The following is a 57,671-nucleotide window of genomic DNA, read 5'->3' as shown; positions in this document are numbered from 1 at the left end:
AACTAAAAAAGTGGCCTTTCTTCCTAAGATTCTCAAGTATTTTCCTAATACAAAAATGATATTGCGCATAATTATTTGTTGAAAAATTTGAGGGTATGTTAAAAGTACAAAAAATATAAGGACGTTTTATTAGATTTTGTTTAGTATGGAGATTGTTTAATCTACCATGCTGCAATACCTATTGTAGATAAAGGGATGGTGAATACACTTAGTGTTTCGCTTGTAAATTAAAACACCTATATAATTATAAAAGCCCTTCTAATAATGAAACAGAAGGGCCTTAAAGTGTTAAAATTTCAGAAAAAACTAATCTGCAACTGAGCTACTTTCAATTTTCATTGTTTCTCCTTCATTTGTAATTGTTACTGTTTTTCCATAACCTTCTCCTGCCTGTAGAAATGTTATTTTTTGTAATTCATTATTTGATCGTTCAATTTTCAAATCACTAACAAAAATAAAGGCAGGTTTTTTAGTATTGTTAATGGTTTGATTGTCGCGACCTTTAGGGTTAGGGAAAGCGAAATTAGTTGGTACATCAAATAAACGTTGTGCAATACTAAAAGCCTCGTGCCATTTATTTGTAGGTAAAATTACAGTAACAGCTTCTGTAGGATTACTAGCAGTACCACCTACAACTCTATTATATGAAGCACCAGCATGAGTCGCCTTTAAATCTTCAATATACTGTTCTGCTTGACCATTTTTTTCTGGAGGGAATAGAGTCGATAAATACCCATTAAAAGCAAACCCTTTTTTGTTATTATATTCTACTTCATTCATCCCACCTTTAATTCCTGAAACATTCATAGTTTCATTTTCTTCAACACTAATCACCTTTAATTTTGTTCCATAAGGCATAATTGCAAGCTTTTCACTGTCAAGGTTGCTAAACTCCCTTAGAGAAAGCCCACTTGCTGCTGTAACGTACATATAGTCGTCGGTAACAGTTTGAGTTGTTTCTCCAACAGTGTTAATTAATTCAGTACTATTTTGAGTTTCTAGCACTTCGTTTTTATCTTCCTTACATCCTACAAATAGCGTTAAAAAAGCTACTGCGGCAATTGTTTTGATTGTGTTTTTCATAATTCAAGATTTAAATGTTATGATAAATGTACTTCAAACTATGAGCCACTATTTAGTTATTTGAAGAAGCGTTTGTAACCGTTTAGTAAGTGGTGGATTTGTTATAGAATTCGTTTTTTAACGAAGCTTAAAATTCAAGTTTTAACTGTACATCGTACTTTTTTTCTTCTGAAACTTTAAGTACTTCCTTTTTGTCGTTATTTAAATTAGACATAGAAATACCTAAAAGACGAACGCTATTTTTCATCCCTTCTTGAAACAACAACTCTTTAACGGTTTCCATTATCAAGTGTTTGTCTGCAATATATAAAGCTAGTGTTTTACTTCTTGTTTGTAACGTAAAATCACTGTATTTAATTTTAAGTGTTACGGTTTTACCTGCTACGTTACTTTTTTTAAGTCTTCGCTCAACTTCATCGGCAATATGCTCTAGTTTTTCGAGCATGAATATTTCAGAAGAAATATTCTCGTTAAAAGTTCGTTCAGCTGCTAATGATTTTCTAGTACGCTCAGACTTCACTTGACTCGTGTGAATCCCTCTTACAATATTATAATAATAACCACCACTTTTCCCAAAATGTTCTTCAAGAAACTCAAGTGATTTTCCTTTTAAGTCTAAACCTGTATAGATGCCGTGACGGTACATTTTCTCTTTCATCACTTTCCCAACACCGTAGAATTTTTTAATATCGAGTGCCTCTAGAAACTCCAAAACCTCTTCAGGAGGTACTGTCTTTTGACCGTTTGGTTTATTGACATCACTGGCAACCTTTGCAATAAATTTATTAATAGAAATGCCTGCCGAAGCATTTAAACCAGTCCTTTTTTTAATTTTTGCACGTATATCTTGTGCGATTAAAGACGCGCTGGGATTCCCTTTTTTATTTTCAGTAACGTCAAGATACGCCTCGTCTAATGAAAGAGGTTCAACAAGATCAGTATATTCAAAAAAGACCTTCCTAACTTTATCTGAAATTTCCTTATAACGTTCAAAGTTGGTTTTTACAAAAATCAACTCAGGACACAATTTTGCAGCAAGCGCTCCTGCCATTGCGGAACGCACACCAAATTTTCTAGCTTCATAACTTGCCGCACTCACAACACCACGCCTACCGCTACCGCCAACGGCAATGGGCTTTCCCACCAATGACGGGTCATCGAGTTGTGCAACTGAAGCGTAAAACGCATCCATATCAACGTGAATAATTTTTCTTAATGGCAATTCAGGTACTTCCATGAGGTAAATTTAATATCTTTATGGATAGACTACCTTCTTAACTTTACAATTAACATTTTAGAATTAGTTATTTATTATTGAATAAAAAAATATGAAAGCATTGGTGATTTCTGGAGGTGGTAGTAAAGGTGCTTTTGGTGGTGGAGTAGCACAATATTTAATGGAAACACACGGAAAAGAATACGACCTTTTTCTAGGGACCTCTACGGGGAGTCTGCTTATTTCGCATCTTGCATTAAATAAAATTGAAAAGATAAAAGAGGTGTACACTAATGTAAATCAAAATGCTATTTTTAGTATTTGCCCTTTTCATATTAGAAAAGACAGATGGGGAGAATCTCAAATTTCCATTAGTCATTTAAAAGTCTTGTTCAACTTTCTAAAAGGGAGTAAAACCTTTGGAGAAAGTAAACACCTTAGAAAATTGATTTCCAAAACCCTTTCTGAAGAGGAGTTCGAAATACTAAAAAGGGGTTCGAAAGATGTAGTTGTAACGGTCTCTAATTTATCTCTAAATAGAGTAGAATATAAGTCTTTAAAGGAAATGAATTATGAGGATTTCTGCGATTGGATTTGGATTTCCTGTAATTATGTCCCTTTTATGAGTTTAGTTAAAAAAAATGGATGTGATTATGCTGATGGTGGTTTTGGTAGTATTGTTCCAATTAAAGAGGCTATCGATAGAGGTGCTACTGAGGTTGATGTTATTGTATTAGAAACAGAGGTTACTCAATACAATAAATTAGGTGCTAAAAATGTATTCGGACTTATATCAAACTTGCATGATTTTATGATAAACCGAATAGAGAAACAGAATATTGCCATTGGTAAATTTGCTGCAAATCATCAAAATGTAATTCTTAATTTATATTATACCCCCACAGTTTTAACTACAAATTCACTTGTTTTTGAAAAAGATAAAATGACTCAATGGTGGAAAAGTGGGTATCAATATGCGGCATTTAAAAATGAAGAGCTTAATGAAATAAAACCAGAAGAATAGGATGAATAATAAAACTGCAATTATAGTAGGTGCAACTGGATTAACAGGAGGGATTGTCCTCGAATTATTATTACAAGATGCCACTTTTGAAAAGGTAAAAGTTTTTGGGCGTAGTGCTACTAACATTTCACACCCTAAATTAGTGGAATATCTAGGAGACATGTTTCAAATGGAGACATTTTCCGAAGACTTTAAAGCCGATGTTGTGTTTTGCTGTATAGGTACAACAAAGGCTAAAACTCCAGATAAAGAGACTTATAAAAAAATAGACTATGGTATTCCTGTAGAAGCAGCAAAGCTAGCTAAGGCAAATGGGACAAGTGCTTTTTTAGTTGTTTCAGCTTTAGGAGCAAACCCAAAAAGCAGTACTTTTTACAATAAAGTAAAGGGGGAAATGGAACAGGATGTGCGTAGTGTAGGAATAAAAAACACATATTTTTTTCAACCTTCATTAATAGGAGGTGACAGAAATGAAAAACGTTTAGGAGAGCGTATTGCTCAAGTTGCATTTAATATATTTGGATTTTTAGTACCGAAAGAATATAAAATGATTGAACCTAAAACAATTGCAAAAGCGATGATTTTAGTTTCAAAAAAGGGCTTTTCTGAAATGATAATACCGTCTCATAAAATTAAAAACATTGTAGATTGTGATTGAAATAGAGCGTAAATTTTTAGTCAAAAATGACAGCTATAAAGAGCTAGCTTTTTCTGAAAAACGAATTGTACAGGGTTTTTTAAATACTCATCCAGAACGTACAGTACGTGTTAGAATTAAAGGTGAGAAAGGGTTTTTAACAATTAAAGGAAAAGGAAATAGCACAGGAACTACTCGTTTTGAATGGGAAAAAGAAATAGCACTACCTGAAGCCGAAGCACTTTTAAAGTTATGCGAAGAGGGCGTGATAGCTAAAAAACGCTACGAAGTAAAAGTGGCGGATCATATTTTTGAAGTCGATGAATTTTATGACAACAATAAAGGTTTAACTATTGCTGAGGTAGAACTCACAGATGAACAAGAGAATTTTTTGAAACCAGATTGGGTAGGTGTTGAAGTAACAGGAGAAATCAAATACTACAATTCTCAATTAAGTAGAAACCCTTATAAAGATTGGTAAAAATTATTAGTTAGTTGAATAAAATACTCTTGTCAGATTTATTTTCAATAATTGTTATTTAGAAAATACATAGCTGCGCTCTACTCTTGCTATTTCTACTTTATAACTAGCATACCAAGTTGATTTACCTAACTTTTGTGCTAATTGGTGATCTATATTTGCTTTCCAGTTTAGTATTGCTTGTTCGGTTTCCCAATAACTAACGGTGATACCTGTTTCGTTTCTTGCACTTGATATGTCTATAAAACCATGTTGTTGTCTTGCTAACTCTTCCATTTTTAATGCCATCTCATGATATCCTATAGGATTATCAATAAGAGTTGATGTAAATATAACGGCGAAGTAGTGTTTTGATACCATATATATATATTGTGTTTACTTAGGCGTCTTAAAGATAATAGATTTATTATTTCTTGTTATTTATGTCTAGACTTTAAATCAAATGTGATTTATTGCTAAATAATCAAAGATTATTACATTTCTACTTTTGAATTCAAAACGTGCATTTCGTCGATAATTTTTGCACTTGGTGTAGGAATTGACGTTTTCAAAGCTATTTTTAACACCATAAAACAGCTTAAAAGACATAAATATCCGTTTAAAAGTGTTAAAGTTTGTTTTTTTTCGATTTTTTTTCGATTTTTTTTGAAAAACTCTAGCGCCTTATAAACACTAGCCTTTCCTACATTTTAAAGAGTCATAATTACTTAAAATCATACCGAAAACATCGATAAAAGACACTCAATCTCCGCTAAAGTGTTTTTTGTGTAGGAAAAAAGATTAGATTTGTATTAACATCAGCCCCAAATTTGATGTCCCCCAAATTATGAGATTATTAAAAACTACCCTACTAGCCTTTGGACTATTAATTTCCATCGCATCTTGTTCACCAGAAGAGTCTTCTAATGATGTAACAACAGATTACCAAATTGACCTAAACTTAGCAACTGAAACTGATTGGGCAATGGCGGATGAAATTTTACAACTTGTAAATGATTACCGTGTTTCTATTGGTTTAAACACTATCAAAAAGGATAAGCAGCATGCATCAGCGCACGCAGTTAATCACACAAAATATATGATTGAGAAAAGTGAAATCAATCACGATAACTTTCACTACCGTACAGAGGCTTTAAAAAGCCAAGGTGCTGAAAAAGTAGGCGAAAATGTAGCTTACGGTTATAACTCTGCTGAGCGTGTAGTAACAGCTTGGTTAAACAGCCCAACACACAAAAGAGCAATTGAAGGAGATTATACACATTCTGGTTTTGGCATAATTCCTGCGAATAATGGAACATACTACTTTACACAGTTGTTTTACAAAAGATAAAAATTTTAATAGGTAACCTACTTACCAATTTTTAAAACCTCTAGTACAATTCTCCCAAAGATTGTTCTAGGGGTTTTTTCATGTGGCACGCTGGCCAAAATTTTAAGTATTCAAACCCTCTGCTGCTATGTTATTAAATGTGATTTGGGTTTTAAGTAATAGTAAACTTTTCTAAAAAGATGAATATTACCAATTATAATTTTAGGTGATAATTAGTATAAACAGTACATTTATACAAACCATTAAAATTTTGGCTATGCCTATTAGAAAACCATTTAATCTTAACCAGTGGGTTGAAGAAAATAGAGACACCTTAAAACCACCAGTTGGTAATAAAAACTTGTATAAAGATGCCGGTGATTATATAGTTATGATCGTAGGGGGACCTAACGCTCGTAAGGATTATCATTATAACGAAACGGAAGAGTTATTTTATCAACTTGAAGGAAATATCCAAGTACATATTCAAGTAGACGGCGAAAAGCATACTATGGAATTAGGTCCAGGAGACATGTATTTACACCCTGCTAAAGTACCACATTCACCAGTAAGAGAAGCTGGATCAATTGGGTTAGTAATTGAAAGAAAACGCCAAGATCTTGCAGGTAAAGATGGATTAATGTGGTTTTGCGATAATTGTAATGAGAAACTACACGAGGTTTATTTTCCACTAAATGATGTAGAAAAAGACTTTTTACAGCACTTTAAAGATTTCTACGGAAGCGAAGATTTAAGAACTTGCAATAACTGTGGGACAGTTATGGAAGTGGACGAGAGGTTTACGGCAGATTGATGAGGTATTTATTGTTAGCAATTTCATTAGTATTTGGAGTAGTTAGTTATGCCCAAAAACCGTCACTATATTTGGGTGATGATTTTAATGAAATAAGCAAAGCTGAATACGAAAAAAGGAAAGAGATCTTCATCTTTTACTTTCATATGAGACTGACTCGCTAAATGTTTTTGTTAAAACTAAGAGAGAAACTTTTGGTAGGCTATCAGACACTCAATTAGCAAATGTTTATACTTCTTTAGAAACGACAACGGTACAAGACATAATGGACGAGAGCACACTTGTTATACAATATAATCCAGGAAAGGATAGATGTAATAGCTCAGGAAGTATTTCTTCCGTGAAAAGCAAGTACAAAACAAACAACAGAAAAATTTTAAGAAAAGACAACCATGTACCTTTCATTATTTATAAAAATGACGAAGGATTAGAGCCTTATAAAAAAGTTGTTAAGTGGTACGAAGATTACAATCAAACTATCGAAAAATTGTTTTTTCCGCTTCACTACAATTGTAGCAGTTTTGTGATTATTAAAAGTAATGGAGCGTATTTTAGTTACAAAGGGGCTTATTCTAATAATCAATTATTTACCGTTTTAGGGAGTGATGAGTTATTAAATAAATAAAATTTATTCATTTAATAATTATAAATCACGATGACCTTAAAAAAACTGTTTGTAAAAATTTTACTAATCTTTTTAGTATTGGCAATTGGCTTTTGTGGGTTGCTATATTTTAGTTTGAGAACTCGAGTTAACGATATAAGTAACCAAGAACCTTTTGCAAGCTTTATCGGCAAAGAAATTATTCTAGGACAAGAAGCAATTCTCGTTAATAACTATGAGCATTTTGTTCACGAGGAGCCATTATATTTAGACGCTGTAGGATCTCAGTTGTTTGAAGGAACAACAATAGCTTGCAAACTAAGTAAAGGAGATATTATCGTTATTAATTCGGTAAAGGATGTTACAAATGGCGTAAGTGGTACTACTTCTACCATACTTTTAGGTGAAGTAACTACAGGTAATCCTAGTAAAACTAAACCCTTTGAATACGACTGGGGAAATCAACAAATAGCTAAAAATAGTAAGGGTGTATATCTATTTACATTTGACACAGCAGATTGGGAAAAGTAACTTCGTACAATAAATTATTGTTAAGTATTTGAGCATTTTACCTATTCCTTTTTAATGGTTAAGCAAAATCGTATCTTCGCGCAATGGTTTGAAACCCTTAAAGTTTCAGCAGAAATTTTAAGAATTCAATAAAAATTAAATCTAAAGACCATTTCCGCTTGCGGAAATGATAAAAAAATAAATTCTATGTCAACAGTAGCTAAAGACTTCGGAATGGACGAAGCATTAAAACAACTAGGTCTTAAGGACGTAAATTACGGAACTTCAACAGGAAATAAGTGGTTTAAAGGTGGTGATGAAATCGCTTCTTATTCTCCAGTAGATGGAGCTTTAATTGGTAAAGTAACAACAACTTCAAAAGAAGAATATGAGCAAGTAATTACTACTGCTCAGGAAGCTTTTTTATCTTTTAGAGCAATGCCAGCGCCACAACGTGGAGAGATTGTACGCCAGTTTGGTAACAAACTACGTGAGTTAAAAGAACCTCTTGGAAAATTGGTTTCTTACGAGATGGGGAAATCTTTACAAGAAGGTTATGGTGAAGTTCAGGAAATGATTGACATCTGTGATTTTGCAGTTGGACTATCAAGACAATTAAACGGACAAACAATACCATCTGAACGTCCAGGTCACGTAATGCGTGAGCAATGGCATTCAATTGGTATTGTTGGTATTATCTCTGCATTTAACTTTCCTGTAGCAGTATGGGCTTGGAACACAGCTCTTGCTTGGGTTTGTGGTGATGTATGTGTATGGAAAGGAAGTGAAAAAGCGCCTATGTGTGCTGTAGCTTGTCAAAACATAATTGCAATGGTTTTAAAAGAAAATAACCTTCCAGAAGGTATTTCTTCTATCATCAACGGTGATTATACAGTAGGTGAAATGATGACTAAAGATGCTAGAATTCCTTTGATTTCTGCAACAGGTTCTACTAGAATGGGACGTATTGTAGGGGCAACGGTTGCTGAGCGTTTTGGTAAATCATTATTAGAATTAGGTGGAAATAATGCAATCATTATTACGCCAACAGCAGATTTAAAAGTAGTAGTTCCAGGAGCAGTATTTGGAGCTGTAGGTACTTGTGGACAACGTTGTACTTCAACAAGAAGATTAATTATTCACGAAAGTGTTTACGATAAAGTAAGAGATGCTATTGTAGGTGCTTATAAGCAAATAGTTATTGGTAATCCACTTGATGAAAATAATCATGTAGGTCCATTAATAGATAAAGAAGCTGTAAATACATACTTAAGCGCAATTGAAAAAGCAAAAGCTGAAGGTGGAAATGTATTAGTTGAAGGAGGAGTTCTTGAAGGTGAAGGTTACGAAAGTGGATGCTACGTAAAACCAGCAATCATTGAAGCTGAAAATAGCTTTGAAATTGTACAACACGAAACTTTTGCTCCTATTTTATACTTAATGAAATATAGTGGTGAAGTTGAAAATGCAATTGATGTTCAAAATGGTGTAGCTCAAGGATTATCTTCTGCAATTATGACCAACGAAATGAAAGAAGCTGAAAAGTTCCTATCCTTTGCAGGATCTGATTGTGGTATTGCAAACGTAAACATCGGAACTTCTGGTGCTGAAATTGGTGGTGCTTTTGGTGGTGAAAAAGAAACAGGTGGTGGACGTGAGTCTGGATCTGATGCTTGGAAAGTATATATGAGAAGACAAACAAATACCGTAAACTATTCAGATGAGTTACCATTAGCTCAAGGAATTAAATTTGACCTATAATTAGGTAAAATTGCCTTAATATCTAAATAATTTAGAATCAAGGGTTTACTACAAGCTCTTTTCTGTAATAATTTATAAACCGTTTAGACACAGTGTTTAAACGGTTTTTTTGCGTTTTAGAGCGAATAGTTTTATTAGTTGCTTGAAATTCAACTAATAACATATTGAAACATCCGTTATATTATTTATCTTAGGAGCACATTAACCCTTAAAAATCAACCTAATGAGTAAAAAAGCGATGTACTTACTTGGTATATTACTTACCATTTTAATAGGTACTTATTTTTATTGGAAACTTTGTTGCAATGAGTGTTGTAACGATGATGCCACTAAGGCTGGATCCAAAAAAGAGAAATCCCTAAATGAAAAAGTAAATTCCAAAGTTTCTACAGAAAAAGCCACTAGCAATGCTTTCGCACTTAGCGATGCTGAAAGTGGATTTGGATACAGTTCAAATGATAATTTTAATTTTGACACTAATGGCTTTGCCATTTTAGACCCAGTAGCAAGTTCTATTGATACTGGCCTAGTTAAATTGAAATCATTCCTAGATAGTAATGTTGATAAAACAATCGACATTACAGGACATTACACTTCTACAGAAACAAACAATTCAGCATATCCTAATTTAGGATTAGCACGAGCGAATGCTGTAAAAAATTATATGGTTTCTAACGGTATTAATTCTAGACAAATTAATACTATGAGTAACTTAAATGACACCTTAATTCCAGATGGAACAATTTACAAAGGTCCTGTTACCTATAGCTTTACTACAGTTACAGATGACTTAGCACAAAAGGCCGCAGATAATTTAGCTGCTATAAAAGTTAGGCTTAACGCAAGCCCATTAACACTGTACTTTAATACAGGAGAAGCTAGTATAGATTTAACGACAGAACAACGTCAAATAATAGCTGATCTTTCTAAATACTTAGATAAAGTGCCTTCAAGTAAGCTTTCTATTGTAGGTCATACAGATAATACAGGAAGTAGAGCTACAAATATTCAATTAGGGCAAGGTCGTGCAGATTTTGCTAAAAAATACTTCATAAATAATGGTATTTCAGAAGCTAAAATTGAAACAAGCTCAAGAGGACCAGATACTCCGGTAACAACAAATGATACTGAAATAGGACGATCAAAAAACAGAAGAACAGTAGTGTCTTTAAATTAAATACAAACTAATTAATCTTAAAATATAAAAATATGAACTGGTGTATATTAATTCCATTACTTGTAGGGCTCATTTGCGCACTATTAGGATATTTATTAGGAAAATTATTAAGTGGTGGTAGCGACAATCGCGATTCGGCTTCACTAAATAAATGGCGAGATAAAAATGCGCAATTAGAAGCAGACTTGGCAGCTTGTAAATCTAAACTTTCAGCAAGCATGGCAACAAAAGATGCGTCAAGTACTGGCTCAAGTACTGTAAAGACGGCGTCATCATTTGCAGGAGGTGCAGCGGCTAGTGCAGTAGTAGTTTCTGAAAGTGCTCCAAAGGAGGTAAGTCTTCCTTTTGATGCTGCGGCAGCAAAACTAGCTTTTGGAAAAAAGATTAAACAAGACGACTTAAAAGTTGTTGAAGGAATAGGTCCAAAAATATCAGAACTATTTATGAATGACGGAATAACAACTTGGAAAATGTTGGGTGAAGCTTCTGTTTCACGTTTAAAAGGAATCTTAGACGCTCAAGGAGAACGATACAAAGTTCATAACCCAGCAACGTGGCCTATGCAGTCTAAAATGGCTTACGAGGGAAAATGGGCTGAACTTAAAAAGTGGCAAGACGAACATGATTACGGAAAAAATTAAAAATCAATAATTAACTTTAAAAGCCACGTATTTACTAGCGTGGCTTTTTTCATGTTTATAGCGAAATATAGTATTGATTAAAACGTTATTTTACTATGAAACTTTCCTTATATATTATCGCTTTATTTCTCTTTATTAATTGTTCAAGTAATAATGAGGACCAGCAAGATCCAGTTAATTGCACTGAAGTTTTTGTGTCAGGTGTTCAAGTGCAAGTAAAAGACATAACTACCGGTGGAATTATTTCGAAAGGTATTTCAGTAACAATTGAAGATGGAACCTATTTAGAACAATTAGCTTTTAGCTTCGACACCTTTTTTGGTGCAGGTGAAAGAGCAGGAGACTATACAATTACTGCAATGGGAGATGAGTATATTTCTAAAACAGTTGGACCTATTGAAGTTACTGAAGACGAGTGCCATGTAATCCCTGTTTTAGTTGAAATTAATCTAACACCTAACTAGTTTCTTCCCTTCTCATTTGAATATAATTGATACAATGGATCACTTTGCCAGTATTCTTTAGTGCAAGTGTCCATAATTGTAATGGGTCCTTTAAAAGCTGCGCCAGTATCTACATTCCACACAGATGCATAGTTTACAGGAACTACTTCTCCTAATCGAGTAGTTGGTGTATGCCCAATAAAAATTTCTTTAAATATCTTTAAGCGCTTAGGATACCGCTCGTCATTTTCAGAAATGCTGGTGTCTAGCGAGCAAGCCATTTCCCAAAGGGTTCTATCCCAAAAAACCATATTAGAAAAAAACTCATTTTCAGGACCACCTTGGTTAGTAAAACCTGCGTGTACAAAAAGCCTGTTATCAGTATCAATATGATAATCCTCTAGTTGTTCTAAAAACAATAGATGTTCTTCTTTTTCTTTAGTTGAAACAGTTTCATAACTATTTAATGTAGCTGTACCACCGTGCTTAAGCCATAAAGGATTTAGGTCGTTATATTTTAAATAACGATGTACTAAGTAATCGTGGTTTCCGCGAATAAAAATACATTTAATAGTTTTTTGGAGATTAATTAAATAGCGTAGTACTGCAGCGCTTTCACTCCACCCATCACCATAATCTCCCACAAAAATAAGAGTGTCTTCTTCTGAAATATTCGCCCTTTCAATAACTTGCTCCAAGCCTTTTAAACCTCCGTGAATATCACCAATAACTAATGTTCTTTTCATTTTAAATTTCTTACTATGATAGTTGTATTTATTCGTTGTATTTAAGTTTTCTAAGGATTCTAACACTTTCTTTATATGAAATATAGACTGTTTTAAAAGGCTTCAAATAGTTTTTTGCAGCGAGTAATTTAGACAGTGCTTCATTAAAATCATTTAAATAACATATCAAATAAGTGGCTGGCAAATTTTTCAAATCTTTCATTTGCCTTTCGTTAAGCATAATCCCTTTTTCTAGTTTATCAATCAATGCATTATTAGAATTATAAACGTGATGCAATATTTTTTTATCATATTGAGGTGCTTTAAACAGTAATGTCGAATTAATGGTGTACAAACCATTTTCTTGAAATGTAATACGTACTTCTTCTAGTGGGTAAAATTTATTAGAATTATTTAAGCCCAATAAAACATACTCTGTAATGACAAATTGATCGTCAGTATAACTTATAGTTACTTCATCTAAAGTAGAATAGAATAAACGTACCTGCTCATTTATTAGTTCAATGTCTACACGGGAGTAATACGTTTGAGTTTTTACTTTCTTAGCAATTCCAGCCCAACAAACAACAAATAACTCTTTAAATACTTTATAGTGAGACTGTAAATCGTTGTGCCTGTTGTTTATGAAATCAATAACACCATCGAGCGTGTGTTCAATATTATTTTTAGCTTTATTTTCAATAGCTTTAACTATTTCGCTATTGACATCTTTTATTTCGATATCAAAATTTTTAGGCATAGAGATACTTCCATCTCTTAGAAAAATAGAACCTCCCCAATATTTCCAAATATTTTTCCGTAATGAAGTGATTTTTCCGTTTGGTCTAATGGTAACTAAGCCTACAACTTTATCTGGTGGTAGTGATGGAAACGCAACATTTTCATAAGTGACAATAGGGGCATTTGTAAGATAGGCGTTTATCAAATTTTGAATTTTACTGTCATCAAAAAAATCAACTCCATTAATCTCATTTGTTTCGTCCTCAACACCTATAACAATAAAACTATTGTTTGCGGGATTACTGTTGCTAAGTGCGCAAACGTGTTTCAAAAACTTCGCTTTTCCTTCTTTACTTCCTAAATCGATTTTACGCTTTTTATCATAAAAACTGCTTTCGTCATTATGCGCGAGCAAGTTTTTGATAAGAAGTCGTTTATTAATCATAGTTTAGTTTTTGTGGACTATAGTGGATGATGCTTGAGCAAGACACATAACAGTTAAATCTGCAATATTAACATGTGGCGGTCTAGTGATTGCAAAGTGAATAATTTCTGCTATATCTTCCGGTTGAAGTGGTGTGAAGTTTTGGTAAACTTTTTCTGCACGTTCCGTATCTCCTTTAAAACGAACTTCGCTAAAGGCAGTTTCTACAAGTCCAGGGTTAATTGCCCCTACTTTAATTCCTTTTCCATTAAGGTCTAGTCGCATTCCTTGATTTATAGCATCGACAGCGTGTTTACTTGCGCAGTAAACGTTTCCATTAGGATAGACCTCTTTACCTGCCGTTGAACCAATGTTAATAATATGGCCAGATTCACGTTTAATCATTCCTGGAATAACCGCTTTACTCACATATAAAAGTCCTTTTACATTTATATCCAGCATTGCATCCCAGTCATCAACATCTCCATTTTGAATAGCATCTAAACCGTGTGCATTGCCTGCATTATTAATTAAATAGTCAATAGTGCTAAATGCCTTTGGTAAATTTTGTAGTAATTTAAAAACCGTTTCTTTGTCTCTAACATCGAAAGCAAGGGTATGTACTTCTGTTATTTTTGAAAGGGAAGCAGCAATTTCTTTTAACTTTTCAGTTCTTCGCCCGCAAAGCACAAGGTTGATGTTTTTTTCAGCTAGTAATTGCGCCGTAGCTAGTCCTATTCCTGAAGTTGCACCTGTTATTAAAGCAGTATTTTTCATAGTTTCTTTCTGAAATTTTAAACATTATAACCATTGTTATTATATATGGCATGTAGTCAATCCTTAAAATTTTGGCGCTAAGCCAAAAGTATTTTAATAAGCTATAAATTTAGGAAATACTATTTTGTAAAATTCGTTAAATCTCTCCTAATACTGCCGTTAATTATCGTTAAGAAAAATCAATTAAGGTTACGGCTCAGTTAATTTTATTCCAGAATTTACTAATCAATGAAAAAGAAGTTATTTATAAGTGGATTAGTAGAATCCATTTTAAGAAGCACTATTATCCTTATTATTGTAGGGATGATAGTGTTTATCGCCAGCTAAGATACTTTTTAGAAGTATCTTTTTTTTTGATGAAAAGCGCGTGGTAGTTGCTTTTATATTCTTGCTTTTTTATTTCAACTTTTTTAATTTTACGCTTTAAACTAAAAAATTCGATTAATGCTGAAACGTCTTTGTGGAAGCCTCGTCTTTTACGCGCTATTTAACCTTAAATTAACAGCAATTTTTGCAATATTTGTAAATATTGCCGACTCTTTATATGGCAACTAAATTGCTGAAAACATTTTGACTATGGAACAAACAACAACGCCAATGGATATAGGCGCTTTAAATGAAAAGATTGAAAAGGAAAGTGCTTTTATAGACATCCTTACAATGGAAATGAATAAAGTAATTGTAGGTCAAAAACATATGATCGAGCGATTACTTATAGGTTTATTGGGAAGAGGACATATTTTATTAGAAGGTGTTCCGGGTCTTGCAAAAACCTTAGCGATTAATACATTGTCTAAAGCAGTACACGGATCATTTAGTCGTGTGCAGTTTACGCCAGATTTACTTCCTGCAGATGTTGTGGGAACACTAATCTATAATATGAAAGACAATGACTTTAGTATTAAAAAAGGTCCCATATTCGCAAACTTTGTTTTAGCAGATGAGATTAACCGTGCTCCAGCTAAGGTGCAATCGGCTTTGTTAGAGGCAATGCAAGAACGTCAAGTTACTATTGGTGATACTACATTTCAACTTGACAAACCATTTTTAGTAATGGCAACACAAAACCCTATAGAACAAGAGGGAACATATCCATTACCTGAAGCACAAGTGGATAGATTTATGTTAAAAGTGGTTATTAAATATCCTACAATTGAAGATGAACAGCACATTATTCGTCAAAATTTAAAGGGTAGTTTCGCGCAAATTAACCCAGTAGTTACAGTAGATCAAATACTCCGTGCACAGTCTGCTGTTAGAGAAGTATATATGGACGAAAAGATTGAGCGATATATTCTTGATATAATTTTTGCTACAAGAAATCCTGAAAACTATAAACTTCCAGAATTAAACGGTTTGATAAGTTTTGGAGCATCTCCAAGGGGATCAATTAACTTAGCAATGGCCGCAAAATGTTATGCATTTATTAAGCGAAGAGGATACGTAGTGCCAGAAGATGTTCGTGCGGTAGTACACGATATTCTAAGACATAGAATAGGAATCACTTACGAAGCAGAAGCCGAAAACATTACTAGTGAGGATATTATTAATAAAATTGTTAATGTAATTGAAGTGCCATAATTAATGGTAAGTAATCAATAACAATCAATAGATTTTAATAAAAAAACAAGAGCCTATTTTCTATAATGGAGTTAGGCTGAGGATGAGGAATGAGCACCACAAAAGAACTCTTAAAAAAAGTACGTAAAATCGAAATCAAAACGCGCCGTTTAAGCGACCACGTTTTTGGTGGAGAATACCATAGTACCTTTAAAGGGCGTGGAATGACCTTTAGCGAAGTTCGCCCTTATCAAATAGGTGATGATGTTCGAAACATTGACTGGAATGTTACGGCACGATACAATGAGCCTCACATAAAAGTATTTGAAGAAGAACGTGAACTTACTTTAATGTTAATGGCAGATATTTCTGGTTCGGAAATGTTTGGTACTGATAACCAATTCAAAAATGAGATTATTACCGAAATAGCTGCAACGTTAGCATTTTCGGCTTTGCAAAACAACGATAAAGTTGGGATCATTTTATTTACAGATCAAATTGAACTGTTTGTGCCTCCTAAAAAAGGAAAGTCACATATTTTAAGAATAATTCGCGAATTACTAGAGTTTACACCTCAAAGTAAAAAGACAGATATAGCCCAAGCATTAAAGTTTATGGCTAGTGTTGTTAAGAAAAAAGCAATCGTGTTTGTGATGTCAGATTTTATGGATGACAATTATCGTGATACATTAAAGATTGTTTCAGGAAAACATGATGTTACTGGTATTAGAGTCTATGATGCAAAAGAAGAAACAATACCAAATTTAGGAATGGTACAAATGCAAGATGAAGAAACCGGAGAGCACATGCTTGTTAATACGGGATCTAAAGCTGTACGTCGCAACTATGAAATTTACCATAAAGAGCGCACTGCATATTACCACGAAGCTTTTAGAAAATCTGGAGCAGGAAGCATAGATTGTCGTGTTGATGAAAGCTATGTAAAAAAGTTATTAGGATATTTTAAAAGAAGATAGAAGGAGTTATGATGTTCGATATACAACATACAATTACCCATAGAAATGCTAATGGGGCTAAGGTTTTACTAAAAAAATCACTCGTAGCCTTTGTTCTTGTTTTTACATCTCAGGTTCTTTTTGCTCAAGTAAAAACATCTATTGATACTACGTCAATTAAAATAGGTGAGGAACTCAAAATTCAGTTTGAAGTTGAAGCAGATTCTTTAGATTTAGTGGTTTTTCCTGACCAACAAACATTTTCTCCACTTGAGGTAATTGAAAGTTATGCTACTGACACAAGTTATGCCGCAAACAAAATTAGATACCGCAAACAATACGGGTTAACGCAATTTGATTCTGGGAGTTATACTATTCCGAGACAAAAAATAATATTCAATAACAAGTTTTATCTGTCAGATTCTATTAATGTTGAGGTTAGAGATGTTGTTGTTGATACTACAAAACAAAAGCTCTTTGATATAAAATCTTCAGTTGGGATTGAGAAACCACCATTCAATATTACAAAATTGTTGTATTGGTTAATTCCTATGTTAATTCTATTAGCAGTTATCGGGTTTTTAGCATTTCAGCGTAAGAAAAAAAGGGCGCAAATGGAGATTATTTTACCTCCATATGAAGAAGCTATCGTGGCGTTAAAGGAGTTAGACAATTCAGAATATTTACTTAAAAATGACTCTAAAGAATATTATTCATTACTTACTGAAATTGTAAAAAGATACTTAGATAGGGAAGTGGATGATGCTGCTCAGGAAAGCACTACCGATGAGTTAATTGAGCGACTTCAGATGCATAAAAAGGCTGGTCATTTCGATTTTGAAAATGAAGATATTAAACGATTAGATGCAATTCTGAAACGTGCCGATTTAATAAAATTTGCTAGAATGCAGCAATCTTCAGGACAAGCTGAAGCAGATAGAACAGCCGTTGAAGAAATAATAAATCACACACACGAAGCTATTCCAGAACCAACCGAAGAAGAGTTGCTACAAGATGAGTTGTACCGCGAGGAACAACTTAAGAAACAAAAACGTAAAAAAATTATTATAGGAGTTGTCACTGGATTATCTGTAGGTGTTATGGTATTAGCTGCAAATATTGCGCTCAATGGTTTACAAGCTACCACAGATAGTATTGTTAGTTTCTTTGGAGGAAGCGAAACAATGAAGCAAAAACTTGAAGGTCGCTGGTTTAAAAGTGATTATGGGGCACCAAGTATCATCATTGAAACACCTGATGTTTTAGTGAGAACAGCACTCCCTATTTCCGATGAAACAAAGCAGATCATTGATAACATTAGTTATTTTGAGTCAGGAGAAATAGGCGACGATTTTTATGTTGCTGTAACAGTTACAAACTATAATGAAGAAGCGATGCAAGGTCAGGAACACGATCTTGAGGTTTCTTTAGAAGGTGCTTTAAGAGCAATTGAGGCACGAGGAGGAATGAATATGATTGTTAAGAAAGAAGAATTTACTTCAGAAAAAGGAGTAAAAGGTCTCAAAGCTTACGGCGATTTCAATTACAAATTACCTAACGGAAAAATTAAAGAAAGTAAAGTTGGCTATCAAGTAATATTATTTGCTCAAGGATCAGCATTACAGATGGTGACACTTGTGTACAATCAAGACAAAGAATATGCTAATCAAATTAAAGATCGAATAATAAACTCGATTGCAGTTGAAATAGCCGAAAACAAACAAAAACCACAAAATGCTCAGTAATTTCGAATTTGTACATCCACAGTGGTTCTGGCTATTTTTGTTAGTGCCATTACTCGCGGTATGGTATTTTTTCAAGCGAAACAAGCAAACAGCTTCGCTTAAAATATCAAGCACAAAAGGTTTTAAAGCAAGAGGCAATTGGCTAGCTAAATTGCGACCATTGATGTTTATATTACGATTATTAGCCCTTTCAGCAATAATTGTGGCGCTTTCAAGACCTAGAACTGTTGACGAAACTACAAGAACAGTAAGCAATAAAGGTATTGATATTGTAATGGCTATTGATGTTTCAGCAAGTATGCTAGCACGAGATTTAAAACCTAATAGGCTTGAAGCCTTAAAAGAAGTAGCCGCTCGTTTTATTCGTGATCGTGTGACTGACAGAATAGGACTTGTAGAATATGCTGGTGAAAGTTTTACAAAAACACCATTAACGAGTGACAAAAACATTGTCCTTTCGTCTTTAAAAAGTATCACGTACAATACCATTATTGAAGGTGGTACTGCAATAGGTTCTGGTCTTGCTACAGCTGTAAATAGATTAAAAGAAAGTAGAGCTAAAAGCAAAGTGATTATACTATTGACTGATGGTGTAAACAACACGGGTTTTATAGACCCTAAAATAGCAAGTGAGTTAGCCGTAGAGTTTGGTATAAAAGTATATACCATTGGGTTGGGAACAAATGGAATGGCGCAGAGCCCTATTGGGATTAGACCAGACGGTGGATTTCAATACGGAATGCAAAAAGTAGAAATAGACGAATCTTTATTAAAAGAAATTGCCAAAACCACTAACGGAAAGTACTTTAGAGCAACAAGTAACACTAAACTTGAAGCAATTTATAAAGAAATAAACGACCTTGAAAAAACAGATATTGAAGAATTTAAATATACTAACTATAATGAGCTTTTTCGTCCGTGGGTGCTTTTAGCATTAGGACTTTTAGGAATCGAACTTTTATTGCGATACACGCTTTTTAGAAGTTTCGTTTAATTAGAAATTGATAAGTAAAGTGGTTTTTTAAACCCTCTTTTCACACTTTTAGAATACTGAATAATGTACCAATTTGAACAACCCATTTACTTTTATGTACTGCTCGCCATACCGGTGTTGTTTCTGTTATTTGTAATGTTGATGCTTTGGAAAAAGCGTACACAACGTAAATTTGCAGAGGCTAAAATGCTACAAGTTTTGGCGCCAAATCAGTCTACATTTAAAAATGTATTGAAATTTATTGTCATTGCATTAGCGCTTACTTGTATGAGTTTTGCGCTCGTAAACCCTAAAGTAGGCACTAAATTAGAAACGGTAAAGCGTGAAGGAGTAGATGTTGTTTTTGCACTTGATGTTTCTAAAAGTATGCTTGCAGAGGATATCGCGCCTAATAGATTAGAAAAGTCTAAACAATTAGTTTCTCAAATTATCAATGGCTTAGCCGGAGATCGAATAGGGATTATTGGGTATGCAGGTAGCGCATTTCCACAAGTACCAATTACAACCGATTTTTCATCAGCTCGTTTATTTTTAAGCGGAATGAATACTGATATGGTTTCATCTCAAGGTACAGCGATGAACGAAGCAATACAAATGGCCGAAACCTATTATAACGATATCGACCAAAAAAACCGCGTGCTTTTTATAATAAGCGACGGTGAAGATCACGAAGGAGATTATCAAAGCATAGCAGCGCAAGCGCTTGAAAAAGGCATTAAAATTTATACTATTGGCGTTGGGACTGAAAAAGGTAGTAATATCCCAATTAAAAGAAACGGTAGAACACTTTCGTTTAAAAAAGATCAAAACGGACAGACTGTAATTACACGATTAAACGAAGCGTCTTTAAAGGATATTGCCGAAGCTGCAGATGGCGAGTATATCAATGGTTCAAACACTAAAGAAGTTGTTGAGGCAGTGAAAAGAATCCTTGGCGGAATGGATAAAAAAGAATTTGATGCGAAACAGTTTTCAGACTTTAAAGATCAGTTTCAGTGGTTTTTAGCTGGGGCATTATTTTTGCTGTTAATAGATATCTTTTTACTTGAGCGTAAAACCGCTTGGCTTACAAAGTTGAATTTATTTAATCAAAAACAAGCACATGAATAAGTCGCAACAGCAATATATTTCGGCGTATTTCTTCGGAAATTTGACAGCTTCACAAATATTATTTTGTTTGGTAATTGTTCTATGTGTGCTATTTCCGAAGCATACAAACGCGCAAACAACTAAAGAAGTTAAAGTATCTGAAGAGGCAAAGAAAGAACTTTTAGAAGTGCAAACGTATTTAAGTGAAGCTTCCGAAGCTATTACTAATGATAAATTTGTTGAAGGAGAAGCGGACTACCGTAAAGCGATTTCTATCAATGAAAAAGAATCAACAGGAAACTATAATTTAGGAACTGCGTACTACAAAAACAACCTAAAAGCTGAATCCCTCGATAGGTTTAAAAAAGCAGCATTAACAGCAACAGAGAAACCAGAAAGGCATAGAGCATTCCATAATTTAGGAAACGCGTTGATGGATAAAAAGGATTACGCAGGAGCCGTTGATGCGTATAAAAATGCATTGCGTAATAACCCAACAGATGATGAAACTAGATACAACCTTGCGGTAGCGAAAGATTTGTTAGAGAAAAATCCACCAGAAGGCGGAGGAGGCGATGATGAAAATGAAGATGAAAATAATGATGATCAGGATAAAAAAGAGCAACAAGACCAAAAGGATAAAGAAGATAAAAAGGACGGCGAGGACGGAAAAGATAAAGATGAGCAAGACAAGGGAGACGAAAAGGATAAGGATAAAGAAGGTGACAATGAAGATAAAGGAAAGCCGGAGGAACCTAAGGATGATAATCAAGAAAAACAGGGAGATGAGCCACAGCAGCAACAGCCTGTTCCTGGAAAACTGTCACCTCAAGAAGTGAAAAACTTGCTTGAATCTATGAACAACGAAGAGAAGAAAGTACAAGATAAAATCAATGCTCAAAAACAAAAAGGAGCTAAGGTAAAGAGTGAAAAAGATTGGTAACATGTTACAAATAAAACACATAGTATTTTTAGTGGTTTTTGTATTGGGAGCATTAACAGCGCAGGCCCAAGTAACATTCACTGCTAAAGTTAGTAAAACGAAACTTGGAATTAATGAGCGTTTGCGTGTTGATTTTGAAATGAACGCAGACGGCGATAATTTTAATCCTCCAGCTTTTGAAGACTTTAGGGTTGTAGGTGGTCCTAATCAGGCTATTAGCAATTCGTATATAAATGGTAAAAGGAGCTATTCTAAAACGTACTCTTATTTTATTGCACCACTTCGAAAAGGAACATTAAAAATAGGACAAGCCGAAATTATTGTTGATGGACAGACGTACAAAACAATACCTACTTCAGTAGAGGTTGTAAATGCGGTGAAAACTCCCACAGAAGGAAATAATGCGGAGTTTGTGGCAGAGGACAATGTGCATTTAGTTGCTGAGGTTTCAAATTCAAACCCCTATTTAAATGAACGAATAACAGTTACTTATAAGCTTTATGTTTCTAAAGATGTAAGTATCACGAGTAGATGGAGAGAGTTAGCGACACCACGTTATGCTGATTTTTGGAGTAAAAATATAGATGCTACAGATCAATTTAAAACGCTAGAAGGAAAATACAAAGGAGAGGATTACCGCTATGTAATTTTGAGAACTACAGTACTATATCCTCAAAAAACAGGTGAACTAGATATTGAACCATTAACCTTAGATATTCCTATTGATGTACCTAGCACTAAGCGTACTATTTTTGGTGGTAGATTATCAACACGAATAAATAAAACTATATCAGCAGGTAGTCGTACTATAAATGTAAAGCCATTGCCTTTTGAAGGGAAGCCAGATAATTTTGGTGGTGCTGTTGGGGAGTTTCAATTTAATGTAACAGCTTCAAAAACCACATTAGATGCTAATGAATCGTTAGATTTAACAACTACAGTTACAGGTAATGGTAATTTAATGACTTTAACTTTGCCTACTGTAACAACGCCTAGTACCTTAGAAATGTACGAACCAGAGCGAACTGAAAATATTAGAACAAGAGCTTCAGGAATTAGTGGTTCTATTTCTGAAACATATGCTATAGTACCACAGTACAAAGGACAATACCCAATTAGACCTATTGAGTTTTCTTACTTTAATCCTAAAACCGAAACATACGAAAGTATCACTTCTCAGGAGTTAGTTATAAATGTGGAAAACGGACCTATAACTGAAGCTGCAGATTCAACAGTGGATGAAAACGGAAATATTGGTAAAGCTATAGTGTTATCACAGGATGACTTTAAATATTTGAAATTAGATGGAGATTTAAGTGCAATAGAAACAACATCATTTTTTAAATCAACAACTTTTTGGGCATTAGTGGGAGGACCACTTTTATTAATTCCATTATTGATTCTTGTTGGTAAAAAGCGCGATTCACGTAAAGCAGATGTTCAAGGAACCAAATTGCGTAAAGCGAATAAAATGGCTCGTAAATATCTTGCTGCTGCTAAGAAGCAAATGGGTAACCAAACCTTGTTTTACGAATCTTTAGAACGATCATTACATAATTATTTGAAAGCTTCCTTACAAATCGAAACAAGCGAAATGAGTAAAGAGCACATAGAACTATTACTTGTAAATAAAGGAGTTGAAAATACTGCGGTGTCTAATTTTGTTTCTCTTTTAAAGAGTTGTGAATTTGCACGATATACTCCTAGCTCTAATGTGACAATACAACAAGATTATGATAAAGCGGTTTCGACTATATCAACTATTGACAAACAACTTAAATAAGGAGCAGATGAGACAGATATGCTATTTAATTTTGTTTTTTTCGATGTCAATTTTTGGGCAGAATGACGCCTTATTTGAGAAAGGGAAAGAACAATACAAAACAGAACAATATGCAGATGCAATTGTAAGCTGGAAAAAAATATTAGATGCTGGTGAGCACAGCGAAGCAGTTTATTTTAATTTAGGTAATGCTTATTATAAGTTAAATAAAATTGGTCCAAGTATCTATTATTACGAAAAAGCACTACAATTAGACCCTGATGATAAAGATGTATTAACAAACCTTGCATTTGCTGAAAATGCACGAATTGATGCTATTGAGCCTCTTCCAAAGACAATTTTTTCTAAGTGGTACGCATCAATAGCAAATCTATTTACTTTTGACGGGTGGGCTAAGCTTGCAATTTTATTTATATTTCTTTTTGTTATATCATTTCTGCTTTATTATTTTGGAACTATTGAACGAAGAAAGAGAAGTTTCTTTATAGCTTCGATGATGTCTGTTTTCTTATTTTGTGGTGCATTAACACTTGCTTACTTAACAAGTGCAGATGTTGAAAAAGACGTACCAGCTATTATTTTTACTGAAAGTGTAGAAATTAAATCAGCTCCTAAAATGAATAGTGCTACAGCCTTTATCCTACACGAAGGAACTAAAGTTCAAGTTGAGGCATTAGACGGTGATTGGTTGAAAATTGTAATCGCTGATGGAAAAGATGGTTGGATTCCTGCAACAGATTTAAAAAAGTTGTAGTATATTAATACTTCGTTAACACACTTTGTGTTGATAAAAAGTATTTTTACAATTAACTAACAACTAAAGCCATTGCAGTTTAAAAGCATTTTCTTTTTATCCCTTTTTCTACTGTCCATTATTGGTCCAGTTGGCGCGAGCCTTTTAGTTGAAAACAGCGATTTTTTCGCTATACTAATTAACGAAGAGGATCAATCGGAAGATTGTGAAGTTTATATTTCAGATAAAAACACACCAACTAATAATTCCGAATACACGAGTAATTTTAAGTTAGCACTTATAGAGGAATCTTGGAATTTTTCTGAAAAGCATTTGTTTTGGAATTCTATTTATTCTGAAACGTTCTATCCTCCTCCAGAGCTTATTTAGTTCTATTTTCCCCATTTTAATGTGTACTGTTATATAGTAATTTGAAGCAATTCGCTTCAATATAACGTGTTTTCAAAATTTAATATAAGTCTATGTTTAAAAATATTTTTACAAATTTACGTGGTAACCTTTTTGGTGGAATAACAGCGGGAATTGTTGCTTTACCCCTTGCACTTGCATTTGGTGTTCAATCTGGATTAGGGCCAAGTGCGGGTCTTTACGGAGCAATAATGATAGGTTTTTTCGCATCACTTTTTGGTGGTACGAGCACACAAATTTCTGGGCCAACTGCTCCTATGACTGCCGTTTCTATGGTGGTAATTGCAGGAATTGTAGCAGCTAATGATGGGAATGTTGAGCAAGCATTACCATTTATACTATTAGTATTTCTATTAGCAGGCTTGTTCCAAATATGTTTAGGACTTCTTGGTCTCGGTAAATATATTAAGTATATACCGTATCCTGTTGTTTCAGGTTTTATGACTGCAATTGGTGTTATTATTTTGGTAACTCAAATTCTACCAATGCTTGGGTATTATACTGCTGATGATAAGGAATTTATATCAGAATTTAAACCTCAAGCGGAGGAAGTTTTATTGGATAAAATATTAAAAGATGAAGCCGGTGAAGGGATATTGGTTCTTGAAGATTTCAAAGAAACCGTTGCACGAGCTGAACAAATTACTACAGACGAGATTGATGCAGAAGCAACAATTTTAGCTAAAACTGCTGGTTCAGGAGTTTTGGGAGCTATTAAGTCGTTACCAAGAGCATTAAATAATATTAATTGGTTAGAGCTTGTATTAGCACTTTCAACCATAATTATCATATTTGGATTTAAGAAAATCACTACTAAAATCCCAAGTACTTTAGTCGCGTTGCTCTTAGTTTCGGTTACTGCTTATTTACTTCAAATGCAAGGATATATTTCATATAAACCTATACAAGAAATACCTTTCGGTTTCCCAGAATTCAACGTTGGAATATTTAGCAATTTTGACCTTAGTGTGATATCTCCTTATATATTTACAGCATTAACTTTGGCTTTTTTAGGAGCTATCGATTCATTATTGACTTCAGTTGTTGCAGACAATATGACTAAAACTAAGCACAACCCTAATCAAGAATTAGTTGGTCAAGGTATTGGTAATACTGTTGCTTCTTTATTTGGAGGTTTACCTGGAGCTGGTGCAACTATTAGAACCGTTGTAAATATCAATAGTGGTGGTACTACTAAGTTATCAGGAATGGTAGCTTCAATAGTACTTTTAATAATCACGTTATTATTAGCTCCAGTTGCATCACAAATTCCAGCAGCAGTTTTAGCAGGTATATTAATTACCGTTGGTATTGGGGTGATGGATTATAAGGGCTTAAAAGCTATCCCTAAAATGCCTCGTAGTGAGGTGATAATTATGGTGGTTGTATTATTGCTTTCTGTATTTTGGAATTTAGTTTATGCCGTAGGTATTGGATTAGTTTTAGCTTCATTAATCTTTATGAAGAAAATAGGTGATTCTACAGCAAGTAGATCTAAAGTAGTCCCTCTAGTAAAAGCGGACGAGTTAGAATTACCTTGGAACGATGAAAATTTATTTCCTAAAAAGCTAAAAGAAGAAGTGTTTATTAAACGTATGGCTGGGCCATTGTTTTTTGGAAATACAAGCGACTTCCAAGCCTTGTCAATGCAAATTCCAGATACTGCAACACATTTGATTATTAGAATGGGTAAAGTGCCTTATATGGATCAATCTGGGCTTTATGTAATGGAAGATTTAGTCTTGCGTTTAAAACAAAATGGCGTTAAAGTATTGCTTGTAGGATTGATGGAACAACCTAAAGTAATGATGGAGAGTATTGATATTATTCCAGATTTAATACCAGCACATAAAATATTTAAAACCTTTAAAGAGTCAATGCTTTATATTGATAAAAATGTAGAAGACGTAATTTAAACTTTATTCTTTAAGTAAATAAAAAGACCTGCAATTTGCGGGTCTTTTTATTATTGTATATTTTAATTTTATTCCTCTATAATAGTATCATTTTCAACAGGAGTTTCTTCCTCATCTTCTACAGTGCCCTCATCTTTATCACTACTTCTAAAAGTATCAACTTGTTCGAGAATATTTGGCAACAATAAAGGAGCAAGCATAGCAACAGGCTCATATAGAATAGAATTTTCCTTTTTCTCTTCGGAAATTATCAAGCCACTAAAATTTTTAGAAGCATTCACAAACATAAAAATTACGCTAATAATGAAGGCCATTTTCAAGGCGCTAAATACGCCGCCTAAAAGTTTGTTAATTAAGCCTAATGCAGCAAAATCGGCTATTTTAGTAAGTGCTTTCCCCACAAGTGAGACAACTAATAAAATTATTAGAAATGTAATTGCAAATGCAGCTAGATTGATTGTCGCCTCTGCCCAGTCGGTTTTTGCAACCAAATAGTTTGCAGCAAAATGTGAAAAATGAATAGCGCCAAAAACTCCTGCGATGAGCCCAATTAAAGAGGCGAGTGTTGCAAAAAGTCCTTTAGTTAGTCCTTTATAAAAAGCGAAAATTAGAATTATTCCTAATACAATATCAATTAGATTCATTTTTTGAAAATTTCAGAAATTAAAAAAAGAACGTTGGGGGCTCTTTTCATTATAAAGCGCAATTTAATAAATAATGAATCATTCAATCTCTATGTCAAGGTATTCTTATTATTACGTGTTTGATTTCAATATCTTTGTAATGAAATAATAACACACTATTTGATGTGAGATTTTCTTACAATCAAATTCAAAATATAAGAGATGCCGAATGTTTTCGGTTTCTCAAAACAACAAAATGGCAAGAGACGAACAATTAAAACAGCGTTGGGAAGAATTAGTAAAGATGCTAAGCAATAAATTTGCTGATGGCGACACTCTAGATTTGGATGCAATAATTTATTTAATAGGGCTACAGGAATTAGGGCAACTAAACCGAAAGTTTAAAAAAGACGAAAAATTAAACCTAATGCACATTGCTATATGTAGATTGTTAGAGCCTTTTGGCTATTACGAATTCGAGTTTTTTGATGAAGAAGGTTGGCCACACTATAAAATATTAGAACAACTTCCACCTTTAAAAGCAGGTGAGCAAAGTGTGTTAATGAAAGATGCAATTGTTCAATATTTTCTTGAAAAAGAAGTAATCTCATAAGCTAACGCTAAAACCTTCAAACTAAATTGACCATTATTACAGAAGTAAACCGCATTAACTAATTATTCAAACCACATTTTCCTACAGTTTGATTAATTTTGCAGATTGAATTAAGTTCCCTTTAGAGGATATATTATGATCGATAAGATAAAAGAACATATTGCAGAAGTAGCTTCATTTACAAGCACAGATACAACAGAAATAGAAAATTTCCGAATTAAATATTTGGGGCAAAAAGGATTGTTGAAAGAGTTTTTCGCTGCCTTTAAAGAAGTGCCTAACGAAGATAAAAAGGAATTTGGACAGGTTGTAAATACACTTAAAAATACAGCACAAGACAAAGTAAATGCTTTGAAAGAAGCAATGGAGTCTAGTGCTGAAACTGCAGGAGTTTATGGTGATTTGAGTAGGCCTGGAGCACCTATTGAAATTGGTTCTCGTCACCCAATATCGCTAGTAAAAAATAAGATTACTCAAATATTCTCTAGAATTGGTTTTAACGTAAGTGAAGGTCCAGAAATCGAAGACGATTGGCATAATTTTACGGCCTTAAACTTACCAGAATATCACCCAGCACGTGATATGCAAGACACCTTTTTTATTCAAACAGATCCAGATGTACTTTTACGCACACATACAAGTTCTGTGCAGGTACGTTATATGGAAGATAATCAACCACCTATACGTACAATCTCGCCAGGACGTGTTTTCAGAAATGAAGCAATCTCTGCTCGTGCACACTGTTTCTTTCACCAGGTTGAAGGACTTTACGTTGATAAGGACGTAAGTTTTGCAGACTTAAAACAAACGTTGCAGTATTTTACTACTGAAATGTTCGGGAAATCTAAAATTAGACTACGCCCATCATACTTTCCATTTACTGAACCAAGTGCTGAGGTAGATGTTTACTGGGGTCTAGAAACTGAAATTGATCACAAAATTACTAAAGGTACAGGTTGGTTAGAAATAATGGGCTGTGGTATGGTTGACCCTAATGTTCTAAAAAACTGTGGAATTGATCCTGAAATTTATAGTGGTTTCGCCTTTGGAATGGGGATTGACAGAATAGCAATGCTTTTACACCAAGTACCAGATATTAGAATGTTAAGTGAAAATGATATTCGCTTTTTAGAGCAATTCAAATCTTCATTTTAATTCTTTCAGCTTTTAATTTTCAGACAAGTTTCGTTTATTAATATTTCAGCTTAAAAATGAGAAAAGATATAGACATTCCAGAAGTAAAAGACGTTTACATTGCAGCGGTATATGAGTTTAACGAAGATTACAATACCCACGACTGGAATGTGTACATTATTAATGATGGAAAAACCATTATTGAAACGGTATTAATTGTTGCACAAGGTTATGACGAAAAACAAATGACGTCGCCAATGCGAAAAACAATAACTATAATTCCTGCTAAGGGATTTGCTAAAATTGAATATATCGACGAAAGTGTTTTTAAGCTAGATAATTTTTTCACTGTTACTTTCTTTAGAGGTAATAAAATGTACGATAAGCGTTTTGAATTACCTCGCCATTCAATTGTTGAAGATAACGTTGTAGACTTACCTACAATGCCAAACAAAGGGGTTTTAGCTAGATAGTTAGTTTTGTTTCCATCGTTATTTATAAATTAAGACCCGCAAATATTTTACTTAATAACCTAACTATCAATTAGTTGCATTTTTAGGGTTGTCTTGTGCTTCATATGCTATTTTTCAAGGCAAAATTTAAATGGTACTTTTAGTTTGTAGGATTTCTAACAAACCATAAGGCCATTGAAATTTAAGTTACTTTTTATTTTTGTTATAGTTTTTTGTTCGTCAATACTACACGCGCAAGAATATAGTGGTGCCTATTTAGAGTCGAAATCTTACGACTATTTATCCCTACTATTTGATCAAAAAATACGTGATACAGCAACAGCTACTCAAATAGCACGAGCTAAAATTTCTAAAGCTAGACGAGAACAAGATTTTACGCAAATAGGAATGGGCTATGAGCAATTAGCTAGGGTTTCTAAAAAAGAAGTGGCTCTTATAATGCTAGATAGTACAATACATTACGCTATTAATAGTAGTCATCCAGATTTACCAGCAAAAGGGTATTTGTATAAATCCTACATAGAGTTTTTTAATGAGCAGTATGTGTCGAGTTTGCGCAATGCAATTCTTGGATATAATTCTGCAAAGCAAAAAGAGAATGTAGAACAGCAAATAGCAGCTCTTAACAGTATATCTGCAGTCAACAAACTATGGGGGAATTATGAGAAAAGTATTGAGACTGATTTTTTAACGTTAGATCTGTTGAAAAACTCACCATCGCTAGATGTTAAGTATTATCTCGTAGCGCTTAAAAATATAGGGCTTGGTTATGTTCGTTTAAAGGAACCAGATAAAGCGTTACATTATTATAAGATAGGGATTGATGCGGCTTTAAAAGTAAATGATAGTGTTTCATATTATGAATTTGTTTCTCAAACTACAGCACCATTACTTTTAAAAAATAGAGTACGTTCTGCAAAAGATAGTTTGATTAAAGGAGATAATTATCGCGATTATTTTAGCCCTGGGTATATGTATTATTACAATCTCAATCTTGGTAAATACTATATTCGTATTGGTGATAAAGCTCGTGGTATTAGATTTTTGAAAAAACTAGATGAAGAGTATACTCAAACTAAATTAGTGCAGCCAGAGCTCTCTGAGGTATATGAAATTTTAATTGATCATTATCGTGAGGATACCAATACAAAAAAGCAGATAGGTTATTTAAACAAGTTGATTGAAGTTAATGATTTAATTAATTCTAAAAAGCAAAAAATAAAATCAGAAACTAATGAAGGCTTTATTATCCCAAAGTTAGTGGAAGATAAAGAGGTTGAATTAGATACTCTTAAGGAGAAAAATGAAATAGATAAAACCCGAATGTGGTGGGCTATTGCGTCGTTATGTTTAATTGTGTTTATATTGGCATTAATTTATTCACGTCAACTAGTATATAGAAAGCGTTTTGAACAATTAGTTAAAAATCAAAAGGCAGATCCTAAAAAGGCTGAGGTTACTGCTAAAAAAAGTGATATATCAGCAGCAATAATTGAGTCCATTTTATCTCAATTAGAAGTGTTTGAGAGTGAGAAAAAATATAGAGATAAAAGTATTACATTAAATAAAGCTGCAAAATCGTTTGGTACAAATTCTACGTATTTGTCTAAAGTGATTAACCTTGAAAAGGATAAGAATTTTTCACAGTATTTAAACGATTTACGTGTCGATTTTGCAATGAATGAAATCAACAACAATCCTCGATTTAGAAAGTATACCATTAAAGCTATTGCAGAAGAAAGCGGTTTTAAAAGTGGTGAGTCATTTTCTAAGGCATTCTACAAAATCTATAAAATTTATCCTAGTTACTATTTAAAGAAACTTGAGAAAACAAAAGACTAATTTGGCCTATAGATTTAGTCTAATTTGTCAGTAAGTTTAGCAATAATCTTTTTTGGGTCTTTTCCTTCGTAAAGTATTGCATATATAGCGTTTACAATAGGTGTTTTAGCTTTTTTCTTGCCTTTAGCTTGGTTGAGTTCATAAGCACTTTTAGTGGCGTAATATCCTTCTGCAACCATGTTCATTTCCATTTGCGCGCTCTTAACGGTGTATCCTTTCCCTATCATATTTCCGAAGAGCCTATTTCGGCTAAAAACGGAATACCCTGTCACCAATAAATCACCCAAATAAGCTGAGTCATTTATATCGCGTTTCATTTTGTGGACTTTCTTTACATACCGTTTCATTTCTCGTATTGCATTGCTCATCAATACACTTTGAAAATTATCACCATAGCCTAAGCCGTGTGCAATACCTGCAGCAATTGCATAAATATTTTTCAACATTGCTGCATATTCAGTTCCAATTACATCATCACTTATATTGCATTTAATATAATCGCAGCTTAAGTTGTCGCAAACTACTTGTGCCTTTGCCTCGTCTGCACAAGCAATAGTAAGGTAGGACAAGCGCTCTAAAGCAACTTCTTCAGCGTGACAAGGGCCTGAGATTACACCAATATCTGCAAAAGGAACATTTAAATGCGTATTAAAGTGATCACCAACAATTAAGCTAGTTTCTGGAACAATACCTTTAATTGCTGAAAATATAATCTTGTTTTCTAATGAGGCAGTTAAGTTTTTTAATGCACTAAATATAAAAGCTGAAGGGATAACAAAAATTAGATAATCAGCATATTCCACCATTTCATTGATGTCATTACTAAGTTTTAATTGTTCAGGTTTAAACTCTACAGCACTTAAATAATTGGGATTGTGTTGTTCTTTTTTTATATGATCAATAGCGCTAGTATTGCGCATGTACCATCCTACTTCAGTTTGATTTTCGCATAACATCTTTACGATAGCTGTTGCCCAACTTCCTCCACCAAAAACTGCAAACTTAGGTTTATCACTCATATTATATTAAATTATCGTATGTCAAATGTACTTAAAAAACAAAGATTTTGGTAGTCTTAAAATAGGACGATTTAAATAGATTTTAGTTCCGAAATGTGCCTTTAAAATTAATTTTAGCTATTAAAAACAACGTAATATTTCGGAATAAAACACTGAATACTAGCTTTTTATGATTTTGGCATAGTTTGTGAAAATTCAGAAGTATAATTTTAAAAGGATGACTTATGAAAACGACAAAACTATTTTTAGCACTGAGCTTTATAGCAATACTTTTTACTAGTTGTTATACTGAAACAGTAATTGTTGAGGAATCTAACATAACGCCACCAGCAATAACATTAAATCAAGTATTAAATACGTATGATTTATGGTATGTTGATATAAACCGTTCTCAAGGGAGTGGGTATATTCCTTTTATGCAAATAGCTTTTACAGTTTCGTTTAATAATGGTACGTTTCACGCAAACAATAATCTTGTTGGCATAGGTGATCAAGGTTATGGTTATGGAATTGACGTAGGTGTTTATAATACTGGGAATTTTGTTCTTGATGTTACTCACGACATAGATGGATTTAGCCGTTTTGAAGTTACCCAGCGTAGCGCTAATGAAATTGAATTATACAATTATGCGAACGATGTATCATATATTCTAGTTGGTTACCAGCGTAATACCTTTGATTATAATGCATTATTTTATGATAACATTCATTATTTTCTACAAGAATATACTACTTGGGAAAAGGTGTTTACAAGTCAAGAAGGAGCGATTAATGAATTTGACAATGAAAATTTTGTTGCTTTTTTACCCGGTGGAGGAGATGGTAATTTTAGAAGCTCTCAGGATCAAAATGGTTCAAATATTAATAATATTTATTGGGATTATACAGGGATATACAATGTTGATGATGTTCCGGGAACACAGTATCTAAAATATTTAACTTTAGATTATGATTTTTTAGGCAATGAATATTTTGAACTGAGCGTTATTGATGATAATACTATTTCATTTTACCACCCAAGTTCTGGAACAACGTATGAGTTTTTAGGCAGAGGATATATCCAGTATAAAAAACCAGGAGAAGGTAAATTACGTAAGTCTAATAAAGAGATTGCTAAGACTATGACAAAGATTAGTAAATTTTAAATTTGGCACGATATATGAAATATATAATATAGAAAGACTTTAAGTTTTTTTGGTTGGTTAGTTTGAAACCGTCTCTTCGCTTCTTGTGATGTAGACGGTTTCTTTGTTAAAACAACGTATTAATAAAATTTAGATTTATATTTAATCCAAGTCTTACCGCATCATAAAAGTTACTACCAAAACCTCTTCCTAAGCGAATCTCATAATTTATTATTGAATTAAATCTTGTTCTAAGTGTAGACCTCAAAACTTTGGGCTTGTCTCCATCATCAATATACCCTTTATACCCTCCGTAAGAAGTTGTGAAACTGAATTTTTTAAAGTTTAAATCAACACCAGCACCATATAAGATGGCGTCATTTTGTCTAAAATCTGTACGGTTTGTTTGATACACATAAAAACCTGCCATAGCAAAAGGTCTAATAGATTCTAGTACACTAGTATTTGTAGTAATGTCTTTCCCTAGTGAAAGATCGAAAATATACCCTGGTGCATCAGTATATCTAGCACTTTCCGTATTTGTTCCAGAAGCGGTTTTTAAGTCGATTGATAATAAGATATCTGGCAGACTGTTTTTGTCTTTTAAGATCTGAATATGCGTACCTACATAGATATCTCCACCAGCATTACCGGAAGCTGTTCCATTGGTAATGTTTCGTATTTCTAAAGTTTCACTATCAAGGGTATAATATTCTGCAGGAACCACACTTAATACTAAGGCAACTTTGTTTGAAACAACTGGAATAGAAAGCTCTATAAAGGCATTTTGAGTGTCATCTCCTTTACTAGTGTGATTTTCGTAAGCAATTTTAAGATTAAAATCTTTAGCTAATTTTCCCGTCTTAATTTCTGGAATTGGTAGTGCATTAGGACCTAATGTTGCTGGAGCTATTATTGCACGTTGTGCAAATAAGTTAGTAGAAAATAAACACATTAAGCAGATAAGTATTTGAAGATTTACTTGCTTTATATTGAAGAAAGTTTTGTTATCAATAATACTCATTATATGCTATGTATAAAGTTGTTTACTACTTATAGAAATTCATTTCGTCAAGATACTCCCATACATTTTGTGGTAGCATTGGCTTAATGTTTTTATCATCTTTAATGCTCTTTCTAATAAATGTTGAAGATATTTCCATTATAGGAGCAGGCACTTTTATAATTTTTTCGTGACCTTCAAACTGTGTTTCTATTTTACCTTCGCTAACCCGAGGATAGACGTAAATAGAATACCTTTCTAATATAACCTCGTAATTTTTCCACTTGTGAAGGCTTTTTAAATTGTCTTCACCCATAATTAAACAAAAGTCTAAATCAGGATGTTTTTCTTCTAAAACAGCTAAAGTATTTACGGTATAATTAGGTTGTGGAAGATCGAATTCAACTTTACTAGATTTGATTTTTGGATAATCCTGCAACGCTAAATCTACCATGGCAATTCGATGATGATTGTCTAAAAGGCTGCTTTTCTTTTTATGAGGATTATGAGGTGTTACAACCATCCATATTTGATCGAGATCACTAAATTCTACCATATAATTTGCAATCGTTAAATGCCCAATATGAATAGGGTTAAACGTTCCAAAATACAGACCTATTTTCATAAAATGTTCCTTTTAATTTACTCTTCTTCTTGTAATGTGTTTTTTTTAGATTGTGCAATATCTTCAAAGATAGGTTTTGAAATATGTGCTTGTACTAAACGCTCTGCTTCGTCTAAAGCATGTTCAAGTGTATCGTTTAGAATTGTATAGTCAAATCTAGGTGCAGTAGCCATCTCTACAGATGCCTTTGCTATGCGCATGTTTATTTTTTCTTCGCTTTCTGTTTTTCTATTCTTGAGTCTTATTTTTAACTCCTCAACGCTAGGTGGCTTTACAAAAACAGCTAATGTTCTCTCTGGAAATTTTCTTTTAATACGAAGACCGCCAACAACATCAATGTCAAAAATTACATTTTTACCCATAGCCCAAATTCGTTCAATTTCGCTATTTAATGTACCATAAAAATTATCTCTATAAACCTCTTCCCATTCAAGAAAATCATCATTTTTCATATGCTGCTTAAAATCCTTCAAGCTTAAAAAGTAATAATCTTTCCCGTGCTTTTCTTCGCCGCGAGGTTCTCTTGAAGTAGCGGAAACTGAAAACTCTAAGTTGAGGTCTTTTTGCTTTAACAAATGTTTTACTATGGTGGTTTTTCCGCTTCCAGATGGTGCAGAGAACACAATTAATTTTCCTCCTTTATCCATTACAATACATTTAAAGCTTGTTCCTTTATTTTTTCTAACTCGTCCTTCATTTGTACTACGAGTTGTTGCATTTGGGCAAAGTTACTTTTACTACCAATAGTGTTAATTTCTCTTCCTATTTCTTGAGTAATAAAACCTAGTTTTTTTCCATTACTGTCGTCACTATTAATTGCTTCTCTAAAGTAATTTAGATGATTTTGTAGTCTAACTTTTTCCTCTGTAATGTCATATTTTTCTAGGTAGTAGATAAGTTCTTGTTCAAACCTATTTTCATCTACCTTCTCTTTTAAATCAGAAACAGCTGTATGTAGTCGTTCTTTTACATTTGCAATACGTTGCGAATCAATCTCAAGTACTTTTTCTAAATGTTCTTCAATAATGTCAACTCGTTTTAGAAAATCATTTTTAAGTACTTCACCTTCATCAGTTCTATAGGTATTGATTTCTACTAGCGCTTGTTTTACAGCCTTTAAAATTTCAGAAAATTCATCTTCATCAATTTCTTCTCTCGCTGTTTTTAAAGCATCGGGCATTTTAATTGCCATTTTCAATAACTCTATTTTATCTGCATCAACAACTTTAGAAAGTTGATCCATATATTGTTTTACCACCACATCATTAAGCTGCGTTGTAGTTTGTTCACCAGTACTTTCAACAAATAGATTGAAATCTACTTTACCACGAGTAAGTGATTTAGCTAGCATAGTACGTATAGCAAGTTCCTTTTCGCGGTATGATGATGGTACTCTTGAGTTGAGGTCAAGGTTTTTACTGTTGAGTGATTTAATTTCAACAGTTATTTTTTTAGTTGGTAGTTGGATAACGTTTTTACCGTACCCTGTCATTGATTGGATCATAAATTCCTTTAATTAAGGTGTAAAGGTACGGAAATCTATGTGTTGAAGTTAAATGCGATTACCGTCTTTATCAAAGTTTTTATTGAGGTATCTTTCTGTTATAGGAATTGTCGCTAACAACAATGTTGTACTCGCAATAACAGTAATTAGTACAATCTGGGAAGGATATATAACGTACGCAATGGCTGGAATTGTAAAAGCAGCAAGGTTCAATTTTACAAATAGTTTAGTCCAATAGCTATTTGCAGCTTCCCAAACTAGTTCATTTCTCATAGAGCGCTCTGTGCGATATCCATAGAGTGAATTGATTTTTTTAGGCGGAAATTTTAAAAATATTAACGCTAGGACTAGCATTAAAGCACAATAGCCAAAGCTAAAAAGAACTGTTTCGCTATCTATAAGTTGAGGGCTCATTATATTTGGTTGTTTAAAAATTCTAAAACTCTTCGCTCACTATAATAGATTCCGTTAGTCTCATAAAAACCAACGTGACCTCCATGTCTTGGGACTTCTAAATATACAAATTCTAATTTTTTAACCAATTCAAAAGGATAACTTTCATGACATAGAAAGCTGTCATTTTCAGCATTTATTAATAGCACTGGAGTCTTAATATTACTTAAAACATTAATAGAGCTGCTTTTTTCGTAATAATCGTAGGCATCTTTGAAGCCGTGGGCTTTTGCAGTATAGAGATTATCAAAATCTAAAAGCGTTCCAATTTTTTTAAGTTCGTCAGCATTCATAGCTTTAGGGAAATTCACCATTTTCCTTTTGTATTTACTTCGCAAATCATTGATAAATGTTTTACTATATACAAAGTTTTCCCATTTAATTAATTGCTCGAGGGCTCCTCTAAGATGAATAGGAGTTGAAATAGCAACACTATTTTTAATTTGGGATGGAACAGTTTCTCTTTCTCCAAGGTATTTAAGCAATACATTGCCTCCAAGACTATACCCCACTAGGTTAATTTCAGTGTAATTATATTTGTCAATAACGCGATTAATAAATTCGGAAAGATCATCTGTACGTCCACTATTATACGAAAGGTAGAGTCGATTATCTTCGCCACTGCAACCACGATGGTTTATTGCAGCAACGTCCCAACCATTTTTAACCAATAATTTTCCTTGTCCTTTTATATAACTCCGTTGTGCGTTACCTTCTAATCCGTGAAGTAGAATAACAAGTTTATTGCTTTTATTTTCTTCTGAAATATTATAACTCCAGTCTATATCTATAAAATCACCATCGCTAAGTTCTAAGCGTTTTCGTGATTGTTTTAAAGAAGGTGAAGGTCTTAACTTGGCCGAATATATCGTTGAAAAATGGCCGTTTTTAAAAAGTCCTTTTGCTTGGTATGTTGATGGAATTATGGGCATTATTGATAGTGAGATACTTTTGAGATTATACTTTAGTATTTTAAAACTAAGGTACTTGATTTTAGTTGTTAGTGTCAAAGATAAATATATAGTAATGAAAATCATCTCGAGAGTACTTTATGAAAATTACTAAATGTTTTAAAATGACATATTTGAAACGATTGTTTCATTATATTTGTATTTAAATATTAAATTATGCCAAGGGAAATACTCTTTAATGAAGACGAAGTTTTAAAAAAAGTTGTCGACTTATTTTGGCAGAAAGGTTATAATGGCACATCAATGCAAGATTTGTCTTCAGTTTCGGGTCTCAACCGAAGTAGTATTTATAATTCGTTTGGGAGTAAAATCAATTTGTATAAAATAGCTTTAAAAAGATATCAAAAAACAACCGAATCTGACTTTCAAAAAGTACTTTTAGAATCTGATAATAGTAAATCTGCATTATATTTGTTTTTTGATAAAGCAGTTGAAAGTGCTATAAATAATAGTCATGTAAAAGGTTGTTACATTATTAATAGTACTGTTGAGATGTCTCTAAATAACCTTATAATAAAAGAAGTATTAGAAAACACTCAGGAGAATTTACTTCATTTTTTGACAACATTAATTTTAGATGCACAAAAATATGGAACAATTAACTTAGAAGACACTGCGCCTAATTATGCCTATTATTTATATACTTCTTTAAAAGGATTACAAGTTTCAGCGTTGCTTATAAATAATCCACTAACTTTAAAGCATATAACTAGAACAATACTTAAAGTTTTAGACTAAATTTTTATTATGGAATGAACATTTCAAAATAAATAAATTTATTTCTAACTATTTTTAGTATTCTAAATTATTAAAAGATAGGAAATTTAATGTATTTGCTTATTAAGATACCAATTGGTATCTTTGTATATGCGAAATGCAGAAGTAACAAAGGATTTAATACTAAGAGAGAGCGGTAACCTATTTAATACTCAGGGGTATAAAGCTACGTCTATAAGTGATATTACGAAAGCTACTGGTTTAACAAAGGGGGCTATTTACCGTCATTTTGAAAGTAAAAGTGATCTTGAACAGCAAGCACTTCGAAGTCTAGCAAAACTTATGTTTAATGAATTAGGAAGTTCTATTAGTAAGGCAGGCACATTTCAGCTAAAAATGGAGGCGACATTTTCTTTTTTTGAAGAATATATGCACACTCCATTATATGAAGGTGGCTGTCCCATATTAAATGCTGCAACAGAAGCCGATGATACTAATAGCGTGTTGCGTCAACAAGCATTTAATATGTTAGGTCAATTTAAAGCTTCAGCTAAAAAAATTATTGAAAACGGAATTAAGAACAATCAAGTAAAACCAAATACAGATGCTGCGTTCTATGCAACCATCATTATCGCTACCTTAGAAGGTGGTATCATGATGAGTAAATTAGAAGGAAACCCAGAATCTATTTTATTAGCAATTCAACATTTAAGATCACTTACTGATCAAATTTCCATCTAAAAAAAATTGTCTAATTAGATACCAATTGGTATCAACACTAACATGTTATGTATAATCTAGTATTAAAGTCTTTTGGAGTTTTTATCAATTTTACGGCCTTTCTATTTCCCAAGTGGAATTCAAAAAATTCATTTAAAATATTAAGTAAAGTTAAACGTGCAGGTATTTCTGAGGCAGGAGAAGAGTTTTTATCTAAAGCTGAGCAAACTTATTTTGAGGTTGATGATCAATCTTCAGTTTTATATAAGTGGGGAAATGGACCAAAAAAAGTTTTGTTTTTACACGGATGGATGAGTAATAGCCAGCGCTGGTTACCCTATTATAAAAAGCTAGATTTAGATAAGTATACTATGTATGCTTTAGATGCTCCAGGTCACGGTAAATCTAAAACAAATCATCTTAATTTAGAGATGTACCGTTTATCAATAGAAATGACATTGCAAATAATTGGGGATGTTAATACAGTAGTTTGTCACTCATTTAGCAATACGGCACTTACGTATAGCTATCTTGTAAATCCAAAATCTAAAATAGACAAGATTATCGTTATGGGAGCACCGTCAGGTATGGATGCAATATTTGTTTATTTCAAGGAAATGTTAGGGTTATCTGCAAAAGCAATTAAAATTTTAGATGACAGAATAAATAATATTTTAAAAATCTCACATCAACAGATAAAAATTAATAGCTTATTAAATGGCACTTCTCAACCCATATTTGTAGTTCACGACTTTGATGATAAAATAACGCCATATGCACCTATTGAAACAGCTATGGGTAGCAATCCAAAGATTGAAAAAATGATTACCACAGGACTGAAACACGATTTGAAAAGTGAAGAAGTTTACAATAGAGTTATCCAGTTTATTGAAAAGTAAAATTATAATTTTGAAAAAAAATTAATTATGTATTTAAAAGAATTTGAAGTGCGATGGAACGATATAGATGCAAATCGCCACTTAGCTAATAGTGCTTATATTAATTATATGAGTCACACTCGTTTAAGTTTTATGCTTGAAAATGGTTTTGGTCAAGCAAAAATGGTAGAATTTGCAATTGGTCCAGTAGTTTTTTATGAGCATATGTTTTACTTTAAAGAGGTTTTCCCTGGTAAACCAATAAAAGTAAGTCTACAATTAAAAGGAATTAGTGACGACGGAATGTATTTCTCTTTTCAGCACAATTTCTATGACTACAAAGGAAGAAATATAGCTCGTTGCGAAATGATGGGTGGATGGATAGATCTAAACACAAGAAAATTACGACCTCTTCCACAAGAGTTATACGATAACCTTAATAAACTTGATAGAACTGACGATTTTTATACAATTACAAAAGAGCATACAAGACAACATGGACAAGTACCTCAGCACTTAGATTCTGCGGAGTAATGTACTCGTCTGCAAATATTAAAAAAAGCCAAACGTTAATAACGTTTGGCTTTTTAGTATTATAAACTTAACAGTAAGGATTATTGTTCGTTGTTATAGAAAAACTGTTCTTTTACAATTTTACCATTTTTAACCTCGTAGATTCCTAGCTCTTGCATCGTACTACGTTGACCACTTGGTTTGTGAGTTATGTCCATTTCATGACGAACACTAAACCAATTGTCTGCAACCATTGGCTCACTAGTTTTAGCGCTGTGAACTTCAAAGTTTTCACGCCACCATTCTCCTTTTTTTGCAACTTCTTCCATTCCTCTGGCAACTTGATTATCGCTACCTTCCATCTCTACACTTACAATATCTGGACTGTATAATTGCTCGTAACATTTACTTTCTTCACCAGCATTACACCATTTAACTAAATTATCTGCTATTTCTTGAGTTTTCATTTTTATAGGTTTAAAATTAGGACTTTAAATATACAAATAAATTAAAACTAAGCAGTTAAGTCTAATTTATCAAAATGTAAATTGTAAATCTAAGCGGAAGCAGGAATTTTCTTTTTTCGGGTAGTTAAGTACACACCAAAAAAGATTAAAAAAGCAGCACCTATCCTTAAAGGAGATAAACTATCTGCTCCAGTCGCAACAGCAAAAATTGCAGCGATAAGAGGTTGTAAATATATAAATACACCAATTACTGAAGGGCTCAATTGTTTAAGAGCATAAATATTAAAAAGGTAGGTTAGTACCGTAGTGCAAACCACAACAAAACCTAACTGCCATAACTCACTAAAATTTAATCCTGTCCATTCTACTGCAGACAATTGACTCCAGCCAATAGGTAAGTTGATTAAAAATGCAATCAAAAACATAAATTTCATGAGCGTGATTGAACTATACTTACCAACTAATTTTTTCACGAAAATGAGATAAAATGCATACGATGCCGCATTCACAAAAAAGAAGAAATTACCTAATGGTATATTGGGTGCATTGGTTTGAATTTTAGCGCCAAATAATATTAAAAGTAAAGCCCCGCCTAATCCAAGAGCAATACCCACACCTCTAATCAACGTTATTTTTTCACTTAAAATTAGTGCAGATAATATGAGTAATAAAACAGGAGATAGTGTAATAACAACACTACTATTTATGGGTGTTGAAAGTTCTAAGCCTTTAAAAAAAAAGTTCATATTTATCACCATCCCAAAGAGAGCACATATAATAAAACGACCCCAATCTTTTCGGTCAATTTTTTCACGTTGGTAAAAAAGACTGATTATCCAAAACAAAATTGCAGCGCCCGTAACTCTAAGTAATATAAAACCAAAAGGTTCAATTACTTTAGGCATTAATCCTTTTGCTATGGTATGGTTTATTCCGTAGATAAAACTTGCGCTAAAAGCTGCAATTAAGGCTAGAAGTCTAGAATTCATAATATTAAAACAGCTAACTTGAGTGTATAGATTTGTTTGCAGCTTCCACTACTTTTTTACTGTTACCAATAAAAATTTCGTCGTTATTAATGATAACAGGACGTTTTAAAAAAGTATAATGTTCTAAAAGTAAATGTTTATAATCTTCTTCAAGCAATCCAGCATCCTTCAAATTACGTTCTTTATAAAGCCTGGCTCGTTTGCTAAAAAGAGCTTCATAACTTCCAGAAATATTGAACATGTGTTCAATGTCTTCTTCGGTCAATGCCTCTGTTTTAATGTCTTGCTTAATAAACGATTGAGGAATTTTAATCTCTTTCATAATTCGTTTACAGGTATCGCACGTGCTTAAATAAAATATTTTCTGCATAATATAATAGCTTTAATTTCGAAATTTTACGTCGCGATAAAGGTACGGGCATTTCATTTTTTTTTCGCTTATTTTTATGCTAAAAGAACCATAGATGAAATACACAATTGATATCACTTTAAAAAACAGGGACCTATTTTTACAGTTCTTAGAAAAAACCCCTTTGAAATTACTGAACAAAATTCCAGAAGGTTTCAATAACAATATATTTTGGAACATTAAACATACCGTGATAACGCAGCAATTATTAGTATATGGACTCAGTGGATTGCCTATGAATGTTTCAGAAGAAGAAATAACTAAATTTAGAAAAGGAACAGCACCCCAAGGTGACGTAACACAAGAGGAAATAGATTTGTGTAAAAGCCAACTTCACACACTTATAAATAAGACAGAGGAAGATTGGGAAAAAGGACTTTTTATAAATTACAAAGAATACACCGTTACAACTAAAACAACATTGACTTCTGCTCAAGACGCTCTAATTTTCAATAATTTCCATGAAGGAATTCATCTTGGATGTATCCTTGCATTAAAGCGAGCTTTAGGTATTTAGAAGCTAATTTTTGACAGAATAATTTAAAAAAGGTGCAGCCTCTTCAAGAGGTAATTCAATATCAATTGATCCGTCCGCATAACTAGCAATTTCATACGAGTTGTAGTGGATAACTAAATTTCCATTGCTAATTCCTATGGCATTTGATAAGTAAAATGTGTCATTCTCAAACCAAAAAACACCTGCGTTAATATTATCGGTTTTAGATAAATTATAATTTTCTCGAAGCTTATTTTCAGCAAGTACTGTTAACGCATTTTTATCTTTTATAAATTGGTTATTTGTAATGACTTCGCCCGTTTTAGAATCTACATTTAAGAAGGAAACTGAGTTGTATCCGTGTGCGCCGCCTGTATAGCTATACTGAGACATTTCAATTGAAATTAAATCATCACTTCGGAAATTTTCAATAACGATAACCTCTGCTTCATATTCATTGATTTCAGGAAATTCGCTCGTGTCTCTCCAGTAATCTTTGATGAAATATTGTATAGCTTCGTTTGGGTTTGTAGCAATTGCCGCAGCTGCAGGGTCGCCCAAATTTAATGAATTAATAATAAAATTGTTGATACTGTCATTAAGTGCTCTTGTTTTTTTTGCGTCAATTTCATATTGTATATATTCTACTAAAACCTCTGGGCAAGCTGCAGTTGCACATTCGGTTAAAGTAGATTGATCAATAGTTATCTCAATTGGTTCTTTCAAAGAAGAATTACAACTAATAAAAAGTAACGATAAAATTAAAACAGAAGCAAATTTGTCAATCATAGCACAAAATTACGACAGTTTTTTAGAAGAGAAAGGAAACTAGTAGTTTTGAATTAAGAATTTTGAACACTTAAAAACTAATAATAGATAACTTATCTAAATATTATTATGCCTTATTTTCAATTTTCAAACAGATATAGTAATTAATAATAAACTCCCGCTTTGGGCTTAGGTATGAAATTTAATACAAAAACAATACACGGAGGTCAACATAATGTAGATCCAGCTTATGGTAGTGTAATGCCTCCTATTTATCAAACAAGCACCTATTCGCAGACAACTCCAGGAGGACATAAAGGTTTTGAATACTCTCGAAGCGGAAACCCAACTAGAGCAGCTTTAGAAAGTAATCTAGCTAGTATTGAAAATGGCGAATATGGTCTTGCTTTTGGGAGTGGATTAGCAGCTATAGATGCTGTAATTAAATTATTAAACCCTGGCGACGAAGTAATCTCTACGAACGATTTGTACGGAGGTAGCTACCGTTTATTTACTAAAATATTTGAAGGTTTTGGAATCAAATTTCATTTTGTTGGTATGAGTAATGCTGCAAATATTGAAAACTTTATAAACGATAAAACTAAACTTATTTGGGTAGAGACTCCTACAAACCCAATGATGAATATTATTGATATTAAAGCCGCTGCAAGTATCGCTAAAAAGCATAATGTACTCTTGGCAGTAGATAACACTTTTGCAACGCCATATTTACAAACGCCACTAGATTTAGGGGCTGATATTGTTATGCATTCGGCAACTAAATACCTAGGAGGACATAGCGATGTAGTTATGGGTGCACTCATTGTAAAAGATCAAGAGCTAGCAAAGAAACTCTATTTTATTCAGAATGCTAGTGGTGCTATTTGTGGTCCTCAAGATAGTTTTTTAGTGTTGAGAGGGATTAAAACATTGCACATACGTATGCAACGCCATTGCGAAAATGGGAAAGTAATTGCGAAGTATCTAGCAAGTAATCCAAAGATTGAAAAAGTGTATTGGCCAGGGTTTGAAGATCACCCTAATCACGATATTGCTAAAGAGCAAATGAAAGATTTTGGAGGTATGATTTCCTTTGTTACAAAAGGTAATAATTATAACGATGCAATTAAAATAGTTGAAAAGCTAAAAGTTTTTACTTTAGCCGAAAGTTTAGGTGGAGTAGAGTCTTTAGCAGGTCATCCAGCAAGCATGACTCACGCCAGCATCCCCAAGGAAGAAAGAGAAAAAACAGGCGTTGTAGATTCATTGATTAGATTAAGTGTAGGTATTGAAGATGCTTTCGATTTAATTGAAGATTTAAAACAAGCTATTGGCTAATTAAAGAAATATTTTAAAAAAACTCTTTAATATAAAAACTGCGGAAACTTTCAATGTTGAAAATTTCCGCAGTTTTTATATACTACTACATAACTGTTGAGTATTGTTTAGAAAATTAATCTAAGTAATAGATATACCCTAAGTTTAACCAATACATCCAGTCATTAGCTTTGTTTTCAGGTACTGGAGTTGTTCCATTGTTTTCAAATGATGGGTTTAAACCATCAACCCAGTCACTAAAATAGTATGTCCAGCGACTATCTAGCATTAAATCGGCATAGTCATTTAACTTGTAACGAACACCTATACTCCATAAAACACCCCAAGTAGAATCTCCTTCTTGTTGGTATGCGTTAATATATTTAGGTGGTGATGCAAAAGGGGTATTTAAATTTCCATCAGGTGCTAAACTTGAAGAAATTTCTGGATCAAAATTAACATAGTGAACCCCAAAACTTACAAAAGGTGCAAATGAATAGGAGTGTGCTGCAAAATCTCTAATACTCAAAGGAAAGTATTCAATTTGTGAGCCTATTTCTATAATACGTGTGCTTCCACTAACGGCTCTTAATTGATCTGAAAACAAACTAGTTTCATCAGGCTCTACAAGAGGACCATAATGTTGTAGTTGTGTTTTATGATAATTAAGTTCGTTTCTTAATTTAAAGTGATCATTAAAGTAAGTATCTCTTGTGTAACAGTTACAATCTGCACGGTATGAAAAGTTAAGGTAGTGGACAATTCCAAAACCAATAGTAGTGTTCCCTACATTTGTTTCAGAATTACCTCTAATACCATAATCTGAGTATAAGGCGACGGGACCAGTAATAACACCAATTTCATGAGAAAAACCGGCTTGAGCGTTAATGTCTTGCTTACATAAAGCTATTAGACATAATACCAATAGGAAAATTCTGGTATTCATTAGAAGTTAAAGTTTAGGTTTAGGACGCAACAAATATATAAAATTTGGGCAAACACTGAAATTTAAACCCTTTATTAAAGCGGTTTAACGATAAATCATCAATTATCAAGCTTAATAATTAACAATATGTGACTACATAATTGAAACGGTCAATTTACTATATGATTGTAATGTATTGATATTTTGATGTAATTTTATGATATCAATATGTTTAGTTGTTTATTTTTGCTGAAACTTTATCAACATTAAAATTTCGGCTATAACAAAAAAGTCCGAAACTTTCAATTAGAGTTACTTAACGGTACTCTGAATAAATTATATCAACTATGAAGCAAAGTATCAAAGACTTTATCGCCGGTGTAGAAAAATCAAATCCAAACGAGCCGGAATTTTTACAAGCAGTAACTGAGGTTGCTGAAACGGTAATACCTTTTATTGAGGCAAATGAAACATATCAAGGTAAGAAATTACTTGAGCGTATGGTTGAGCCAGAGCGTACTATTATGTTTAGAGTAGCATGGACTGATGACAGTGGAGAAATCCAAGTTAACAGAGGTTACCGTGTTGAGTACAATTCTGCGATAGGACCATACAAAGGTGGACTTCGTTTTCACCCAACAGTAAATTTATCAATACTTAAGTTTTTAGGTTTCGAACAAACTTTCAAAAACAGCTTAACAACATTGCCTATGGGTGGTGGTAAAGGTGGTAGTGATTTTGACCCAAAAGGAAAGAGTGATGCTGAAGTAATGCGTTTTTGCCAAAGCTTTATGACGGAACTTTCTCGTCATATTGGACCAAATACTGATGTTCCTGCTGGGGATATTGGAGTTGGAGGACGTGAAATTGGTTATATGTTTGGACAATATAAAAGAATAGCAAACGAGTTTACAGGAATTCTTACAGGAAAAGGACGTTCTTACGGAGGTTCATTAATTCGTCCAGAAGCAACAGGATACGGTAACGTATATTTCGCAAAAAACATGCTTGCAACTAAAGGTGAAAGTTTTAAAGGTAAAACGGTTGTAATTTCAGGTTCAGGAAACGTAGCACAATACGCTGCTGAAAAAGCAATGGAGTTTGGTGGTAAAGTAATTACGATGTCAGATTCTGGTGGTTTTATTTATGATGCTGAAGGTTTAAACGAAGAGAAGTTAGCTTTCATCATGAATCTTAAAAATGTAAAGCGTGGTCGTATTAGCGAGTATGTTTCAAAATACCCAGGAGCTAAATATACTGAAGGTGAAAGACCTTGGGGTGTAAAATGTGATATTGCATTACCTTGTGCAACTCAAAATGAACTTGATGCTAAAGAAGCTAAAACGCTTGTAGATAATGGTTGTATTTGTGTAAGTGAAGGAGCAAATATGCCTTCTACTCCTGAAGCTATTGAGGTATTTACTGAAGCAAAAATATTATTTGCTCCAGGTAAAGCTTCTAACGCTGGTGGTGTTGCTACATCTGGACTTGAAATGTCTCAAAACTCATTACGAATGAGCTGGACAGCTAAGGAAGTAGATGAAAAACTACACAACATTATGAACGATATTCACGCTGCTTGTGTTGAATATGGTAAAGATGGTGATGGTTACGTAGATTACGTAAAAGGAGCTAATGTTGCAGGATTTGTTAAAGTTGCAGATGCAATGATGGCACAAGGTGTAGTATAATATTTGAAATAAAATATAGTATTTTATAAAATAAAAAGGTTGCCATTGTTGGCAACCTTTTTAAATTGCGACAATTACAATAATAAATCTTGGTAACTGTTATATTATCTATGGAATTAGTGCACATTAAAAGATCAATTTTAGGAGTATTTTTATTTGTTTCTTCATTGATGCAGGCTCAAAACTTTGAAGATCTGTGGACAGACTATTTTTCGTATGTATCTATTAAGGATATTTCGCAAGGAGATGACCAAATATTTGTTGCAGCAGAAAATGCAGTGTTTATTTATGATCTATCTACTGAGGAGATAACAACTATTTCAAGTGTTCAAGGTCTTTCAGGAGAAGCTATTTCTGCTATGCATTATAGTCAGGAAACTGATTTACTAACCATAGGCTATGAAAACGGACTTATAGAAGTTGTCAATACTGCAGAGGATTATGATGTTCTTAAAGTTGTTGATATTCTTGACAAGTTGAATATTCCACCTAATACAAAACGCATTAACCATTTTACAGAAAATGAAGGGAAGTTATATGTTTCTACGCAGTTTGGTATTTCGGTATACGATTTAGAACGCTTAGAGTTTGGAGACACTTACTTTATAGGTGATGGAGGAATGCAAATTGATATTAGTCAAACAACTATTGCCTTGCCTTATATATATGCAGCAACGACCGAAAATGGAATTAGACGCGCAATATTAGAAGACGATAATATTATTGATTTTGCAAATTGGGAAACAGTAGTTTCAGGAAATTTTATAGGAATACAGACTCTAGGCACTAGAGTTTTAGCTGCTAATAGTAATAATCGTGTTTTTAGATTGTTGGGAGGTACAACCCCTGAGCAAGTTGCAGCTTATGCTAATAACATCCAAGATTTTGAAGTAAACAATGCCTTGCTTACAGTAACTACAACCGAACAAATTTTCGCTTACTCTCAAGGTTTCATACAAGAGGCTTCAGTAACTAGTTTGCCAGATTTCGATTATAATTTACAAACAGGATACAGTTTTGGCAACTACTTCTATTTAGGAACTACAGAGCAAGGTTTACTAAGAGTGCCTTTTAGTTCAACTCTAGCAGAACAAATATTACCAGATGGACCATTATTTAATCAACCTTTTGCAGTAGATGCAACAGCTGGACAATTATGGGTAAGTTTTGGTGCAGTTACGGTAGATTTTAATCCTAACCCAACAACTAGAAAAGGGGTTAGTAGATTAAATGAAGAGCAATGGACAAATTTTAAGCATGATGATATCGCGGCATCACTTGGTGCAGATAGAATTAATAATATTGTTGAGGTTACAATAAATCCAGAGGAACCTGATCAGGTTTACTTTTCATCATTTTTAAGTGGATTGCTTCGTTTTGAAAATCAAGAACCAAGTGTATTATATAATGAAAATAATAGTCCGCTTGAAAATCCAATTTTTGGAGGACCGGCAGGAGTCCGTTTATATGGTTCTGACTTTGATAGAGATGGGAATCTTTGGTTTTTACAAACCTTAGTAGATGATGCTTTAGTAAAACTTTCGCCTACAAGTCAATTTCAGCGTATTGATGTCTCTAACATATCTGGTGGTCGAGAGGAGTTGGCCTATAGTCAACTAGCAATTAGCCGAGAAAACTACGTGTTTTTTGGAGGAACTCCCACAGGACTTATTGGTTATAACCCTAGTAATGGACAACTTAAGTCTATTGGAGAAGGAGAAGGTCCAGGTGCTGGATTGCCTTCTTCAGACATTAGAGCTTTAGCTTTTGATGCTCAAAACAGATTATGGATAGGGACTTTAAGAGGATTGAGAGTTTTGTTTAATCCAGGTAGTTTTTTTAACGATGGGACTGAGCCAGAAGCCCAATCAATTATTTTTGAAGACGATGAGGGTGTAGGGCAAGAATTACTTTTTGAACAAATTGTTACCTCTATTGTTGTAGACGGATCAAATAATAAATGGATAGGTACTTCAACATCTGGAGTGTTTCTTCTAAGTTCAAATGGACAAGAAACATTACTTCGATTTACAGATGAAAATTCACCTTTACCTTCAAATAATATTCAGGATATAGCAATAGATCCATTTACAGGGGTAGTGTATTTTGCAACATTAAATGGTCTTGTTGCTTATAAAGGAAGCGCAACTGCGCCAAGGGATAATTTAGAAGAGGTTTTTGCTTTCCCAAATCCAGTACGACCTGGCTTTGAGGGAAATGTAACCATTGATGGACTAACGGAGAATGCGAATGTGAAAATTACCGATCTAGAAGGAAATCTAGTTTTTCAGAAAACAAGCGAAGGGGGAAGTGTTCAATGGGATACAAGAGCCTTTGGGAGGTATAAAGTGGCATCTGGAGTTTATATGGTTTTAATTACAAGTGAAGATGCACTTGAAACAACAATCAAGAAAATAATGATTGTTCGCTAATGGTAGAGACAACGCGAGCTATTGTATTTTCATCCATAAAATATGCTGAAGCAGATTTAATTGTAACAGCTTATACTAAAAATAGCGGACTCAAAACATATTTATTACGTGGAGTTTTGAAATCTAAGAAAGGAAAGTTAAAGGCTTCGTATTTTCAGCCATTGACGCAATTAGAAATTGTTGCTCACCATAAAAATAAGGGAACCCTTGAGCGAATAAGTGAGGTGAAAGTTGCCTATCCTTATAACACCCTCCATACTGAAATTGTAAAATCTTCCCTCGTAATGTTTTTAGCCGAAATGTTAAAAAACGTAGTGCAGGAAGAAGAAGAAAACGAAATCTTGTTTCAATACATTGAAGCTTCGTTGCAATGGCTAGACAATCATGAATCAATTGCAAATTTTCATATTTTATTTTTATTGAAGTTGACAGAATATTTAGGCTTCTATCCAGATACATCAAACGCTCATTTACAGTACTTTAATTTAGCAGAAGGTTTGTTTGAAGATCAAGATGTCTCTATTTACTCCTATTCAGGAGCTGTTGTTGGTAATTTAAGGCAGTTTTTCGGCATAAATTTTGAGGCAATGTCCGGAATCAAACTAACTAAAAAAGAACGACTAGATGTTTTAAATTTAGTGCTAGATTATTACAATTTACACCTGCAGAATTTCACAAAACCAAAATCTCTAGTTGTGCTAAACCAACTTTTTAACTAATGAAAAAACTATTTCTCTGCCTACTCTTAATTACTATCTCAGCCCAACTTTACGCCCAAAAAATTCAAGTTTTCGATCAGGAACATCAATCTGCAATTCCTGGAGTGGCCATTTTTAATAATGATAAATCTAAAAGCGGTGTTACTGATTTCGATGGATTTGTTGATATTTCAGAATTTGCTACTAATGAAATCTTAACATTTCAGCATATTGCACACCAAGTTTTAAAACTAACAAAAGCTGAAATTAGCAAGGCAGATAATAAAGTGTTTATGACTATTGATGCCAATGGGTTAGATGAAATTGTACTTTCAGTTTCTAAATTTGGTCAAAAAAAGAAAGATATTCCACAACAAATAGTTTCAGTAACAAGTGAAGATGTACTTTTTAGTAATCCTCAAACTGCTGCAGATTTACTTCAATCAAGTGGATCAGTATATGTTCAAAAAAGTCAGCTTGGAGGTGGAAGTCCTTTAATTCGTGGTTTTTCAACAAATAGATTGCTTATCGCTGTAGATGGTGTACGATTTAATAACGCTATTTTTAGAGCCGGAAATGTTCAAAATGTTATATCAATAGATCCTTTTGCAGTTGAAAATACAGAAGTGATTTTAGGGCCAGGTTCCGTTGTATATGGTAGTGACGCTATAGGTGGTGTGATGAATTTCTATACAAAGAAGCCTAAGTTTTCTTTTGAAGAGGGTCTTTCGGTTTCTGGAAATGCAACAGCACGTTATGCAACTGCAAATAATGAAAAAACAGGACATTTCGATTTTAATATAGGTGCTAAGGAATGGGCTTTTTTAACAAGTGTAACGTTTAGTGATTTTGACGATTTGAGAATGGGTAGTAATGGCCCAGACGATTATTTAAGAAACGAATATGTGGAGACGATAAATGGTGTTGATACTGTTGTTCAAAATGATGACCCAAGAGTTCAGGTAACTACAGGTTATCATCAAATAAATACGATGCAGAAAATAAGATACATGCCAAGTGAAAAATGGAATTTTGACCTTGGATTATTTTATACAACTACTAGTGATTACTCACGATACGACAGATTAATTAGACGTAAAAATGGTGAACTTAGATCTTCTGAATGGTATTACGGACCACAGGAGTGGATTTCTGGAAATTTACAAGCTAGAAATACGGCATATAATAACAGTTTTTATGACGAGAGTGTAGCAACAATTTCGTATCAACGATTTAAAGAAAGTAGAAATGATAGAGATTTTGGAGATACTATTTTATTTCAAACCGAAGAGATTGTAAATGCTTACACAGCAGCCTGGGATTTTGAAAAAGACTGGAGAAGCTCAAAATTCAACTATGGAGTTGAGTATGTATTTAATAAAGTTAATTCAACAGGAGAACAAACCGATATTACAAATGGAGTTTCTACAAGAGATGTTTCTCGGTATCCAGATGGCGCAACTTGGCAATCGATAGCAGCATACGTAAGCACAAATTTCAAGTTTACAGATAAGTTATCATTTCAAGCTGGAGCACGGTACAACCACATTTTAGTAGATGCAACTTTTGATGAAACTTTGTATGATCTACCTTTTACCGATGCAAATATTGATGCAGGCGCCTTAACAGGTTCAGCAGGAATAGCGTATAATCCAAATGATTTACTAGGATGGAGGCTAAATTTCGGAACAGCTTTTAGAGCACCAAATATTGATGATGTAGGTAAAGTTTTTGACAGTGAGCCAGGAAGCGTTGTTGTTCCTAATCCAGATTTAGAACCAGAATATGCATATAACGGAGAGGTTGGGACTACTTTAAATTTTGATAATATCGTTAAGGTGGATTTAGCACTTTTCTATACAGTATTGAAAGATGCTTTAGTAAGAAGAGATTTTGAACTAGATGGCGAAACCGAAATTGAATTCCAAGGTGAACTTAGTAATGTGCAAGCAATACAAAATGCGGCTAGATCTGAAGTTTATGGTTTTGAAGCAGGTCTTGAAGTGAACTTTTCAAAAGCATTACAACTTACCGCTCAATATAATATTACAGATGGATTTACGGAAGAAGAAAATGGTGAGCAAACACCTATTCGTCATGCTGCGCCACAATTTGGTAATGGTCACTTAATTTATGGTAAAGGGAAGTTCAAGTTTGATGCTTTTGCAATTTTCAATGGTCAATTTGATTTCCAAGACTTAGCACCTAGTCAAGTAAGTAATGACTATTTATATGCCAAAGACGAAGATGGAAATCCTTATTCTCCACGATGGTACACACTTAACTTTGGTGCACAGTATCAACTTACAGAAGCACTACATTTAAATGCAACTTTAGAAAATATTACAGATCAACGTTACCAAACGTATTCTTCAGGTATAGCAGCTCCGGGAAGAAATTTAATCTTGGCTGCTAGCTACAAATTTTAAAAAACAAATTAATTATAACAAAGGGCTTTTTACCGCTACAAAAAGGGGTGAAAACCCCTTTAGTAATTTTGATGCTAATGCTACTTTTGTGTTAAACTAGACAGATAATGTTTAAAAAAATGAAGCAAACATGAGTTTGCTTTTTCGCAAAAGGAGTTTGAGGAGACTCCTTTTGTTTTTTTAATTAGGTTTAATAATTATAGTATGAAAATTTTCAATCACGATACTTTAGCTGAAATGCTAGATTTAACATTTAACAGAAACGCTATGATGAAAAAAACTGATACAAAAGGACCAGTATACCCTATTAAACGAAAGAAAAGAAACGCTACAAATAATACAGCTAAAGCTTTCTAATCAACTTTTCAATTAAATTTAACGGTGCATCCTATCAAGCATCTCAATTACTTCACTCTTTTTTCTAACTGAAACAGGAACCGTTTGTTTGTCTTTTAGCAGCAAATAACCTCCATCCGTTTTAATAAAGGCACTTATGCACTGTAAGTTTACTAAATGACTTTGGTGTACGCGAAGAAAATTATACCCGCTTAGCATATCGCTAAAGTACTTTAGGGTTTTAGTTACAAATACTTTTTTCCCGTTAGTAAGGTGAAACATGGTGTTATTGCTATCTGCTTCGCAACGTATAATTTCATCAAGTCCAACAATAATAATTTTATCTAAAGTGTGTAATGATATTTTATCTGGACGTGCATCTGGTGTAGCAATAGTTTCCTTTAATATACTTAAGCGTTCACTTCCTGGGTGTAATTGTTCTTTAGCTCTACCTATCGCTTTTGCTAAATCTTCTGGTGCATATGGTTTTAAAACATAATCAATAGCGGCAAACTTAAAGGCTCTAATCGCATACTCATCACTAGCTGTTACAAATATGATCTTGCTTGGTAAATCTGGAAATATTTCAAGCACATCAAATCCAGTTCCGTCACCAAGCATGATATCTAAAAATAAAATGTCTGGAGTTTGTTTACGCAGTACCTTCGCTGCTTCTACAACACTTTTTGCAGTTGCAACAACATCAATATCTTTATGATTCTGTTTTAATTCTTGTTCAAGAAGCATTAAAGCATCTGGCATATCCTCAATAATAATGGCTGATAACATATAATCTAATTTATAATTTATTAGTTGAATCTATAAAATTTCAAAAATTAAAATTTTTTAAAACTCTGTTTCTAAAGGTATTTTAAAATGAATTCTTGTACCCTTAATTATATTGTTTTCTTTTATTTCTGAAATACTCAAAGCTCCTTTTCCGCTAAGAGATTCTATTCGTTCTTTTGTTACTCCAAGTGCAACAGATTGATGGCTTGTTGTAGCTTTATTTTTCTGGGTTTCAAAAATTCCTTTTCCATTATCTGTAATGCTACAAGTTAAATAGGTTTGTGTAGTTTTAAACAGAATTTCTAGGTTTCCGTTAATTTGATTTGAAGAAGAAATCCCGTGTTTAATTGCATTTTCAACAAATGGCTGCACAAGCATTGGCGGAATTAATACTTCTTCTAGATCAAGATCAGATTCTATTTGTAATGAATATTTAAAAGGCTTTTGCGCCATTAACTGCTCAACTTCTATATAATTTTTAAGTACATTTATTTCTTCAGCAAGTGTAATTTGTTCTTTACGGGAGTTGTTTAAAATACCCCTTAAAAGTGTTGCAAAGCTATTAATGGTCGTGTTCATTTTTTTAGTGTCTGTCACTCCCATAGCTTTAATTCCGTTTAGCACATTGAAGATAAAATGAGGATTCATTTGTAATCGCAATGCTTTTTGCTCTAAACCAAGTAAGTGATTTTCTAGTTCTAATTGTGCTTGCTTTGTTCTGTTTTTCTTTTTCAGATTTCTAACATAGGCAAACACAATAGTGAACAATATTAAGAGTGAACAAGCAATAAGTAACCATTGAAACCAAGCTTGCTGAAATAAGGGAGTCCCTATGTTAAATTTAAATTTAATAGGCTCGCTTTCAATCCACCTATAATTGCGTGATTGAGCACTAAAGGTGTGCTTTCCATAGGCTAAACCAGCAAAATTTTGTTGTGCTGTTGTGCTCCAAGGACTCCATTTAGTATTGTCAATTTTATAGCGATATTGAACTCCTTTAGGGTGATTAAGGTCAACAGTTCTATAAGTAAATGAAAGTTGATTTTCATTTGGTTCAAGATTTAAGACTTTGTTTTTGGTATTTAGTTTTAATAAAGAGTCTAATGACTTATAACCAATATCAATAGACTCAAAGTGAATGGTAGGTTTTGTTTGAAGATCTTTATTTTCTACATTGTTTTCGAATGCAGTTAATCCATAAATCGCTCCAAACCATAATGTGTTATTCTCATCTTCTGCAACAGCATTTAAACAGGTTTCAATTCCTAAAAAGCCATCGGTTCTTCCATAGTGAAAAAGATCGATAATTTCATTTTCATTATTTAATACAAGTTTGTCAATACCTCGTTCACTACCAGTCCATAGATTGTTTTCAGAATCAAAAATCAATAAATAGCTGTTTTTAGAGGTAGGTGTTTTATCGCCAGTTAATGGTTTGAAGTTTTTATAATCATTATCAGTTGAGTAGAAAATACCACTATCTGCAGTGCCAATGTATAACGTGTTATTTTTAAAAACTAGGGTGTTTATAGAAGTGTTTACACCTAACATATTTCCTAAATGAGTAACGTTATTGTTGTCAATAAACCCTATTGCTCCTGCTTGAGTTCCATACCAAATTCTACCTTGTTCATCTGGTTTTAAATCGCGAATAAGCATATCATCAATACCTTGCTCTTTCCCAAAATGCTTGATAATATTTATACGTTCTCTTTTTGTATCATAATTGAACTTTACAATTCCGTCACCATAGGTTGCTGCCCAAACGTCATTACCATCAACATATATTGATCTAATCCAGTTGGAAGGAAAACCTACTTTCTCATTGAGAACGTAATCTGTTACTTTTTCAATTTTGATTGTGTCCAGTTTGATGGTTGCGATACTTGATCCTGAAACTACAATACTATCGTATTTTCTAATGTGTTTGTAAAGCAACCCTTTTCCTTCAGAACCAGCCCAAATGTTTCCCGAAGCATCACTAGCAAGAGTTTTAATTTTTACGTTATCAAAGTCTGAAACTGGAGGAGCTCTTTTAATCCCTAAAGAATCTATATAACTCAATCCTTGTTCTTCAACCGAAAACCAAACACGGTCCTTCGTACTTTCAACGGCATAGATTCTATTTCCAATTAGCCCTGTGTCCTTGTCATAATGCGTAAATTGATTTGGGAAGTATTTAATTAAACCGCCACCACTTGTAGCAATCCAAAGCTGTCCACTCGTATCTTTAAAAACGGAACGTACATGTCTAACCGAAAGTCCTTGTCTATCGCTAATAGTTGCTTCAATTTCAAAGGTATTTGGGTTTAACACAAATAATCCTTTAGTATCTGTAGCAATCCATAATTTATTGTCCAGTATTTTAATGCTGTTAATTCTTCTTGGGATATTAGAAGTGTTTAGAGGAGTTCCGTCAACGTTGTATTGCCTAATACCATCATTAAAAGTAGCAGCAAAAATTTGATCAATTGTAGTTGTAATTGAGGTGAAATTACCATTGGCAATTTGAGATACAGGTTTTCTTTTTAGAAGAGATTGCGTTTTATAGAATCCCTCTTTAGTAGCAATCCAGTAGTTATTGTTTTTAAAAACAATATCATTAACACTCGCGTTGTTGATCGCTTCAGAAAGTACGCATTGTTGAACCTTACCAGTGTTTGTTAATGTGAAAATTCCTTGAATCGTTGCAAAGTAGATTTCCTTGTTTATCACTCTTATTTGACGAACAGCAGGAGTGTTGAAGTTTTTAAAATTTCGGCCATTAAAAATAGAAACTCCTTTTCTAGTTCCTATTAGAACGTCGTTATTGATTGAGACGAGGGTATTTACATAACTAGATCCCAACCCACTTTTTTCGTTAAAAACTTCAAAGTGTTCTCCGTCAAAACGAGCTAATCCACCCCCTTGTGTTCCAAGCCACAAATAACCTATCGTATCCTGTGCAATTGCATATACTTGAGATTGCGGCAAACCATCCTCAACGGTATAGGCTTTTAGTTCGTTCGTTTGTGAAGTTGCATTATTGCAAAAAAACAGTACAACTAGGGCTAAAATTGTGCGTTCAAAATGCAGCTTTAAAGCTTGTAGAGTTTTGCTGTAAAATGGATTTAAGTTCTTTATCACGAAAGCGAATTTAGCGCTGTTTTAAGTTGGTTAACAAATATAACGATTGTAAACAAGGGGTTTAGAATACCG

At 33.4% G+C, this 57,671-nt stretch carries 60 protein-coding genes (2 of these 60 running past the window's edge); 37 read left to right on the top strand and 23 right to left on the bottom strand.

The window, feature by feature from the left end:
- The 3 genes from GBH57_RS03295 to dinB form a co-directional block, all read right to left on the bottom strand.
- Positions 1-69 carry the start of a tetratricopeptide repeat-containing sensor histidine kinase gene (locus GBH57_RS03295; RefSeq protein ID WP_151672623.1) on the bottom strand. The gene continues 1,878 nt to the left of window position 1, outside the view, so only the first 69 of its 1,947 coding nucleotides appear in the window; its start codon is at positions 67-69; its stop codon lies beyond the left edge, outside the window.
- A gap of 237 nt (positions 70-306) precedes the next feature.
- Positions 307-1,083 (bottom strand): SH3 domain-containing protein, encoded by a 777-nt coding sequence (locus GBH57_RS03290; RefSeq protein ID WP_151672622.1) that lies wholly within the window; start codon positions 1,081-1,083, stop codon positions 307-309.
- Positions 1,084-1,210: 127 nt separating this feature from the next.
- A complete protein-coding gene (dinB, locus tag GBH57_RS03285) occupies positions 1,211-2,320 on the bottom strand; it encodes a DNA polymerase IV (protein WP_151672621.1) in 1,110 nt (369 codons plus the stop codon).
- Positions 2,321-2,411: 91 nt separating this feature from the next.
- Here dinB and GBH57_RS03280 point away from each other — a divergent pair, with 91 nt between their 5' ends.
- From GBH57_RS03280 to GBH57_RS03270, 3 genes are read left to right on the top strand one after another with little or no spacing between them, the layout of a single operon-like run.
- Positions 2,412-3,323, top strand: a complete 912-nt coding sequence (locus GBH57_RS03280; RefSeq protein ID WP_151672620.1) for a patatin-like phospholipase family protein — start codon at positions 2,412-2,414, stop codon at positions 3,321-3,323.
- Between the two features lies 1 nt (position 3,324).
- On the top strand, positions 3,325-3,981 hold the full coding sequence (locus tag GBH57_RS03275) for an NAD(P)H-binding protein (protein ID WP_151672619.1): 657 nt from the start codon (positions 3,325-3,327) through the stop codon (positions 3,979-3,981).
- On the top strand, positions 3,974-4,441 hold the full coding sequence (locus GBH57_RS03270) for a CYTH domain-containing protein (protein WP_151672618.1): 468 nt from the start codon (positions 3,974-3,976) through the stop codon (positions 4,439-4,441). Before GBH57_RS03275 ends, GBH57_RS03270 begins: the two co-directional genes overlap by 8 nt.
- A 54-nt stretch (positions 4,442-4,495) precedes the next feature.
- On the opposite strand, the gene GBH57_RS03265 is transcribed toward GBH57_RS03270, so the two are convergent.
- Positions 4,496-4,801, bottom strand: a complete 306-nt coding sequence (locus GBH57_RS03265) for an antibiotic biosynthesis monooxygenase family protein (RefSeq protein ID WP_151672617.1) — start codon at positions 4,799-4,801, stop codon at positions 4,496-4,498.
- Positions 4,802-5,267: 466 nt separating this feature from the next.
- On the opposite strand from GBH57_RS03265, the gene GBH57_RS03260 reads away from it, so the two are divergent.
- From GBH57_RS03260 to GBH57_RS03225, 8 genes are all read left to right on the top strand, one after another.
- Positions 5,268-5,771, top strand: a complete 504-nt coding sequence (locus GBH57_RS03260; RefSeq protein ID WP_151672616.1) for a CAP domain-containing protein — start codon at positions 5,268-5,270, stop codon at positions 5,769-5,771.
- A 256-nt stretch (positions 5,772-6,027) separates the two neighbouring features.
- The gene (locus GBH57_RS03255; RefSeq protein ID WP_151672615.1) at positions 6,028-6,564 is read left to right on the top strand and encodes a 3-hydroxyanthranilate 3,4-dioxygenase; all 537 of its coding nucleotides are present in this window, start codon (positions 6,028-6,030) and stop codon (positions 6,562-6,564) included.
- A 265-nt stretch (positions 6,565-6,829) separates the two neighbouring features.
- On the top strand, positions 6,830-7,189 hold the full coding sequence (locus GBH57_RS03250) for a hypothetical protein (RefSeq protein WP_151672614.1): 360 nt from the start codon (positions 6,830-6,832) through the stop codon (positions 7,187-7,189).
- A gap of 114 nt (positions 7,190-7,303) precedes the next feature.
- Positions 7,304-7,699, top strand: coding sequence for a hypothetical protein (locus GBH57_RS03245; RefSeq protein WP_161596059.1), 396 nt, complete (start codon positions 7,304-7,306; stop codon positions 7,697-7,699).
- Positions 7,700-7,885: 186 nt separating this feature from the next.
- Positions 7,886-9,439, top strand: a complete 1,554-nt coding sequence (amaB, locus tag GBH57_RS03240) for an L-piperidine-6-carboxylate dehydrogenase (protein WP_151672612.1) — start codon at positions 7,886-7,888, stop codon at positions 9,437-9,439.
- Positions 9,440-9,662: 223 nt separating this feature from the next.
- Positions 9,663-10,616 (top strand): OmpA family protein, encoded by a 954-nt coding sequence (locus tag GBH57_RS03235; RefSeq protein WP_151672611.1) that lies wholly within the window; start codon positions 9,663-9,665, stop codon positions 10,614-10,616.
- A gap of 32 nt (positions 10,617-10,648) precedes the next feature.
- Complete coding sequence (locus tag GBH57_RS03230) at positions 10,649-11,257, top strand: hypothetical protein (RefSeq protein WP_151672610.1); 609 nt, start codon at positions 10,649-10,651, stop codon at positions 11,255-11,257.
- A gap of 95 nt (positions 11,258-11,352) precedes the next feature.
- Complete coding sequence (locus tag GBH57_RS03225; protein ID WP_151672609.1) at positions 11,353-11,721, top strand: hypothetical protein; 369 nt, start codon at positions 11,353-11,355, stop codon at positions 11,719-11,721.
- Here GBH57_RS03225 and GBH57_RS03220 read toward each other — a convergent pair.
- Genes GBH57_RS03220 through GBH57_RS03210 form a run of 3 tightly spaced genes read right to left on the bottom strand, consistent with a single transcriptional unit; the run spans position 11,718 to position 14,367 of the window.
- Positions 11,718-12,446: a metallophosphoesterase gene (locus GBH57_RS03220; protein ID WP_151672608.1), complete on the bottom strand. Its 729-nt coding sequence runs from the start codon at positions 12,444-12,446 to the stop codon at positions 11,718-11,720. The genes GBH57_RS03225 and GBH57_RS03220 overlap by 4 nt on opposite strands.
- A gap of 28 nt (positions 12,447-12,474) precedes the next feature.
- Positions 12,475-13,611, bottom strand: a complete 1,137-nt coding sequence (locus GBH57_RS03215) for an ATP-binding protein (RefSeq protein WP_151672607.1) — start codon at positions 13,609-13,611, stop codon at positions 12,475-12,477.
- A 3-nt stretch (positions 13,612-13,614) separates the two neighbouring features.
- Positions 13,615-14,367 carry an SDR family NAD(P)-dependent oxidoreductase gene (locus tag GBH57_RS03210; RefSeq protein ID WP_151672606.1) on the bottom strand — a complete coding sequence of 251 codons (753 nt, stop codon included), beginning with the start codon at positions 14,365-14,367 and terminating at the stop codon, positions 13,615-13,617.
- Positions 14,368-14,943: 576 nt separating this feature from the next.
- Between GBH57_RS03210 and GBH57_RS03205 the strand changes: the two genes are divergently transcribed.
- From GBH57_RS03205 to GBH57_RS03160, 10 genes are all read left to right on the top strand, one after another.
- Positions 14,944-15,948 carry an AAA family ATPase gene (locus GBH57_RS03205; RefSeq protein ID WP_151672605.1) on the top strand — a complete coding sequence of 335 codons (1,005 nt, stop codon included), beginning with the start codon at positions 14,944-14,946 and terminating at the stop codon, positions 15,946-15,948.
- 89 nt (positions 15,949-16,037) lie between these two features.
- Entirely contained in the window at positions 16,038-16,904 is an 867-nt protein-coding gene (locus GBH57_RS03200) for a DUF58 domain-containing protein (protein WP_151672604.1), read from the top strand.
- 8 nt (positions 16,905-16,912) lie between these two features.
- The gene (locus GBH57_RS03195; RefSeq protein WP_161596058.1) at positions 16,913-18,628 is read left to right on the top strand and encodes a BatD family protein; all 1,716 of its coding nucleotides are present in this window, start codon (positions 16,913-16,915) and stop codon (positions 18,626-18,628) included.
- The gene (locus GBH57_RS03190) at positions 18,618-19,622 is read left to right on the top strand and encodes a vWA domain-containing protein (protein WP_151672602.1); all 1,005 of its coding nucleotides are present in this window, start codon (positions 18,618-18,620) and stop codon (positions 19,620-19,622) included. Before GBH57_RS03195 ends, GBH57_RS03190 begins: the two co-directional genes overlap by 11 nt.
- A 63-nt stretch (positions 19,623-19,685) precedes the next feature.
- Positions 19,686-20,732, top strand: coding sequence for a VWA domain-containing protein (locus tag GBH57_RS03185; protein ID WP_151672601.1), 1,047 nt, complete (start codon positions 19,686-19,688; stop codon positions 20,730-20,732).
- Entirely contained in the window at positions 20,725-21,654 is a 930-nt protein-coding gene (locus GBH57_RS03180; protein ID WP_151672600.1) for a tetratricopeptide repeat protein, read from the top strand. Before GBH57_RS03185 ends, GBH57_RS03180 begins: the two co-directional genes overlap by 8 nt.
- A gap of 1 nt (position 21,655) precedes the next feature.
- Positions 21,656-23,437, top strand: a complete 1,782-nt coding sequence (locus GBH57_RS03175) for a BatD family protein (protein WP_151672599.1) — start codon at positions 21,656-21,658, stop codon at positions 23,435-23,437.
- 7 nt (positions 23,438-23,444) lie between these two features.
- The gene (locus GBH57_RS03170; protein ID WP_151672598.1) at positions 23,445-24,191 is read left to right on the top strand and encodes a tetratricopeptide repeat protein; all 747 of its coding nucleotides are present in this window, start codon (positions 23,445-23,447) and stop codon (positions 24,189-24,191) included.
- 72 nt (positions 24,192-24,263) lie between these two features.
- Positions 24,264-24,560, top strand: a complete 297-nt coding sequence (locus tag GBH57_RS03165; RefSeq protein WP_151672597.1) for a hypothetical protein — start codon at positions 24,264-24,266, stop codon at positions 24,558-24,560.
- A gap of 92 nt (positions 24,561-24,652) precedes the next feature.
- Entirely contained in the window at positions 24,653-26,515 is a 1,863-nt protein-coding gene (locus tag GBH57_RS03160) for a SulP family inorganic anion transporter (protein WP_151672596.1), read from the top strand.
- Positions 26,516-26,583: 68 nt separating this feature from the next.
- On the opposite strand, the gene GBH57_RS03155 is transcribed toward GBH57_RS03160, so the two are convergent.
- On the bottom strand, positions 26,584-27,159 hold the full coding sequence (locus tag GBH57_RS03155) for a CvpA family protein (RefSeq protein ID WP_151672595.1): 576 nt from the start codon (positions 27,157-27,159) through the stop codon (positions 26,584-26,586).
- A gap of 235 nt (positions 27,160-27,394) precedes the next feature.
- On the opposite strand from GBH57_RS03155, the gene GBH57_RS03150 reads away from it, so the two are divergent.
- From GBH57_RS03150 to GBH57_RS03135, 4 genes are all read left to right on the top strand, one after another.
- Positions 27,395-27,751 carry a hypothetical protein gene (locus tag GBH57_RS03150; RefSeq protein ID WP_151672594.1) on the top strand — a complete coding sequence of 119 codons (357 nt, stop codon included), beginning with the start codon at positions 27,395-27,397 and terminating at the stop codon, positions 27,749-27,751.
- A 135-nt stretch (positions 27,752-27,886) separates the two neighbouring features.
- A complete protein-coding gene (pheS, locus tag GBH57_RS03145; RefSeq protein ID WP_151672593.1) occupies positions 27,887-28,906 on the top strand; it encodes a phenylalanine--tRNA ligase subunit alpha in 1,020 nt (339 codons plus the stop codon).
- 56 nt (positions 28,907-28,962) lie between these two features.
- Complete coding sequence (locus GBH57_RS03140; RefSeq protein WP_151672592.1) at positions 28,963-29,358, top strand: hypothetical protein; 396 nt, start codon at positions 28,963-28,965, stop codon at positions 29,356-29,358.
- Between the two features lie 174 nt (positions 29,359-29,532).
- Positions 29,533-31,200 (top strand): helix-turn-helix domain-containing protein, encoded by a 1,668-nt coding sequence (locus GBH57_RS03135; protein WP_151672591.1) that lies wholly within the window; start codon positions 29,533-29,535, stop codon positions 31,198-31,200.
- Positions 31,201-31,214: 14 nt separating this feature from the next.
- Here GBH57_RS03135 and GBH57_RS03130 read toward each other — a convergent pair whose 3' ends face one another.
- Complete coding sequence (locus GBH57_RS03130; RefSeq protein WP_151672590.1) at positions 31,215-32,219, bottom strand: NAD(P)H-dependent glycerol-3-phosphate dehydrogenase; 1,005 nt, start codon at positions 32,217-32,219, stop codon at positions 31,215-31,217.
- Positions 32,220-32,443: 224 nt separating this feature from the next.
- On the opposite strand from GBH57_RS03130, the gene GBH57_RS03125 reads away from it, so the two are divergent.
- Entirely contained in the window at positions 32,444-33,364 is a 921-nt protein-coding gene (locus GBH57_RS03125) for a nicotinic acid mononucleotide adenyltransferase (RefSeq protein ID WP_151672589.1), read from the top strand.
- A gap of 106 nt (positions 33,365-33,470) precedes the next feature.
- On the opposite strand, the gene GBH57_RS03120 is transcribed toward GBH57_RS03125, so the two are convergent.
- The 6 genes from GBH57_RS03120 to GBH57_RS03095 are packed head-to-tail and all read right to left on the bottom strand — an operon-like array spanning position 33,471 to position 37,860.
- Positions 33,471-34,367, bottom strand: a complete 897-nt coding sequence (locus GBH57_RS03120) for a hypothetical protein (RefSeq protein ID WP_151672588.1) — start codon at positions 34,365-34,367, stop codon at positions 33,471-33,473.
- Positions 34,368-34,392: 25 nt separating this feature from the next.
- Positions 34,393-34,971: a nicotinate (nicotinamide) nucleotide adenylyltransferase gene (gene nadD / locus GBH57_RS03115; RefSeq protein ID WP_151672587.1), complete on the bottom strand. Its 579-nt coding sequence runs from the start codon at positions 34,969-34,971 to the stop codon at positions 34,393-34,395.
- 17 nt (positions 34,972-34,988) lie between these two features.
- Positions 34,989-35,618 carry a guanylate kinase gene (gene gmk, locus GBH57_RS03110; protein ID WP_151672586.1) on the bottom strand — a complete coding sequence of 210 codons (630 nt, stop codon included), beginning with the start codon at positions 35,616-35,618 and terminating at the stop codon, positions 34,989-34,991.
- Positions 35,618-36,475 (bottom strand): YicC/YloC family endoribonuclease, encoded by an 858-nt coding sequence (locus tag GBH57_RS03105; RefSeq protein WP_151672585.1) that lies wholly within the window; start codon positions 36,473-36,475, stop codon positions 35,618-35,620. The genes gmk and GBH57_RS03105 overlap by 1 nt, the downstream gene beginning before the upstream one ends.
- Before the next feature lie 48 nt (positions 36,476-36,523).
- On the bottom strand, positions 36,524-36,889 hold the full coding sequence (locus tag GBH57_RS03100) for an SdpI family protein (protein ID WP_151672584.1): 366 nt from the start codon (positions 36,887-36,889) through the stop codon (positions 36,524-36,526).
- Entirely contained in the window at positions 36,889-37,860 is a 972-nt protein-coding gene (locus GBH57_RS03095) for a YheT family hydrolase (RefSeq protein ID WP_151672583.1), read from the bottom strand. Before GBH57_RS03095 ends, GBH57_RS03100 begins: the two co-directional genes overlap by 1 nt.
- A gap of 195 nt (positions 37,861-38,055) precedes the next feature.
- Between GBH57_RS03095 and GBH57_RS03090 the strand changes: the two genes are divergently transcribed.
- The 4 genes from GBH57_RS03090 to GBH57_RS03075 all read left to right on the top strand — a co-directional run bounded on the left by GBH57_RS03090 (position 38,056) and on the right by GBH57_RS03075 (position 40,748).
- Positions 38,056-38,637, top strand: coding sequence for a TetR/AcrR family transcriptional regulator (locus GBH57_RS03090; RefSeq protein ID WP_151672582.1), 582 nt, complete (start codon positions 38,056-38,058; stop codon positions 38,635-38,637).
- Between the two features lie 129 nt (positions 38,638-38,766).
- Entirely contained in the window at positions 38,767-39,357 is a 591-nt protein-coding gene (locus GBH57_RS03085; RefSeq protein ID WP_151672581.1) for a TetR/AcrR family transcriptional regulator, read from the top strand.
- Positions 39,358-39,404: 47 nt separating this feature from the next.
- Entirely contained in the window at positions 39,405-40,235 is an 831-nt protein-coding gene (locus tag GBH57_RS03080; protein ID WP_151672580.1) for an alpha/beta hydrolase, read from the top strand.
- 27 nt (positions 40,236-40,262) lie between these two features.
- The gene (locus GBH57_RS03075; protein WP_151672579.1) at positions 40,263-40,748 is read left to right on the top strand and encodes an acyl-CoA thioesterase; all 486 of its coding nucleotides are present in this window, start codon (positions 40,263-40,265) and stop codon (positions 40,746-40,748) included.
- Between the two features lie 80 nt (positions 40,749-40,828).
- On the opposite strand, the gene GBH57_RS03070 is transcribed toward GBH57_RS03075, so the two are convergent.
- The 3 genes from GBH57_RS03070 to GBH57_RS03060 all read right to left on the bottom strand — a co-directional run bounded on the left by GBH57_RS03070 (position 40,829) and on the right by GBH57_RS03060 (position 42,553).
- Positions 40,829-41,194 carry a nuclear transport factor 2 family protein gene (locus GBH57_RS03070; protein ID WP_151672578.1) on the bottom strand — a complete coding sequence of 122 codons (366 nt, stop codon included), beginning with the start codon at positions 41,192-41,194 and terminating at the stop codon, positions 40,829-40,831.
- Between the two features lie 89 nt (positions 41,195-41,283).
- The gene (locus GBH57_RS03065) at positions 41,284-42,183 is read right to left on the bottom strand and encodes a DMT family transporter (RefSeq protein WP_151672577.1); all 900 of its coding nucleotides are present in this window, start codon (positions 42,181-42,183) and stop codon (positions 41,284-41,286) included.
- A gap of 13 nt (positions 42,184-42,196) precedes the next feature.
- Positions 42,197-42,553 (bottom strand): arsenate reductase family protein, encoded by a 357-nt coding sequence (locus GBH57_RS03060; RefSeq protein ID WP_151672576.1) that lies wholly within the window; start codon positions 42,551-42,553, stop codon positions 42,197-42,199.
- A gap of 94 nt (positions 42,554-42,647) precedes the next feature.
- On the opposite strand from GBH57_RS03060, the gene GBH57_RS03055 reads away from it, so the two are divergent.
- Entirely contained in the window at positions 42,648-43,109 is a 462-nt protein-coding gene (locus tag GBH57_RS03055; protein WP_151672575.1) for a DinB family protein, read from the top strand.
- A 3-nt stretch (positions 43,110-43,112) separates the two neighbouring features.
- Here GBH57_RS03055 and GBH57_RS03050 read toward each other — a convergent pair whose 3' ends face one another.
- Positions 43,113-43,877 (bottom strand): DUF3298 and DUF4163 domain-containing protein, encoded by a 765-nt coding sequence (locus GBH57_RS03050; protein WP_151672574.1) that lies wholly within the window; start codon positions 43,875-43,877, stop codon positions 43,113-43,115.
- Positions 43,878-44,051: 174 nt separating this feature from the next.
- Between GBH57_RS03050 and GBH57_RS03045 the strand changes: the two genes are divergently transcribed.
- On the top strand, positions 44,052-45,194 hold the full coding sequence (locus GBH57_RS03045; RefSeq protein WP_151672573.1) for a cystathionine gamma-synthase: 1,143 nt from the start codon (positions 44,052-44,054) through the stop codon (positions 45,192-45,194).
- 115 nt (positions 45,195-45,309) lie between these two features.
- Here GBH57_RS03045 and GBH57_RS03040 read toward each other — a convergent pair whose 3' ends face one another.
- Positions 45,310-46,119, bottom strand: coding sequence for a THC0290_0291 family protein (locus tag GBH57_RS03040; RefSeq protein WP_151672572.1), 810 nt, complete (start codon positions 46,117-46,119; stop codon positions 45,310-45,312).
- Between the two features lie 326 nt (positions 46,120-46,445).
- On the opposite strand from GBH57_RS03040, the gene gdhA reads away from it, so the two are divergent.
- The 5 genes from gdhA (at position 46,446) to GBH57_RS15965 (ending at position 53,705) form a co-directional block, all read left to right on the top strand.
- Complete coding sequence (gdhA, locus tag GBH57_RS03035; protein WP_151672571.1) at positions 46,446-47,789, top strand: NADP-specific glutamate dehydrogenase; 1,344 nt, start codon at positions 46,446-46,448, stop codon at positions 47,787-47,789.
- 110 nt (positions 47,790-47,899) lie between these two features.
- Complete coding sequence (gene porZ / locus GBH57_RS03030; RefSeq protein ID WP_151672570.1) at positions 47,900-50,221, top strand: type IX secretion system anionic LPS delivery protein PorZ; 2,322 nt, start codon at positions 47,900-47,902, stop codon at positions 50,219-50,221.
- Positions 50,221-50,940 (top strand): DNA repair protein RecO, encoded by a 720-nt coding sequence (recO, locus tag GBH57_RS03025; protein ID WP_151672569.1) that lies wholly within the window; start codon positions 50,221-50,223, stop codon positions 50,938-50,940. The genes porZ and recO overlap by 1 nt, the downstream gene beginning before the upstream one ends.
- The gene (locus GBH57_RS03020) at positions 50,940-53,348 is read left to right on the top strand and encodes a TonB-dependent receptor plug domain-containing protein (RefSeq protein ID WP_151672568.1); all 2,409 of its coding nucleotides are present in this window, start codon (positions 50,940-50,942) and stop codon (positions 53,346-53,348) included. The genes recO and GBH57_RS03020 overlap by 1 nt, the downstream gene beginning before the upstream one ends.
- A gap of 204 nt (positions 53,349-53,552) precedes the next feature.
- On the top strand, positions 53,553-53,705 hold the full coding sequence (locus tag GBH57_RS15965; protein WP_161596057.1) for a hypothetical protein: 153 nt from the start codon (positions 53,553-53,555) through the stop codon (positions 53,703-53,705).
- 18 nt (positions 53,706-53,723) lie between these two features.
- Here GBH57_RS15965 and GBH57_RS03015 read toward each other — a convergent pair whose 3' ends face one another.
- From GBH57_RS03015 to GBH57_RS03005, 3 genes are all read right to left on the bottom strand, one after another.
- Positions 53,724-54,473 (bottom strand): LytR/AlgR family response regulator transcription factor, encoded by a 750-nt coding sequence (locus tag GBH57_RS03015; RefSeq protein ID WP_151672567.1) that lies wholly within the window; start codon positions 54,471-54,473, stop codon positions 53,724-53,726.
- Between the two features lie 57 nt (positions 54,474-54,530).
- Positions 54,531-57,599 (bottom strand): ligand-binding sensor domain-containing protein, encoded by a 3,069-nt coding sequence (locus GBH57_RS03010; RefSeq protein ID WP_151672566.1) that lies wholly within the window; start codon positions 57,597-57,599, stop codon positions 54,531-54,533.
- Between the two features lie 61 nt (positions 57,600-57,660).
- On the bottom strand, positions 57,661-57,671 hold the end of the coding sequence (locus GBH57_RS03005) for a hypothetical protein (RefSeq protein WP_151672565.1). Its footprint extends 1,048 nt past the window's final position; the window shows 11 of its 1,059 coding nt (coding positions 1,049-1,059); the start codon falls outside the window, past its right edge; the stop codon is at positions 57,661-57,663.

It is taken from the genome of Patiriisocius marinus, assembly GCF_008974325.1.
GTDB classification, from domain to species: domain Bacteria; phylum Bacteroidota; class Bacteroidia; order Flavobacteriales; family Flavobacteriaceae; genus Patiriisocius; species Patiriisocius marinus.
The sequence above is the reverse complement of the archived record's forward strand: the minus strand, read 5'-3'. Positions and strand labels throughout refer to the sequence as shown.

Excerpts from the sequence above, each read along its gene's own strand:
- GBH57_RS03290 (WP_151672622.1), bottom strand. The coding sequence starts at position 1,083 with ATGAAAAACACAATCAAAACAATTGCCGCAGTAGCTTTTTTAACGCTA.
- dinB (WP_151672621.1), bottom strand. The coding sequence starts at position 2,320 with ATGGAAGTACCTGAATTGCCATTAAGAAAAATTATTCACGTTGATATG.
- GBH57_RS03280 (WP_151672620.1), top strand. The coding sequence starts at position 2,412 with ATGAAAGCATTGGTGATTTCTGGAGGTGGTAGTAAAGGTGCTTTTGGT.
- GBH57_RS03275 (WP_151672619.1), top strand. The coding sequence starts at position 3,325 with ATGAATAATAAAACTGCAATTATAGTAGGTGCAACTGGATTAACAGGA.
- GBH57_RS03265 (WP_151672617.1), bottom strand. The coding sequence starts at position 4,801 with ATGGTATCAAAACACTACTTCGCCGTTATATTTACATCAACTCTTATT.
- GBH57_RS03260 (WP_151672616.1), top strand. The coding sequence starts at position 5,268 with ATGAGATTATTAAAAACTACCCTACTAGCCTTTGGACTATTAATTTCC.
- GBH57_RS03255 (WP_151672615.1), top strand. The coding sequence starts at position 6,028 with ATGCCTATTAGAAAACCATTTAATCTTAACCAGTGGGTTGAAGAAAAT.
- GBH57_RS03250 (WP_151672614.1), top strand. The coding sequence starts at position 6,830 with ATGGACGAGAGCACACTTGTTATACAATATAATCCAGGAAAGGATAGA.
- amaB (WP_151672612.1), top strand. The coding sequence starts at position 7,886 with ATGTCAACAGTAGCTAAAGACTTCGGAATGGACGAAGCATTAAAACAA.
- GBH57_RS03235 (WP_151672611.1), top strand. The coding sequence starts at position 9,663 with ATGAGTAAAAAAGCGATGTACTTACTTGGTATATTACTTACCATTTTA.
- GBH57_RS03230 (WP_151672610.1), top strand. The coding sequence starts at position 10,649 with ATGAACTGGTGTATATTAATTCCATTACTTGTAGGGCTCATTTGCGCA.
- GBH57_RS03225 (WP_151672609.1), top strand. The coding sequence starts at position 11,353 with ATGAAACTTTCCTTATATATTATCGCTTTATTTCTCTTTATTAATTGT.
- GBH57_RS03220 (WP_151672608.1), bottom strand. The coding sequence starts at position 12,446 with ATGAAAAGAACATTAGTTATTGGTGATATTCACGGAGGTTTAAAAGGC.
- GBH57_RS03215 (WP_151672607.1), bottom strand. The coding sequence starts at position 13,611 with ATGATTAATAAACGACTTCTTATCAAAAACTTGCTCGCGCATAATGAC.
- GBH57_RS03210 (WP_151672606.1), bottom strand. The coding sequence starts at position 14,367 with ATGAAAAATACTGCTTTAATAACAGGTGCAACTTCAGGAATAGGACTA.
- GBH57_RS03205 (WP_151672605.1), top strand. The coding sequence starts at position 14,944 with ATGGAACAAACAACAACGCCAATGGATATAGGCGCTTTAAATGAAAAG.
- GBH57_RS03200 (WP_151672604.1), top strand. The coding sequence starts at position 16,038 with ATGAGCACCACAAAAGAACTCTTAAAAAAAGTACGTAAAATCGAAATC.
- GBH57_RS03195 (WP_161596058.1), top strand. The coding sequence starts at position 16,913 with ATGATGTTCGATATACAACATACAATTACCCATAGAAATGCTAATGGG.
- GBH57_RS03190 (WP_151672602.1), top strand. The coding sequence starts at position 18,618 with ATGCTCAGTAATTTCGAATTTGTACATCCACAGTGGTTCTGGCTATTT.
- GBH57_RS03185 (WP_151672601.1), top strand. The coding sequence starts at position 19,686 with ATGTACCAATTTGAACAACCCATTTACTTTTATGTACTGCTCGCCATA.
- GBH57_RS03180 (WP_151672600.1), top strand. The coding sequence starts at position 20,725 with ATGAATAAGTCGCAACAGCAATATATTTCGGCGTATTTCTTCGGAAAT.
- GBH57_RS03175 (WP_151672599.1), top strand. The coding sequence starts at position 21,656 with ATGTTACAAATAAAACACATAGTATTTTTAGTGGTTTTTGTATTGGGA.
- GBH57_RS03170 (WP_151672598.1), top strand. The coding sequence starts at position 23,445 with ATGAGACAGATATGCTATTTAATTTTGTTTTTTTCGATGTCAATTTTT.
- GBH57_RS03160 (WP_151672596.1), top strand. The coding sequence starts at position 24,653 with ATGTTTAAAAATATTTTTACAAATTTACGTGGTAACCTTTTTGGTGGA.
- GBH57_RS03155 (WP_151672595.1), bottom strand. The coding sequence starts at position 27,159 with ATGAATCTAATTGATATTGTATTAGGAATAATTCTAATTTTCGCTTTT.
- GBH57_RS03150 (WP_151672594.1), top strand. The coding sequence starts at position 27,395 with ATGGCAAGAGACGAACAATTAAAACAGCGTTGGGAAGAATTAGTAAAG.
- pheS (WP_151672593.1), top strand. The coding sequence starts at position 27,887 with ATGATCGATAAGATAAAAGAACATATTGCAGAAGTAGCTTCATTTACA.
- GBH57_RS03140 (WP_151672592.1), top strand. The coding sequence starts at position 28,963 with ATGAGAAAAGATATAGACATTCCAGAAGTAAAAGACGTTTACATTGCA.
- GBH57_RS03130 (WP_151672590.1), bottom strand. The coding sequence starts at position 32,219 with ATGAGTGATAAACCTAAGTTTGCAGTTTTTGGTGGAGGAAGTTGGGCA.
- GBH57_RS03125 (WP_151672589.1), top strand. The coding sequence starts at position 32,444 with ATGAAAACGACAAAACTATTTTTAGCACTGAGCTTTATAGCAATACTT.
- GBH57_RS03120 (WP_151672588.1), bottom strand. The coding sequence starts at position 34,367 with ATGAGTATTATTGATAACAAAACTTTCTTCAATATAAAGCAAGTAAAT.
- nadD (WP_151672587.1), bottom strand. The coding sequence starts at position 34,971 with ATGAAAATAGGTCTGTATTTTGGAACGTTTAACCCTATTCATATTGGG.
- gmk (WP_151672586.1), bottom strand. The coding sequence starts at position 35,618 with ATGGATAAAGGAGGAAAATTAATTGTGTTCTCTGCACCATCTGGAAGC.
- GBH57_RS03105 (WP_151672585.1), bottom strand. The coding sequence starts at position 36,475 with ATGATCCAATCAATGACAGGGTACGGTAAAAACGTTATCCAACTACCA.
- GBH57_RS03100 (WP_151672584.1), bottom strand. The coding sequence starts at position 36,889 with ATGAGCCCTCAACTTATAGATAGCGAAACAGTTCTTTTTAGCTTTGGC.
- GBH57_RS03095 (WP_151672583.1), bottom strand. The coding sequence starts at position 37,860 with ATGCCCATAATTCCATCAACATACCAAGCAAAAGGACTTTTTAAAAAC.
- GBH57_RS03090 (WP_151672582.1), top strand. The coding sequence starts at position 38,056 with ATGCCAAGGGAAATACTCTTTAATGAAGACGAAGTTTTAAAAAAAGTT.
- GBH57_RS03085 (WP_151672581.1), top strand. The coding sequence starts at position 38,767 with ATGCGAAATGCAGAAGTAACAAAGGATTTAATACTAAGAGAGAGCGGT.
- GBH57_RS03080 (WP_151672580.1), top strand. The coding sequence starts at position 39,405 with ATGTATAATCTAGTATTAAAGTCTTTTGGAGTTTTTATCAATTTTACG.
- GBH57_RS03075 (WP_151672579.1), top strand. The coding sequence starts at position 40,263 with ATGTATTTAAAAGAATTTGAAGTGCGATGGAACGATATAGATGCAAAT.
- GBH57_RS03070 (WP_151672578.1), bottom strand. The coding sequence starts at position 41,194 with ATGAAAACTCAAGAAATAGCAGATAATTTAGTTAAATGGTGTAATGCT.
- GBH57_RS03065 (WP_151672577.1), bottom strand. The coding sequence starts at position 42,183 with ATGAATTCTAGACTTCTAGCCTTAATTGCAGCTTTTAGCGCAAGTTTT.
- GBH57_RS03060 (WP_151672576.1), bottom strand. The coding sequence starts at position 42,553 with ATGCAGAAAATATTTTATTTAAGCACGTGCGATACCTGTAAACGAATT.
- GBH57_RS03055 (WP_151672575.1), top strand. The coding sequence starts at position 42,648 with ATGAAATACACAATTGATATCACTTTAAAAAACAGGGACCTATTTTTA.
- GBH57_RS03050 (WP_151672574.1), bottom strand. The coding sequence starts at position 43,877 with ATGATTGACAAATTTGCTTCTGTTTTAATTTTATCGTTACTTTTTATT.
- GBH57_RS03045 (WP_151672573.1), top strand. The coding sequence starts at position 44,052 with ATGAAATTTAATACAAAAACAATACACGGAGGTCAACATAATGTAGAT.
- GBH57_RS03040 (WP_151672572.1), bottom strand. The coding sequence starts at position 46,119 with ATGAATACCAGAATTTTCCTATTGGTATTATGTCTAATAGCTTTATGT.
- gdhA (WP_151672571.1), top strand. The coding sequence starts at position 46,446 with ATGAAGCAAAGTATCAAAGACTTTATCGCCGGTGTAGAAAAATCAAAT.
- porZ (WP_151672570.1), top strand. The coding sequence starts at position 47,900 with ATGGAATTAGTGCACATTAAAAGATCAATTTTAGGAGTATTTTTATTT.
- recO (WP_151672569.1), top strand. The coding sequence starts at position 50,221 with ATGGTAGAGACAACGCGAGCTATTGTATTTTCATCCATAAAATATGCT.
- GBH57_RS03020 (WP_151672568.1), top strand. The coding sequence starts at position 50,940 with ATGAAAAAACTATTTCTCTGCCTACTCTTAATTACTATCTCAGCCCAA.
- GBH57_RS15965 (WP_161596057.1), top strand. The coding sequence starts at position 53,553 with ATGAAAATTTTCAATCACGATACTTTAGCTGAAATGCTAGATTTAACA.
- GBH57_RS03015 (WP_151672567.1), bottom strand. The coding sequence starts at position 54,473 with ATGTTATCAGCCATTATTATTGAGGATATGCCAGATGCTTTAATGCTT.